Source organism: Corallococcus exercitus, assembly GCF_042231735.1.
Lineage (GTDB): Bacteria > Myxococcota > Myxococcia > Myxococcales > Myxococcaceae > Corallococcus > Corallococcus exercitus_B.
Genome location: NZ_CP102577.1, coordinates 7,187,374 through 7,245,044 on the forward strand (window position 1 = coordinate 7,187,374; position 57,671 = coordinate 7,245,044).

General features: G+C 70.4%; 45 protein-coding genes (2 of these 45 only partly in view). 26 read left to right on the plus strand and 19 right to left on the minus strand.

Annotated features, from left to right (window positions below; genetic code table 11):
* Positions 1 to 91, minus strand: the 5' portion of a protein-coding gene (locus NR792_RS28860) for a hypothetical protein (protein ID WP_375755915.1). The gene continues 398 nt to the left of window position 1, outside the view; the window shows 91 of its 489 coding nt (coding positions 1-91); the start codon lies at positions 89 to 91; its stop codon lies beyond the left edge, outside the window.
* A 241-nt stretch (positions 92 to 332) separates the two neighbouring features.
* On the opposite strand from NR792_RS28860, the gene NR792_RS28865 reads away from it, so the two are divergent.
* The gene (locus NR792_RS28865; RefSeq protein ID WP_375755916.1) at positions 333 to 791 is read left to right on the plus strand and encodes a DUF2267 domain-containing protein; all 459 of its coding nucleotides are present in this window, start codon (positions 333 to 335) and stop codon (positions 789 to 791) included.
* Positions 792 to 810: 19 nt separating this feature from the next.
* Here NR792_RS28865 and NR792_RS28870 read toward each other — a convergent pair whose 3' ends face one another.
* On the minus strand, positions 811 to 2,304 hold the full coding sequence (locus NR792_RS28870) for an HAD-IG family 5'-nucleotidase (RefSeq protein ID WP_375755917.1): 1,494 nt from the start codon (positions 2,302 to 2,304) through the stop codon (positions 811 to 813).
* A gap of 168 nt (positions 2,305 to 2,472) precedes the next feature.
* Here NR792_RS28870 and NR792_RS28875 point away from each other — a divergent pair, with 168 nt between their 5' ends.
* Together NR792_RS28875 and NR792_RS28880 are read left to right on the plus strand one after the other, a co-directional pair.
* Positions 2,473 to 3,111 (plus strand): SRPBCC family protein, encoded by a 639-nt coding sequence (locus NR792_RS28875; protein ID WP_375755918.1) that lies wholly within the window; start codon positions 2,473 to 2,475, stop codon positions 3,109 to 3,111.
* 55 nt (positions 3,112 to 3,166) lie between these two features.
* The gene (locus tag NR792_RS28880) at positions 3,167 to 4,021 is read left to right on the plus strand and encodes a DUF5131 family protein (protein ID WP_375755919.1); all 855 of its coding nucleotides are present in this window, start codon (positions 3,167 to 3,169) and stop codon (positions 4,019 to 4,021) included.
* Here NR792_RS28880 and NR792_RS28885 read toward each other — a convergent pair.
* Positions 3,999 to 4,895: a LysR family transcriptional regulator gene (locus tag NR792_RS28885; RefSeq protein WP_375755920.1), complete on the minus strand. Its 897-nt coding sequence runs from the start codon at positions 4,893 to 4,895 to the stop codon at positions 3,999 to 4,001. The genes NR792_RS28880 and NR792_RS28885 overlap by 23 nt on opposite strands.
* 87 nt (positions 4,896 to 4,982) lie before the next feature.
* On the opposite strand from NR792_RS28885, the gene NR792_RS28890 reads away from it, so the two are divergent.
* Positions 4,983 to 5,816, plus strand: a complete 834-nt coding sequence (locus NR792_RS28890) for an oxidoreductase (RefSeq protein ID WP_375755921.1) — start codon at positions 4,983 to 4,985, stop codon at positions 5,814 to 5,816.
* A 33-nt stretch (positions 5,817 to 5,849) separates the two neighbouring features.
* Here NR792_RS28890 and NR792_RS28895 read toward each other — a convergent pair whose 3' ends face one another.
* From NR792_RS28895 to NR792_RS28905, 3 genes are all read right to left on the minus strand, one after another.
* On the minus strand, positions 5,850 to 6,914 hold the full coding sequence (locus tag NR792_RS28895) for a FadR/GntR family transcriptional regulator (RefSeq protein ID WP_375755922.1): 1,065 nt from the start codon (positions 6,912 to 6,914) through the stop codon (positions 5,850 to 5,852).
* A gap of 412 nt (positions 6,915 to 7,326) precedes the next feature.
* Positions 7,327 to 7,800, minus strand: coding sequence for a hypothetical protein (locus NR792_RS28900; protein WP_375755923.1), 474 nt, complete (start codon positions 7,798 to 7,800; stop codon positions 7,327 to 7,329).
* A gap of 8 nt (positions 7,801 to 7,808) precedes the next feature.
* On the minus strand, positions 7,809 to 9,587 hold the full coding sequence (locus NR792_RS28905; RefSeq protein ID WP_375755924.1) for a serine/threonine-protein kinase: 1,779 nt from the start codon (positions 9,585 to 9,587) through the stop codon (positions 7,809 to 7,811).
* 267 nt (positions 9,588 to 9,854) lie between these two features.
* Here NR792_RS28905 and NR792_RS28910 point away from each other — a divergent pair, with 267 nt between their 5' ends.
* From NR792_RS28910 to map, 3 genes are all read left to right on the plus strand, one after another.
* Positions 9,855 to 10,892, plus strand: coding sequence for a hypothetical protein (locus NR792_RS28910; protein ID WP_375755925.1), 1,038 nt, complete (start codon positions 9,855 to 9,857; stop codon positions 10,890 to 10,892).
* 165 nt (positions 10,893 to 11,057) lie between these two features.
* Entirely contained in the window at positions 11,058 to 11,294 is a 237-nt protein-coding gene (locus NR792_RS28915) for a hypothetical protein (RefSeq protein ID WP_375755926.1), read from the plus strand.
* Positions 11,291 to 12,292 carry a type I methionyl aminopeptidase gene (gene map, locus NR792_RS28920; protein ID WP_375755927.1) on the plus strand — a complete coding sequence of 334 codons (1,002 nt, stop codon included), beginning with the start codon at positions 11,291 to 11,293 and terminating at the stop codon, positions 12,290 to 12,292. Before NR792_RS28915 ends, map begins: the two co-directional genes overlap by 4 nt.
* Positions 12,293 to 12,380: 88 nt before the next feature.
* Here map and pulA read toward each other — a convergent pair whose 3' ends face one another.
* A complete protein-coding gene (gene pulA, locus NR792_RS28925; protein ID WP_375755928.1) occupies positions 12,381 to 15,779 on the minus strand; it encodes a pullulanase-type alpha-1,6-glucosidase in 3,399 nt (1,132 codons plus the stop codon).
* Between the two features lie 417 nt (positions 15,780 to 16,196).
* Here pulA and NR792_RS28930 point away from each other — a divergent pair, with 417 nt between their 5' ends.
* From NR792_RS28930 to NR792_RS28975, 10 genes are all read left to right on the plus strand, one after another.
* Positions 16,197 to 17,777, plus strand: a complete 1,581-nt coding sequence (locus NR792_RS28930) for an alpha-amylase family glycosyl hydrolase (protein ID WP_375755929.1) — start codon at positions 16,197 to 16,199, stop codon at positions 17,775 to 17,777.
* An 82-nt stretch (positions 17,778 to 17,859) separates the two neighbouring features.
* Positions 17,860 to 18,954, plus strand: coding sequence for an ABC transporter ATP-binding protein (locus NR792_RS28935; RefSeq protein WP_375755930.1), 1,095 nt, complete (start codon positions 17,860 to 17,862; stop codon positions 18,952 to 18,954).
* A 20-nt stretch (positions 18,955 to 18,974) separates the two neighbouring features.
* Positions 18,975 to 20,198: an extracellular solute-binding protein gene (locus NR792_RS28940; protein ID WP_375755931.1), complete on the plus strand. Its 1,224-nt coding sequence runs from the start codon at positions 18,975 to 18,977 to the stop codon at positions 20,196 to 20,198.
* A 13-nt stretch (positions 20,199 to 20,211) separates the two neighbouring features.
* Entirely contained in the window at positions 20,212 to 22,260 is a 2,049-nt protein-coding gene (locus tag NR792_RS28945; protein WP_375755932.1) for a carbohydrate ABC transporter permease, read from the plus strand.
* A gap of 4 nt (positions 22,261 to 22,264) precedes the next feature.
* Entirely contained in the window at positions 22,265 to 23,152 is an 888-nt protein-coding gene (locus NR792_RS28950; protein ID WP_375755933.1) for a sugar ABC transporter permease, read from the plus strand.
* A gap of 57 nt (positions 23,153 to 23,209) precedes the next feature.
* A complete protein-coding gene (locus tag NR792_RS28955; RefSeq protein ID WP_375755934.1) occupies positions 23,210 to 24,172 on the plus strand; it encodes a glucodextranase DOMON-like domain-containing protein in 963 nt (320 codons plus the stop codon).
* Positions 24,173 to 24,312: 140 nt separating this feature from the next.
* Positions 24,313 to 26,514, plus strand: a complete 2,202-nt coding sequence (locus NR792_RS28960) for a hypothetical protein (protein ID WP_375755935.1) — start codon at positions 24,313 to 24,315, stop codon at positions 26,512 to 26,514.
* 146 nt (positions 26,515 to 26,660) lie between these two features.
* Positions 26,661 to 27,770: a glucodextranase DOMON-like domain-containing protein gene (locus tag NR792_RS28965; RefSeq protein ID WP_375755936.1), complete on the plus strand. Its 1,110-nt coding sequence runs from the start codon at positions 26,661 to 26,663 to the stop codon at positions 27,768 to 27,770.
* Positions 27,771 to 27,851: 81 nt separating this feature from the next.
* Entirely contained in the window at positions 27,852 to 29,213 is a 1,362-nt protein-coding gene (locus tag NR792_RS28970; protein ID WP_375755937.1) for an AHH domain-containing protein, read from the plus strand.
* 21 nt (positions 29,214 to 29,234) lie between these two features.
* Positions 29,235 to 30,479: an imm11 family protein gene (locus NR792_RS28975; protein WP_375755938.1), complete on the plus strand. Its 1,245-nt coding sequence runs from the start codon at positions 29,235 to 29,237 to the stop codon at positions 30,477 to 30,479.
* On the opposite strand, the gene NR792_RS28980 is transcribed toward NR792_RS28975, so the two are convergent.
* A complete protein-coding gene (locus NR792_RS28980; RefSeq protein ID WP_375755939.1) occupies positions 30,476 to 32,140 on the minus strand; it encodes an alpha-amylase family glycosyl hydrolase in 1,665 nt (554 codons plus the stop codon). The two genes, NR792_RS28975 and NR792_RS28980, sit on opposite strands and share 4 nt — an antisense overlap.
* A 90-nt stretch (positions 32,141 to 32,230) precedes the next feature.
* Between NR792_RS28980 and NR792_RS28985 the strand changes: the two genes are divergently transcribed.
* Positions 32,231 to 33,517, plus strand: coding sequence for a DUF4032 domain-containing protein (locus NR792_RS28985; RefSeq protein ID WP_375755940.1), 1,287 nt, complete (start codon positions 32,231 to 32,233; stop codon positions 33,515 to 33,517).
* A gap of 182 nt (positions 33,518 to 33,699) precedes the next feature.
* Entirely contained in the window at positions 33,700 to 34,530 is an 831-nt protein-coding gene (locus NR792_RS28990) for a hypothetical protein (RefSeq protein WP_375755941.1), read from the plus strand.
* A 50-nt stretch (positions 34,531 to 34,580) separates the two neighbouring features.
* Here the strand turns inward: NR792_RS28990 and NR792_RS28995 are convergent, their stop codons facing one another.
* Positions 34,581 to 36,413 (minus strand): metallophosphoesterase, encoded by a 1,833-nt coding sequence (locus NR792_RS28995; RefSeq protein ID WP_375755942.1) that lies wholly within the window; start codon positions 36,411 to 36,413, stop codon positions 34,581 to 34,583.
* 165 nt (positions 36,414 to 36,578) lie between these two features.
* Between NR792_RS28995 and NR792_RS29000 the strand changes: the two genes are divergently transcribed.
* Positions 36,579 to 37,049 carry an acyl-CoA thioesterase gene (locus tag NR792_RS29000; protein WP_375755943.1) on the plus strand — a complete coding sequence of 157 codons (471 nt, stop codon included), beginning with the start codon at positions 36,579 to 36,581 and terminating at the stop codon, positions 37,047 to 37,049.
* A gap of 85 nt (positions 37,050 to 37,134) precedes the next feature.
* Complete coding sequence (locus NR792_RS29005; protein WP_375755944.1) at positions 37,135 to 38,352, plus strand: ATP-binding protein; 1,218 nt, start codon at positions 37,135 to 37,137, stop codon at positions 38,350 to 38,352.
* On the opposite strand, the gene NR792_RS29010 is transcribed toward NR792_RS29005, so the two are convergent.
* From NR792_RS29010 to ptsP, 3 genes are all read right to left on the minus strand, one after another.
* Positions 38,353 to 40,281, minus strand: coding sequence for a PTS fructose-like transporter subunit IIB (locus NR792_RS29010; RefSeq protein WP_375755945.1), 1,929 nt, complete (start codon positions 40,279 to 40,281; stop codon positions 38,353 to 38,355). It abuts the gene before it with no gap.
* A 544-nt stretch (positions 40,282 to 40,825) separates the two neighbouring features.
* On the minus strand, positions 40,826 to 41,782 hold the full coding sequence (gene pfkB, locus NR792_RS29015) for a 1-phosphofructokinase (RefSeq protein WP_375755946.1): 957 nt from the start codon (positions 41,780 to 41,782) through the stop codon (positions 40,826 to 40,828).
* Positions 41,779 to 44,292, minus strand: a complete 2,514-nt coding sequence (ptsP, locus tag NR792_RS29020; RefSeq protein ID WP_375755947.1) for a phosphoenolpyruvate--protein phosphotransferase — start codon at positions 44,290 to 44,292, stop codon at positions 41,779 to 41,781. Before ptsP ends, pfkB begins: the two co-directional genes overlap by 4 nt.
* A 217-nt stretch (positions 44,293 to 44,509) precedes the next feature.
* On the opposite strand from ptsP, the gene NR792_RS29025 reads away from it, so the two are divergent.
* Positions 44,510 to 45,280 (plus strand): class I SAM-dependent methyltransferase, encoded by a 771-nt coding sequence (locus tag NR792_RS29025; RefSeq protein ID WP_375755948.1) that lies wholly within the window; start codon positions 44,510 to 44,512, stop codon positions 45,278 to 45,280.
* Between the two features lie 7 nt (positions 45,281 to 45,287).
* Here NR792_RS29025 and NR792_RS29030 read toward each other — a convergent pair whose 3' ends face one another.
* Both NR792_RS29030 and NR792_RS29035 read right to left on the minus strand, forming a co-directional pair.
* Complete coding sequence (locus tag NR792_RS29030; protein ID WP_375755949.1) at positions 45,288 to 46,415, minus strand: hypothetical protein; 1,128 nt, start codon at positions 46,413 to 46,415, stop codon at positions 45,288 to 45,290.
* Between the two features lie 5 nt (positions 46,416 to 46,420).
* Entirely contained in the window at positions 46,421 to 47,482 is a 1,062-nt protein-coding gene (locus NR792_RS29035; protein ID WP_375755950.1) for a hypothetical protein, read from the minus strand.
* Between the two features lie 241 nt (positions 47,483 to 47,723).
* Here NR792_RS29035 and NR792_RS29040 point away from each other — a divergent pair, with 241 nt between their 5' ends.
* Positions 47,724 to 48,098 (plus strand): Mpo1-like protein, encoded by a 375-nt coding sequence (locus NR792_RS29040; protein WP_375755951.1) that lies wholly within the window; start codon positions 47,724 to 47,726, stop codon positions 48,096 to 48,098.
* A gap of 26 nt (positions 48,099 to 48,124) precedes the next feature.
* Here the strand turns inward: NR792_RS29040 and NR792_RS29045 are convergent, their stop codons facing one another.
* Both NR792_RS29045 and NR792_RS29050 read right to left on the minus strand, forming a co-directional pair.
* The gene (locus NR792_RS29045) at positions 48,125 to 48,970 is read right to left on the minus strand and encodes a pirin family protein (protein ID WP_375755952.1); all 846 of its coding nucleotides are present in this window, start codon (positions 48,968 to 48,970) and stop codon (positions 48,125 to 48,127) included.
* A gap of 18 nt (positions 48,971 to 48,988) precedes the next feature.
* A complete protein-coding gene (locus NR792_RS29050; RefSeq protein ID WP_375755953.1) occupies positions 48,989 to 50,077 on the minus strand; it encodes an alkene reductase in 1,089 nt (362 codons plus the stop codon).
* A 55-nt stretch (positions 50,078 to 50,132) separates the two neighbouring features.
* On the opposite strand from NR792_RS29050, the gene NR792_RS29055 reads away from it, so the two are divergent.
* Complete coding sequence (locus NR792_RS29055; protein ID WP_375755954.1) at positions 50,133 to 51,101, plus strand: AraC family transcriptional regulator; 969 nt, start codon at positions 50,133 to 50,135, stop codon at positions 51,099 to 51,101.
* Between the two features lie 77 nt (positions 51,102 to 51,178).
* On the opposite strand, the gene msrA is transcribed toward NR792_RS29055, so the two are convergent.
* Positions 51,179 to 51,835 carry a peptide-methionine (S)-S-oxide reductase MsrA gene (msrA, locus tag NR792_RS29060; RefSeq protein ID WP_375755955.1) on the minus strand — a complete coding sequence of 219 codons (657 nt, stop codon included), beginning with the start codon at positions 51,833 to 51,835 and terminating at the stop codon, positions 51,179 to 51,181.
* Between the two features lie 112 nt (positions 51,836 to 51,947).
* Here msrA and NR792_RS29065 point away from each other — a divergent pair, with 112 nt between their 5' ends.
* Entirely contained in the window at positions 51,948 to 53,576 is a 1,629-nt protein-coding gene (locus NR792_RS29065) for a Sapep family Mn(2+)-dependent dipeptidase (RefSeq protein ID WP_375755956.1), read from the plus strand.
* A gap of 15 nt (positions 53,577 to 53,591) precedes the next feature.
* Here the strand turns inward: NR792_RS29065 and NR792_RS29070 are convergent, their stop codons facing one another.
* Positions 53,592 to 55,622, minus strand: a complete 2,031-nt coding sequence (locus NR792_RS29070; RefSeq protein WP_375755957.1) for an ATP-binding protein — start codon at positions 55,620 to 55,622, stop codon at positions 53,592 to 53,594.
* Positions 55,623 to 55,889: 267 nt separating this feature from the next.
* Between NR792_RS29070 and NR792_RS29075 the strand changes: the two genes are divergently transcribed.
* Positions 55,890 to 56,852 (plus strand): ornithine cyclodeaminase family protein, encoded by a 963-nt coding sequence (locus NR792_RS29075; RefSeq protein WP_375755958.1) that lies wholly within the window; start codon positions 55,890 to 55,892, stop codon positions 56,850 to 56,852.
* A 32-nt stretch (positions 56,853 to 56,884) separates the two neighbouring features.
* Here the strand turns inward: NR792_RS29075 and NR792_RS29080 are convergent, their stop codons facing one another.
* Positions 56,885 to 57,671 carry the 3' portion of a tetratricopeptide repeat protein gene (locus NR792_RS29080; protein ID WP_375755959.1) on the minus strand. It continues 401 nt past the right edge of the window, so 787 of the gene's 1,188 nt are visible here — the last part of the coding sequence; its start codon lies off the right edge, out of view — the gene reads right to left on this strand; its stop codon occupies positions 56,885 to 56,887.

Sequence of the window (57,671 nt, forward strand, 5' to 3'; positions counted from 1 at the left end):
GGCTCATCACGGGCAGGAGGTCCAGGCCTCCCAGGAGGTTGCGCTGCTCCAGGACTCGCGACGGAGACGATGGCGGGGTCGAGTGGCTCACGCGATCATTTCTACGCGAGGGGTCTGACATGCCCGGTTCACGCCCCGGTCCGCCAGGTCCCCCTCCGTTCGGAGGTCTGGACACGCGTTCAGTAACCCCTGGCATTTCCAGGAGATTCCCCCGGCGGCCGGGCGGGGGTGGGGCGTCTGGGGGCGGGGCCCGCCTGCCTGCCGGGCGCTGACCGGGGTCCCGGTGCCCACCTTCCGGGAGGTCCCGTCCCCCCATCGCCCGAGGTGTGCCCATGGCCCAGGCCCACGAAACCGACACCGAGAAGCAGGAGCGCCACGCGCGGCGCCACGAAGCCCACGTCCGCGCCACCTACGCGGCGTTCATCCGACACCTGTGCGAGCTGAGCGCCCTGCCCCCCGCGCTCGCGGAGTGCGCCGCCGTGTCGGTGCTGAGCGCGCTGGAGCGCCGGCTCATGCCCAACGGGGCGCGCAACCTGGAGGCCCAGCTGCCCCGGATGCTGGTGGAGTTCCTGCCGCCCCCGGAGGAGCGCCCCCCGCGCCCTCACCGCTTCGGCCGCGAGGAGATGGTCGCGACCGTGGCGGAGGACCTCCAGATGCCGGTGGACCAGGCGGAGGTGGTGGTCCGCGCGGTGCTGCGCGCCTTCCAGGATCAAATCACCGAAGGCGAGGCGGACAAGGTCGCGAGCAACCTGCCCGCGGACCTTCAGGCCCTCTGGCGCCTCACGCAGTAGGCGCCAGCCGGCCGCGGAGCTACTCCGCGGGGCCGCTGCCCGCGCCATCCCCGGTGGTGAACACTGGGGTGCCGCCGGGGAGGCTGGGGTCGTGCGGGAGGCTGCCGCGCGGGCTGCGCAGGTAGACGAACGGCGTGGCGAAGAGGAAGTTGCTCACGCGCGACGTGTAGATGTCCGCGTAGCGCTCCACCTGCCGCGCCAGGTGGCTCTTGTCATTGCCGGCGCGGGTGAGCAGGCCCCAGTGCGGGTTGGACAGCTCGCTGGCCGCGCGGGCCATGGGGCCCAGCTCCGCGTCCAGCGCCTCCAGCTCCGAGCGCAGCTCGGAGAGGCGCGTCACCAGCTCGCCCTCCGTGACGTCCGTGCGCGGGCCGTACTGGAGGCGCCGGCGCTGCAGCTCCAGGCGCACCTGGCAGCTCTCCGCCTCCAGGCGCTCCTTCTTGAGCATGCGCTCGCCAATGCGCACCTCGGTGGCGCGGAAGGCGGCGATGGCGCGCACCTCGTCCTCCAGCTCGCGCAGGATGAGCGCGGTGCGCCAGCGCAGCACGTTCTTGGTGACGTGCACGTCGCCGAACATGTGGTCGCCCACGTAGAGGATTTCGTCGCCGGACAGGCCCAGGTGCCGCTCCAGCTCCAGCGCGCTGCCGCCGAAGTAGGGCTTGTACTTGTCCAGGGGGCCGGAGTGCGGACGCAGGAGCGCCTCGCCGTTGGCCTCCACCACCTCGAAGAGGGTGGAGCGGGTGGTGAAGAACTCGGGCTTGCGCGCGCTGACGATGACGACGTCGAAGAGCTGGCGCCAGGTCATGCCCTCGGGCAGGTGCCGGTCGAAGGCGAAGTGCATCATGGGCTCCGTGTAGGCCCACTCGCTGTTGGTGATGAGCAGCAGCTTCTTGCCGGCGTTCTTCTGGTCCAGCAGCGCGAGCGGCGTCTCCGGGTCGTCGATGACGTAGCGCTCGGGGTCCGCGATGATTTCAGCCTTGAGGCGCCCCTGCATGTGCGTGGCGTCCAGGTTCTTGCGCACGTGCTCGTAGAGGTCCGCGTAGCCCATGGGGCCGGGGAGCTGGCCGGCGTCCAGGCGGTCCACGAGCTGCGCGTAGATGCAGGCCTCGGAGAGGGAGAACAGCGTGTTGAGGAACACCCAGCGCCGGTCCGCCAGGTCGATGACGGTGCGGTTGTAGGCCTCGCGCTGGGACTCGAAGTCCATGGCGCGGCTGCCGTGGAGGGCCTTCTTCACGAAGCCGAAGCGGTTGGCCTTGAGGAGGTTGCCCTTGGCGGTGTCGATGATGAGGCCGCGGATGGCGAGCATCGGATCGAACGTCAGGTCGGCCACGGGCCAGCCCTGCTCCACCAGCCGGTCGCGAATGTATTCGTAGGCGCGGCGTTCCCACGCTTCCACGCGGTAGTGGATGAGCGTGTAGTCCATGTCGTAGCCCACGGCCTTGATGGCGCGCATGTTGAGGGTGCGGTTGCAGAACAGGCCGCGCTCGGGCGGGGGACCGGAGAAGTGAGGACGCATGGGAGCAAGGCTTGCCAAGGCTTCCACGCAAAGTCGAGCGGCCCGTGTGCCCACGTCGGTTCGTGGGCAGGCCCGGGTCATCCGGGTGTCGGAAAGATGGGATACAGGTGACGCAGGCGACGCCACGGGCCGGGCGCGCGCGCACCGAAGGGCGGACACATGTTGGGAATGACGCGGCGATGGGGTGCGGCCCTGGCGGCGGGAGTGGTGCTGGTGGCGGGCGTGGCGGGGGCGGAGGACTGGGAGACGGTGGCCACGACGCCCTACCTGATAAAGGTGCGGCCCCGCCCGGGGACGAAGGCGAAGGACATCTGGGCGGAAGGGGAGCTCAAGGCGAGCGCGGCGCAGGTGCAGACGGCGCTGGAGGACGCGGAGTCGTACCGGCTCTTCATGCCGTACGTGAAGGAGTCGCGAGTGGTGCGGCCCACGGACGACGGTGGGCGGCTCACGTACACGCGGCTGGACCTGCCGGTGGTGTCCTCGCGCGACTACATCTCGCACGTGGTGACGGAGTCGAAGGTCGCGCCGGATGGGACGGGCGTGTACCAGCAGCGCTGGAAGGCGGAGCCGGACGCGTTCCCCGCGCGGCGGGACGTGGTGCGCCTGCGGCTGAACGAGGGCAGCTGGAAGGTGGAGCCGAAGGGCGAGAGCACGTCCTGGGTCGTCTACAAGTTCACGGTGGATCCCGCGGGTTCCATCCCGGGGTTCCTGGCCGGCATGGGGCAGAAGGACGCGGTGGTGGACACGCTGCGCGCGGTGGAGAAGCGGGCGAAGACGCTGCCCGTGGAGCCGCCTCCCACGAAGTAGAGGTTGGAGGCGTAGGGGATGGAGGCAGGCGGGCCAGGTGTTTCCGCCGGACGCCATGGCTGACAATTCCAGGATTGAGTGGACGGATGCGACGTGGAACCCGGTGCGCGGCTGCGTGAAGCTGAGCCCCGGATGCAAGCACTGCTACGCGGAGACGTTCGCGGAGCGGTTCCGGGGCGTGCCCGGCCACCCGTATGAGCAGGGCTTCGACCTGAAGCTGATCCCCGGGAAGCTCGCCGAGCCGCTGCGCTGGAAGGTGGCCAAGCGCGTGTTCGTGAACTCGATGAGCGACCTGTTCCTGGATGACGTCCCGGAGGCGTACATCGAGGCGGTGGCGCGGGTGATGGCGCTGGCGGACTGGCACACGTTCCAGGTGCTGACCAAGCGCGCGGAGCGGATGCAGCGGCTGTTGTCCACGCGGCTCGCGTTCGCGGCGAGCCTGCCGAACGTGTGGTGGGGCGTGAGCGTGGAGGACCGGAAGTACGGCCTGCCGCGCGTGAAGCACCTGCAGGCGGCGCCCGCGCGGGTGCGGTTCCTGTCCATTGAACCGCTGCTGGAGGACCTGGGCACGGTGGACTTCACCGGCGTGGACGGAGTGATTGTCGGCGGCGAGAGCGGCGCGAAGGCCAGGCCGCTGGACCCCGAGTGGGTGCGCTCCCTGCGCGAGCAGTGCGACGCGGCGGGCGTGGCCTTCTTCTTCAAGCAGTGGGGCGGCAAGCGCAAGGCGGCGGCGGGGCGGGTGCTGGATGGACGCACGTACGACGCGCTTCCCCGGAGCACGGTGGCGCCATTCCCCGAAGAGGCCCGGCGCCTGCGGTTGCTGGCGGAGGCCGAAGCGCTGGCGGCCCCGTGGCTGGCGCCGCCCGCGTTGGCCGAGGGGGGAGTGCTCAGCGCCGCCGTTTCAGCTTGAAGAAGTCGATGAGCGCCTTGAGCTTGGGCGGAACGTGGGACCGGCTCGGGTAGTAGAGGAAGAAGCCGGGGAGGGTGGGGGAGTACGGTTCGAGCACGCGCACCAGCCGCTTCTCCGCGAGCAGCTTCCGGACGCGGCTCTCCGGGACATAGGCGAGCCCCAGGCCGGCGACGGCGGCGTCCAACACCAGCTCCGAGTCATCGAACACGACGCGGCCCTCGACGGCGACCTCGATGCGTTTGCCGCCGTCGCTCAGCCCCCAGCGGAGGAGGCCGCCGGTGGTCCGGCTGCGGTAGTTGATGCAGTCGTGGTCGCGCAGTTCGCGCGGGTGCTTCGGCTTGCCGCGCGCCGCGAAGTACGACGGCGAGCCCACCACGTGCATGACGATGCCGCTACTGACGGGGATGGCGATCATCTCGCGATCCACGAGCTCGCCGATGCGGAAGCCCGCGTCGAACCCCTGCTGGACGATGTCGACGAGCGCGTCGTCCAGGTGGATGTCCACGCGGATGTCGGGATGGGTGGTGAGGAACTCCGCGAGGCGGGGGGCGAGCACCTCCTGGTAGCCATAGCGAGGCAGGGTCAGGCGCAGGAGTCCGGAGGGCCGGTCGCGCAGCTCACCCAGGGACTCGAAAGCATCCTGCACGCCACTCATCGCGGGCTCGAGCCGGGAGAGGAACCGCGTGCCGGCTTCGGTGAGTCCCACGCTGCGGGTGGTGCGCTGGAGGAGCCGCACCCCGACGCGTTTCTCGAGGGCCCGGAGGCTCTGGCTCACCGCGGAGGGAGTGACCCGGAGCTCCGCCGCGGCGGCGGTGAAGCTCCGTCTGCGAGCCACCGCGAGGAACGCCATGAGGCCGGAGAGGTCGTCGCGCATTCCTTAGCGTAGCTACAAAGTGAATGCAGAGACGACGCGTTTCGGAGCGGAGGGGACGGCCGTAGGTAAGGGCCCAGGGAGGCAGTCATGAGCGCACAGGGCAAGGTCTGGTTCGTCACGGGGTCGTCGTCGGGGTTTGGCCGGAACATCGTGGAAGAGGTCATCGCCAGGGGGGAACGCGTGGTGGCGACGGCGAGGGATCCAAGAACGTTGGAAGACCTGGTCGCCCGGGCCCCGGGCCGGGTGCTCGCGGTCCGGCTGGATGTGACGAAGGCGGACCAGGTCCAGGAGTCCATCGCGGCGGCGCTGAAGCACTTTGGCGCCATCGACGTGCTGGTGAACAACGCGGGCTACGCGCTGTTGGGCGCGGTGGAGGAGACGAGCGACGCGGAGCTGCGAGCGGCGTTCGAGCCGCTGTTCTTCGGCGCCGTGGCGATGACGCGGGCGGTGCTGCCACACATGCGGGAGCGCAAGACGGGCACCGTGGTGCAGGTGTCGAGCCTGGCCGGGCTGGTCACGTATCCTGGCGTAGGGGCGTACAGCGCGGCCAAGCACGCGCTGGAGGGCCTGTCGGAGTCGCTCGCGAAGGAGGTCGCGCCGTTTGGAGTGAAGGTGCTCATCGTGGAGCCGGGCATGTTCCGCACGAAGCTGCTGGGCCCCTCCTACCGGCAGATGCCTGCGCTGGCGCCCTACGAGGAGACGATGGCGCCGATGCGCGCCTACGTCGCACAATCCGCGGGCACGCAGCCCGGGGACCCGGAGAAGGCCGCGAAGGCCATCGTGGACGCCGTGGCGGCGGGAGTCCCGACGCTGCGGCTCTTCCTGGGAACGGACGCGCCTGGCTCCATCCGTGAGAAGCTGGCGCAGGTGGCCGCGGACGTGGACCGCACGGAGCAGGTCGCGCTAGCGATGGGGTTCTAGACCCGCGCGAGCGACGATCAACCGATGCACACGCTAGCCATCAGGAGAGGGCCCCGGTTTGCGTGAGCAGTCCACCCCTCGGGGCGCACCGCCACGCGGTCGGGTTCGCGGGAGCCGATGGGCTGAGGCTCGGGCTGGAGGCCACCCGCCGTGGATGAAGCGCCTCCACCTGTCCAACAGTCGGCCAGGGGGTCCAAGGTCATGCCCGTCACCCCTCCTGGCGCACTCCCCTCCGTCAGGCTCCATGGGGGGCGCCACCTCCGTGGTGTCCTCGACAGCGGGCGCGAGACTGTCGAGGCCACGCTCCTCCACACAGGGGCGTGCCTCCGACGCCGCATCCTGAGAGGTGGCTGACGCGGGGGCTGCGGGGAGGCTCTCCTCCGCGCCAGAAGCCTCAGGGGACGCATGCTCCCGAGGGACAGGAGCGAAAGCGTCCAGCACACCCTCATCGCACGCCTTCAGCAGCGCCGGCAGTTGGTGCGTCAGCGCCCGCGCGTCACGCTCGCTCAGGGCATGCATCGCGCACATGGCCCATTCGCGCAGCGACTCTCCGCCCATGAAGGACAGCATCCGGGCCGCGTTGCCCCTCAGGGCCCGTTGCAGAGACTGAATGAGGAGCAGGTGCCCGGGACGGGCCGCCGCATGGGCCGCCAGCCGCAGCAACTCGAACTCCAGCTGCGCGCAGCGCTCCCCAGGATGCCAGTGCGCCGCGTCCCAGAGGGCGTAGCAGGTGGCCTCCAACTGGCTCACCTGCGCCTCGGAGGCATTCGCGCAGCAGTCCGCCAGCAGTTCCACCAGCACCTGCCGCTTGAGGCTGAAGAAGCCCTCCAGCAGCCGTCGGCCTTCCTCGGAGTGCCGGTGATGCAGCGCCAGGCCCAGATTCTCCAGCGTCAGCGACTCATCCAGCGCCACGGCTCGCGTCTTGCGTCCGGAGCGTTGCACCACCAGCCCCCGCGCCGCCAGCCGCCGCAGCGCCTCGCGCACGGTGCCCCGGCAGCAGTCGAACTCACGCGCCAGCTTCTCTTCCGAGCCGAACTGCCCCCTTGGCAGCATCCCCAGCGCAATCGCGCGCTCGAGTTGCGCCTCCACGTACGCCACGAGTCCTCTCCTCACCATCGCCGCCACCCTTCTCGCCCAAGCCACGCCCATCCAACCAGATGGGTCTGACATGGACGCGAAGGCCCACCGTCCTCGTCACCTGCCGGGACAGCGCGCCCCCGGGGCCCCTGCGGCAAAAACCTGTCCGACAGTCGGACAGGTTTGCGCAAAGCGCTCCCGGCGGGCGCCTCTGCCCGTGGGCACTCACCTTGGTGTCCGGCTCAGGCACCCCGTCGCGGCCCACCGCTGCGCTTCGCGAGGCGCGCGTCCTAGCGGGGCACTTTGGGTCGCCGGATCGACTGACGCGCTTCTGGTGGCCTACCTGGCTGGATGCGCCCTGCGTCAAGATCGTGAAGTGGAGCGGCATCTACGCAATGTGGCTTGTCATGCCCTGGCCCACTTCTTGGGTTGATCAGACGGACGGAAATCGCACTCCTGGCAGGACGAGCAGTCGCGTGCCCTCCGCATCCTGGAGCTCCAGCGTGTAGACACCGCGAGCCTCCCGTGGCTCTGCTTCGGCCTCCACGATGATCCGGGCGGTTCCGTCTTCGGCATTGGGGGCCACCTCCATCACTTCCACGACCCTCAAGGTTTGATGATTCGGACCATTGAGGCTCGCCTTGGCAACCTTGCCGGACAGTGGCAACGGCCCGGAGAACTCCAACTGCACCGCGACGCGGCTCGCGGAGCGGAAGATCCTGACCTGGAACTCCGCGCCTGAGGGGCCCTTCAATTCCAAGGTCTTGACTCCCCTTTGATCCAGGAGCGTCTTGGAGAGCATCGCAGCCAGCCCCACATCGGGACAGACCTGCTCGGGAAGCGGAGTGGCTGCATCGGCCACCCCTCCATCCGCGGCTGCCAGAAACGGAAGCAGGAACAGGAGCACGTGTCCTCCTATTCGTCGTATCGCCACACACTCCGCACGGACATCATGTTGGGAACGACCGCGGTGGTCTCGTCTCCCCCTTCACTACGAGGAACGCCCCGCGTGCTGTCATCGAGGAACCAGAGTTCGATACAGACGGGAAATGTTTCACCTGTCTTCTTCTGACGTAGCTGGGTGAAACGGCCGTATACCCGTTTGGAACCGACGTAAAGCGTACCGGTCAGCATGGAGCCCCACTGCACACGCCCTTCGGTGCCGTGCGTGTACACAGCGGCACGGCCCTCGCGGACGGTGACGAAATCGGGGTCCACAATCGGGTCGAATTTGGCGGCCCACTGTCTTTCGGAGACCTTTAGTTTTTGCATCGCTGCCCGCGCCTCCTCCGGACAGTCTTCGGCGGGAGGTGTGGGCCGGTCTACCAGGGGAGCGCTGGCGCAAGCCATGCCCGCCACGCAGGACGCAATCGTCGCGGCCTTGAGGGTGCGGCCAATCTTCGGAGACGGTGGAACAGGGGGCTTGGTTGTCACGGGAGCAGGTTCCTCCTTGGGCGCCACCACGGAGGCAGCGGTCGCCGGGGCGGCGACAGGAACACTGTGCGGGCGGTCCGGCTCACTGGCCAGTTTATGACCAACTGGGGCGGAAAGACTCTCTGGGACCCCTGAGGTTGTATGGCGAGTCCAGCCCCGGATCAGGACCTCCCAGGTCCCAGGTCCCGCCAGCAGCAACCCCAGGCACATCACCATCCCGACCCAGCCCCAGGCCGGGAACCGGCGCGGAGGGGCCGCCACGGGGACAACCCGGCGGGCCACGGGCGTCAGGTACGGATGCGCGGGCCATGCCGGACGGCGAATCTGATTCGGCTTGCCCGGAATCTCATCGAAGAGGTGCGCCTCGAACGCCGCCGCCCCACCGGAGAGCAGGCCCCGCATCAGCTCCGAATGCGCCGCCTCTCCCGTGCGGGGCCGCTGCTCCGGCTCCTTCTCCAGCAGCCCCAGGATGGCCCGCGACAAGGGCTCCGGCACCTGCGGGTTGATGTCCCGGGGAGACGGCGGCAGCCGCTCCGTGATGGCCACCGCCAGCAGCTCCGGCTCCTGCCCTGGCGGGAACGGGTAGTGCCCGGTGACCGCCCGGTACAGGCACACCCCCAGGGCATACAGGTCATCCGCCGCGCTGTACGGGTAGCGCAGCTCCGGCTGCCTCCAGTGGCGCTGCTGGAAGCGGATGGCCTCCGGACTGCGCAGGTGCAGCGTGCCCGGGGGCAGGGTGGTGGTCGTGAGCGTCAGGGCCCCCGCCTGGTCCCCCGCGCCGAAGTCGATCAACACCGGCACCTGCCCGCGCGTGCGGATCAACAGGTGCTCCGGCTTGAGGTCCCGGTGCAGCACCCCCCGGGCATGCAACACGCCCAGCGTCATCGCCACCGAGCCCCCCACCATGGCCACCTGCCGGAACGTGGGGTTGACCGTCTCCGCCCAGACGTGGAGCGCCATCCCCTCCACGCAGTCCATGACGAAGTACGGCAGCCCCTCCACCGGGTCCGGCCACCGCCCCGTGGCATGCACCCGGACGACGTTCGGGTGCCACGCCCGGTCCAGCAGCAGCGCCATCTCCCGCAGCGCCCGGGCTGGATCCGGATGCAGCGACAGCTTGAGCGCGAAGCTCCGCCCCGGCGCGTCCAGCGGCTCCACCCGGTAGACGGCGCCATACCCGCCCACCCCCAACGTCCCCACCACGCGCCAACACCCCACCACCGCACCGGGCTGGAGCGCCGCCGGGAACACTTGTGCCACTTCCGGACCCATGGACCCGCAGGGTTGCATGAAATCCACTCAACCTGGAAGGTCACTCCACCTGGACGCGGGACAGAGCCCCTGCATCATGTGTTCTCACGTCAGGAAGTCTCACCCTGAGGCCCGCGCGGAATGCTCCCAGCGGAATCAGTCGGCGGTGACTGAAATGTGACATGAACAAGTCGCTGAACAAGCGGGATGTGTCAGACGGATTTGGTGTATTGAGCCGCGTCTCACGCAGCACCTCCCCCCATTCAGGAGTTCCTGATGCGTCGTCTTGGCACAGCCCTTCTTGCCGTGAGCATGCTCGCCGCTTGCGGTCCCGGTACCCAGGCGGAGACTCCCCCCGAGTCCGCCCCCTCCACCCCGGCCGTCGAGCAGCAGCAGGCGCCCATCCTCACGCAGACGAACGTGGACGTGGCCATCGAGTGCTCCGGCATCCTCGAGTTCGCGAACACGGCGTCGTACTCGCTGCTCGACCGCTACCTGCCCAGCAACGTGGTCACCAACATCGTGAACCGCCGCGCGACCGCGCTGTTCACGTCGCTGGCGGACCTGTCCACCGTGCCGCTCGTCGGCCCGGCCCGGCTCAAGCAGCTCGAGGGCGGCGCCCGGACGATGGACTTCATCGACGCGGACTGTGTCGGCATCCTGGATGGCATCGCCATCTCCCGTGACGACCAGACCGCCATCGTCGCGCTGGTGAACAGCATCGACGACTCGGAGCTGCACGACGTCCTGCCGGACGCGTGGAACGGCGCCGTGAACCTGCTCAACACGCGCCCCTTCACCACCGCGCAGCAGATCGCCGACACGGCGGGCATCGGTGACGTGGGCTTCCGGAACATCCGCAACTCCGCCACGCTGAGCCGCCCCCTGGAGGCGCTCTTCAGCGCCATCAATGCCATCCCCGGCAACGGCTCCTACGGCGCCACCGCCCTGCGCCACTTCGACTGGTGGAACATCGCCATCCAGAACCACCGCTACCGTGACCAGAAGATCTGCTTCGGCCTGGAGCCCAGCAGCGTCCCGTACGGCGCCACCATCCGCCCGAACCTGGCCGACGCCGCCGAGGTGCGCGACGCGGTCGAGAGCGCCATCGGCTACGTCAATGGCGACACCCTCATCCCCGCCCCGGTCCGCACCGCGGGCCTCGCGAACCTGGACGCGCTGACCCAGGGCCGCTCGTTCAAGGGCTGCATCCTCACCTATGAGAACGACCCCTGGAGCCGCAACACCGTCCACATCTTCGTGGACACCGTGAACGGCTTCAGCGTGATGACCGAGACCTGGTGGGCGGAGTAATCCCCACCTGACGTCCCGCGGTCCCGAAGCCCCGGGTTCCTTCAGGGAGCCCGGGGCTTTGTCGTGTCCGGAAGCAGGCAGGCCCCTGGCGGGCAGGCCCCCCACCCCCGGGGCGCGGGAAGGAAACCGTGCATCCCCACGTGTCTATGGGTATAGACACGCCCCATGTGCCCCCTGGTGAACACGAAGGACCTAATTGACGCCCAGGAGGTGGCGGGCCTCTTGCGCCTGCGCCACCCCAACAGCGTCAGCACGTACCTGCGCCGTTATCCGGACATGCCCCGTCCGGTGCTCGACCTGGGCGCCGGGCGCCCGCGCCTCTGGCTCAAACCCCAGATGCTCCGCTGGGCCCGCGCCCGCCAGGCCGCCATCACCGACACAAGCTCCCGAGGTTCCCGATGACCACCGCCACCCCCCGAACCGCCCCCGCCGTCCTCCCCGGGCCCAATGACGCCTGCTGGTGCGGCAGTGGCTCCAAGTACAAGAAGTGCCACCGCGGCGCGGACACGGTGGAGGCCCGCAAGAAGGGCCCCGACGCCAGCCGCAAGGGCATCCGCCCCGGCCTCGTCAGCCCCCGCCGCGTGGTGCCCATCACCATCGCCCGGCCGGACTACGCGGACTCCGTGGGCGGCCGGCCCTCGCGCTCGCGCAACGAGCCGGACGTGAAGTCGCCGGACGTCATCGCCCGCATGCGCCGCGCCTGTCAGGCCGCCGCCCAGGTGCTGGTGGAGACCGCCCAGCACGTGCGCGTGGGCATCACCACGGACGAACTGGACGCCATCGCGCACGAGGCCTACCTCAAGCGCGGCGGCTATCCCAGCACGCTCAACTACCACAAGTTCCCCAAGTCGCTCTGCACCTCGGTCAACGAGGTCATCTGCCACGGCATCCCCGACAGCCGCGCGCTGGAGGACGGTGACATCGTCAACCTGGACATCACCATCTACCTGGATGGCGTCCACGGCGACTGCTCGGCCACGTACCTCGTGGGCAACGTGGAGCCCCAGCACCAGCGCCTGGTGCAGGTGGCCCGGGAGTGCCTGGACATCGGCATCGCCGCGGTGAAGCCGGGCCGGCCCATCAGTGACATCGGCCGCGCGGTGGAGGCCCACGCCGTGAAGAACGGCACCAGCGTGGTGCGCGCCTACTGCGGCCACGGCATCGGTGAGACCTTCCACACCGCGCTCCAGATTCCGCACTACTACGAGCCGGAAGCGGACACCCTCATGCAGCCCGGGATGATCTTCACCGTGGAGCCGATGATCAACCAGGGCCACTGGGACCACCGCACGTGGAACGACGACTGGACCGTCGTCACCGCGGACGGCCTGCGCAGCGCCCAGTTCGAGCACACCCTGCTCGTCACCGACACGGGCGCGGAGATCCTCACCGTCCCCTGAGGTCTTCCCCCCTGAAAACACCACGGGCCCCGGACGCGCATCGCATCCGGGGCCCGCTTCCTTCATTTCCAGGCGGTGACTTCCCAGGCTACGCCCGGCGGCGGCGCAGCTTCAGCGCCAGGCCGCAGAGCATCAGCAGGCTGGTGGCGCCCAGCGGACCGGGCACCGTGCTCTGGCAGTTGCAGCCGTCGGACTCGTCCGGGTCCACCGCGTCATCGGTGACGAACACCGCGGTGGTGCGGGCCGGCACCGTGAAGCCGCCGGTGGCCTTGTCGTACGCCGCCGTGCGCACCACGGCGTCCGTGGACGCCTGCTGCGCCGGGTGCAGCTTGAGCTTCAGGGACTTGTACCCGTCCGCCTTGAACGTCTGGGCCTCGTCCGTGCCGTTGAACAGCACGATGGCGCGCGCGCCCTCCTTGTTCGTGCCGTGCTCCTGCAGGGCCATCACGATGAGGCCCGGAATCTGGTCCGGGCCGGTGTTCTCGAAGTGCACCAGCTGCTTCACCTCGTCACCGGTGCGCAGGCGGAACAGCCGCGAGCTCTTGCGGATGGTCAGCATCTCCTCGAAGTGGTCGCGCGCCCGGACGATGTCCGCCGACGCCGGCTTCAGCGCCGGGTCCGCCAGCAGCGGCCCGAAGAGCGGCCAGTTGCCCTGGTTGTCCGCGGCCGGGGGCAGGCCCACGCCCCAGTTGTTGGACTGGTAGGTCCAGTCCACCTTGTTGAACCAGTCCCCGGAGTTGTAGCTGTTGCGGTCCAGCGACTTGGAGCGCAGCAGCTCGTCCCCCGCGTGGAAGAACGGGATGCCCTGGCCCAGCGCCACCAGCGAGATGCCCAGGTTGTGCATGCGCACGCGCTCGGCCATGGGCAGGTCGCGCCGCGCCTTCAGCTGCACCGCGTCGAACAGCGTCTCGTTGTCGTGCGCGGAGACGTAGGTGATGACCTCCTGCGGGTCCAGGGTGTAGCCGGCCTTGGCGCCGTTGTAGTCCACGCCTTCACCCGTGACGGTCGCGCCGGTGCGGTCCACCAGCGAGTAGTCCTTCAGGTTGCCGGCGAGCCCCACGCGGATCCAATCGCTGTAGCGCAGGAGCTTGTCCTTCTGCGCTTCCTCCGTGCCCTGGTCCGTGCTGTTGGGGTCGGACAGCAGGCCGCTGATGAAGCCCTGCTCCTGCAAGCCGCTGAAGGGGCCACCGCCGCGAGCCCCGTCGCGCAGGCGGTCGTTGAACGTGCCGATGCCCGTCCCCGCCATGTTGGCCTGCGTGGCGTTGATGCCGCGCGCGTTGTTCTGCACCTCGCCGAAGTCCCAGCCCTCGCCGTAGACGTAGATGGCCTTGCCGTCCACGCCGTCCTTCTCCACGGTGAGCGCGTCCAGCGTGGCGCGCAGCTTCACCATGTTGGACTTCAGGTGGTGGCCCATCAGGTCGAAGCGGAAGCCGTCCACCTTGTACGCCTTCGCCCACGTCACCACGGAGTCGATGAGCAGCTTCTCCATCATCGCGTTCTCGGACGCGGTGTTCTGGCAGCAGGTGCTCGTCTCCACGTTCCCGTCTTCGCTGAGGCGGTGGTAGTAGCCCGGGACGATGCGGTCCAGCACGCTCTTGGCGTCCTGTCCGGAGGAGTTGGTGTGGTTGTAGACCACGTCCATCACCACGCGCAGGCCGTGCTGGTTGAGCGACTGCACCATCTCCCGGAATTCCACCGTGCGCGTCGTGCCCTGCGCCTGGGTGGAGTAGCTGCCCTCCGGCACCGTGTAGTGGAACGGGTCATAGCCCCAGTTGTAGCCGTCCAGGTCCGCCACGGCCTTCACCGCCGCCTGCTGCTGGTCGGAGTCCGGCGGCAGCGACACCAGGTCACCCTGCGGGTGCTGCTGCGCCGCGCGGTCCTCGTTGATGGTCGCGATGTCGAACACCGGCAGCAGGTGCACGTGCGTCAGGCCCGCCTTCGCCAGCCGGGTCAGGTGCTTCATGCCGTCGGACTCGCGCGTGAACGCCTTGAACGTGCCGCGCTCGTTCTCCGGCACCGTCAGGTCGTTGATGCTGAAGTCGCGCGCGTGCAGCTCATAGAGGACGATGTCCTCCGGGGCCTCCAGCGCGGGCTTCGCCAGCGTGCTCCAGCCCTGCGGCGCGAGCGCGGGGTCCGCCAGGTCCACAAGCTGGCTCAGCTCGCTGTTGGTGGAGAGGGCCACCGAGTAGGGGTCGGTGACGCGGTTGGTGACGACCTTGCCCTCCTTGCGGGCGTAGACCTCCACCTCGTAGAGGAAGAAGCGGTTCAGCCACGACGCGTCGCCCGTCGCGCTCCAGACGCCCTTGTCTCCGGCCGTCATGGGCACGCGGGTGAAGGTGGACGTGGGGCTGCCGTCCGCGAACAGCAGGATGTTCACGCTCTTCGCCGTGGGGGCCCACAGGCGCAGCGTGGGGATGCCGTTCTCGAACGTCGCGCCCAGCGGCCCGTCATACGCGTCCAGGTCGTCCAGCGCGCCCGCGAACTGCGCGCTGGTGGCGTCCAGCATCACGCCCTCCGCGTTCGTCGCGGACACGGCCACCTGGCCCTTGAGCCACGTGGCGGCGTTGGCCACGTCCGCCTGCGCCAGCTTCAGCACCGGCCGGCCGATGAGGTTGGGGAAGCGCGCGGCCTGCGCGGCGGTGAGCCCCGCGGGGTCCACCGTCAGCGTCACCACGGTGCCGCCCTGCACGCCGGTGCTGTTCAGCGTCATGCCGCCCGTGGGCGCCGTGTGCAGCTTGAACACCGTGCCCGCGGGGACCGCGACCTCCGGGCTCCACACCAGCGTGTCGCGCGCAATCCAGTGCGCCCGCGCCAGCAGCAGGTTGCCCGCCGGAGCGCCCGCCGCGCGGATGGTCACCTTCTTGGAGGCACCGGAGTCGAAGGTGATGATCATCTCCTGGAAGTCCTCCTCCACCGCGAAGGCCGCGTTGCTGCCCGGGTAGGCGGTGGCCCAGCCCTCGTCGAGCGCGACCTTGCACTCGTAGTTGCCCTTGGCCAGCGCCTTCGTGGTGAAGGTGTAGATGCCGTCGCCGTCCGGGTCCTGCATCATCGAGCGCAGGCAGTCCGGCTGCCAGTCACCCGGACAGCCCAGCTGCGGCTGGAACGAGCCCGCCACCGTGGCGATGGTGCTGGAGCGGTTGCTCGTCACGTACAGCGTGTTCGCGTCGAAGTAGAACTTCACCGCGCCCGCCGCCGTCTGGTTCAGCACCACGTCCGCGCCGCCGGGGCCGCCGTGCGTCTGCGCCAGCGAGCCGTCCAGCGCGACCTTGAAGTGCCAGGTGCCCACCGGCACGTCGAACGAGCCCTGCCACTTGTCGTCCGCCGCGTCGTACGTCAGCGCCGTCTGCGCGCAGCCGGGGTCGTTGTCCGAGGCACAGCCGGCCTCGCTCTGCATGTCACCAATGACCGTCACCGACGTGGGCGCCGCCAGTGACGCCATGGGAAGCAGCGCGGCGAAGAGCCCGCCGAACGCGAGCGCGCGCGTCATGCGGGGAACTGCGAATGGGACTCTCAGGGGAAACCTCCAGGGGGGGTGTAAATCCCGGGCACGGTAGCAGCCGCTCCTGTCACGGGTGATCCCGGGTCGTTTTCACGGTTTGCGTGACCCTCTGGATGATCCGCGTTGGAGCTGGAGGATCCACCCCATGGCGTCGGATGGGGAAGGGCCCGGAAACGAGACGCGGTGCGGCAGGAACCGCGCGCTCCGTTGAGTTCGCTCGCGCCATGCGTCACACGGATGTGCAGAGGAAGACATCCGGGACATGCCGCGTTGCGGCATCAGCCGATTGTTCCGACGCCCCTTCACCCCTTTCAAGACTGTTGGATACAGTGCCGCGCCCAGATGTCCTCCCGCATCCCCTGCCCACAACCGAACGCTGTCTCCCACCACGGTCGGTGGCGCCCGATGTTCCAGGCCGTTGTCGCCCTGTGTCTGGCAGGGTGCGCCACGGCCCCCCAGACGCCGACGCAACCCGCGCCGGAGGCCGCCGCGACGCAGCCCGCCGCGCCCGCACCGTCGGCTCCCGCTCCGGCCGCGCCGGAACCCGTGAAGGAGGCCGCTCCGGCGGCTCCGGCTTCCGAGAAGAAGGAGCCTGCGCGGCCCTGGGCGGACGAGGTCCTGTACTTCGTCGTGGTGGACCGCTTCGCGGACGGCGACCCCTCCAACAACGAGAAGGGCGACCTGAAGGCCCCGGGCACCTTCCACGGCGGTGACCTGAAGGGGCTCACCGCGAACCTGGAGGAGCTGTCGTCGCTGGGCGTGACGGCGCTGTGGGTGACGCCGCTGCTCAAGCAGATCCCCGGCTTCGTCACCGGCTCCGGCTTCCCGGACTGGGGCTACCACGGCTACTGGGCGGACGACTTCCACGCGTTGGATCCGCGCTTCGGCACGGAGGCGGACTTCAAGGCGCTGGTGGACGCGGCGCACGCGCGCGGCATCCGCGTGCTCCTGGACGTCGTCTACAACCACCCGGGCTACAACTCGCGCTACCTCAAGGACCACCCGGACTGGCTGCGCTCCGAGGACAAGGGCACCTGCGGCTCGGATGACCTGACGACGTGCGTGGCGGGCCTGCCGGACTTCAAGACCGAGCGGCCGGAGGTGGCGAAGTACCTGCTGGACGCGCAGATCGACTGGGCGAAGCGCTCCGGCGTGGACGGCTTCCGGCTGGACACCGTGAAGCACGTGGGGCACGACTTCTGGAAGGAGCACCGCCGCCGCACGCGCGCGGAAGTCTCCCCGGACTTCTTCCTGCTGGGCGAGGTGTGGGGCGGCGACGTGGAGGTGCTGGCGCCGTACTTCACCCCGGATGAGATGGACGCCGGGTTCGACTTCGCCTTCCAGGGCAACACGCTGAGCTTCATCCAGGGCCGCGGCCGCACGGTGGCGTTCGACCGCTACCTCCAGTCGCGCGCGAAGGTGACGCCGGGCCACCACCTGGCGCACTTCCTGTCGTCGCACGACGTGGACGGGGCGCTGCACCAGCTCCAGGGCAACGTGCCCCTCTTCCGCCTGGCCGCCACGCTGCAGCTCACGACGGCCGGCATCCCCGTCATCTACTACGGCGAGGAAGTGGGCCGCGCGGGCGGGGACTGGCCGCAGAACCGCAGCGACATGCCGTGGGGCAAGCAGGCGGTGAAGCCGGGCGCGGGAAAGAAACGCGACGACTCCCTGCGCGAGTATTACAAGCGCCTCATCGCCATCCGCCGCGCGCACCCGGCCCTGTCCCGGGGCGTGCACGCGCCGCTCTCCACGGAAGGCGACGTGTATGTCTTCCAGCGGCGGGACGAAGCGTCGGGCGACACGGTGGTGGTGGCGGTGAACCGCGGCAAGACGAAGGGCACGGCGTCGGTGCCGTGGCCGGAAGCGTGGACGGGCGTCGGCGAGGTGGAGGACCTGCTGAACGGAGGGCGGACGAAGGCTGGCGCCACGTTGGACCTGGCGCTCCCGCCGCTGTCCGCGCGCATCCTCGGACGCGTGCCGTGAGGCACCCGGCGGAGCGTGCGCAGAACCTGACCCGGACGTGCTGTTGTCACCGGCGCGAGCGGGGCTCTTGCTGGAGGGCCTGATGGCCGGCGTGTCGTTCAAGGACGTGGCGAAGCGGTACGGAGACGTGTCGGTCATCGAGGGGCTCAACCTCGATATCCGCGACCATGAGTTCATGGTCCTCGTGGGGCCGTCCGGTTGCGGCAAGTCCACGGCGCTCCGGATGATCGCCGGCCTGGAGGAGATTTCGGGAGGCACCATCTCCATCGGCCCGCGCGCGGTGAACGCGCTGCCGCCGAAGGACCGGGACGTCTCCATGGTGTTCCAGAACTACGCGCTCTATCCGCACATGACCGTGCGGCAGAACCTGGAGTTCGGCCTCAAGATCCGCAAGACGCCCAAGCCGGAGATGGACAAGCTGGTGGACGAGGCGGCGGAAATCCTGGGCATCACGCACCTGCTGGACCGCAAGCCCAAGGCGCTGTCCGGCGGCCAGCGCCAGCGCGTGGCCCTGGGCCGCGCCATCGTGCGCAAGCCGGCGGTGTTCCTCTTCGACGAGCCGCTCTCCAACCTGGACGCGAAGCTGCGCGTGCAGATGCGCTCGGAGATCAAGAAGCTGCAGCACCGGCTCCAGGTCACGTCCGTCTACGTCACGCACGACCAGGTCGAAGCGATGACCATGGGCCACCGCATCGCGGTGATGAAGGACGGCAAGCTCCAGCAGCTGGGCACCCCGCTGGAGGTCTACGAGAAGCCGGTCAACGTGTTCGTGGCGCAGTTCATCGGCATGCCGCCCATCAACATGCTCTCCGCCACGCTGGACGCGGACGGCGCGTCGCTCACCGGCGACGGCTTCAAGCTGCCCGTGCCGCAGAAGCTGCGCCCCCTGACGGCGGGCAAGGGCGGCCGCAAGCTGAAGGTGGGCCTGCGCCCGGACAACATCCTGGCCGCGGGCGCCGCGGCGCGCGGCGAGTCCTCGCCCGTGGACGCGCGCGTGGAGCTGGTGGAGCCCCTGGGCAACGAGCTCATCGTGCACGCCCGCCTGGGAGACAGCCCGCTGGTCTTCCGCCTGCCGCCCCAGGCCACCCCGGAACCCGGCGCCGCCGTGCCCGTGACGGTGGAGCTGGAGTCCCTGCACCTCTTCGACGCTGAATCCGAGCTGCGGCTTTCCGTTTGAATATCCGGAGGATTTTCCCAATGACGCACCTGCGAACGTTGCTCGCGGCCCTCTGTCTGTGCGCAGTCGGCCTGTTGCCCGTCCCGTCCTTCGCCGCCACGGAGCTGGTGCTCTGGCACGCCTACCGCGCGGAGGAGAAGGCCGCGCTGGAGAAGGTGGTCGCCGAGTACAACAAGGCCAACGAGGGCAAGGTCAAGGTCACCACGCTGGCGGTGCCCTACGACGCCTACGCGGACAAGATTTCCGCCACCGTGCCGCGCGGCAAGGGTCCGGACCTCTTCATCTTCGCGCAGGACCGCCTGGGCGGCTGGATTGAAGCGGGCAACACGGTGGAGCCCATCGACTTCTTCCTGGATGACGCGACGAAGAAGCGCTTCATCCCCACGACGATGGAGGCGATGACCTACCGCGGGACGACGTACGGCCTGCCGCTGAACTACAAGGTCATCACGCTCATCTACAACAAGAAGCTGGTCCCCACGCCGCCCAAGACGTCCGGCGAGCTGGTGACGATGGCCAAGAAGCTCACCGACTCGAAGGCGGGCCGCTTCGGGCTCGCGTACGCGTACAACGACTTCTACTACCACGCGGCGGTGATGAACGGCTTCGGCGGTGGCGTGTTCGACGCGAAGGGCGCCCCCACGATGAACTCGCCCGCCAACGTGAAGTCGGTGGAGCAGGTCCTCAAGTGGAAGAACAAGGACGGCATCCTGCCCGCGGAGCCCTCCAGCGCCCTCATCACCTCCCTCTTCAACGAGGGCAAGGCCGCGATGGTGTTCTCCGGCCCGTGGTTCCTGGGCGAGGTCGCCAAGAACGTGGAGTACGGCCTGGCGCCGCTGCCCACGCTGGATGAGAACAAGGGCACGCCGATGAAGCCCTGGATGACGGTGGAGGGCGTGTACGTGGCCGCCCCGTCGAAGAACAAGGAAGCGGCGTACGACTTCGCGAAGTTCCTCACCGACGCGGGCGCGGAGAAGACGCTGGCGCTGGAAGGCCGCCAGAGCCCGTCCAACACGGCGGTGTACCAGGACGCGAAGGTGGCCGCGGATCCGCTGCTCAAGGCGATGAAGGCCCAGGTGGACGTGGCGGTGCCCATGCCCAACCTGCCGGAGATGTCCATGGTCTGGACCCCCGCCACCAGCGCGATGAACACCGTGTTCAAGAACACCGCCACCCCCAAGGCGGCGCTGGACGCGGCCCAGAAGAGCGTGGCGAAGGACGTCGCCGGCCTGCGCAAGAAGTAAGTGAGGACCTGAAGTGAGCCAGAACGCCCCCCAGCAGTCGCCCTCCCAGGCCGGCGCCCCCACGCCGGCCGGCACTCCGCTGAACGACGCCGCGACAGGCCCCTCGACTCCGGGCCCCTCCGGCCGTGCGGGCGGGCACCGGGGGCGCGTGCTGGCGGGGCTCGCGCTCGCGCTGGGCGTGTCCCTGTTCCTGGCGCACAGCCTGCTGGCGCGCGCCAACCAGGAGCGCGCGGCGGAGCGCGAGCAGCGCACCGCCGCCGTGTCCCTGCTGGGGCTGGCGGACCTGGTGCAGCGCGCGGGAGGCTCGGGCGACGCCGTGCGCGCCGTGGTGGCGGGCTGGCCCGGCATGCCGGGCAGCGCCGTGCGCGTCATCGCCTTCAGCGGCATCCGGCTGGAGGCGTCCACCTTCCCTCAGGACACCGGGGACAAGGCGGCGCCGCGCAAGCTGTCGCGCGACGAGAAGCCGCTGTACGACCGCGGTCAGCGCCTGCGCGCCGCGGTGGAGACGAACCGCGAGGAGGGCGGGGCGCGCAAGCCGGAGGTGGAGTCGGAGCTTCTCGACGCGGGCGCCAGCCGCCTGTTGTCCGCGCCCGTGGAGGTGGACGGGCAGGTGGTGGGCTCCGTGGAGTCCCTCACCCCGGCGGTGGTGAAGGGCGGCGCGCCGTCGTGGACGCCGGTGCTGCTGGCGTTCCTGCTGCCCTTGGCGGCGTGCGCGGCCGCGGTGTTCGCGCTGTCGCGCCAGGGCGCGCGCGTGGCGGTGGCGGCGGCGCTGTTCCTGGCGGGCCTGGGTGGCTACACCGTGTACTCGCTGCGCGCGCTGGACGCGGAGCTGCGGGAGACGGAGAACGCCGTCAGCGCGGAGCTGCGCACGCGCGGCGAGAAGGCCCAGGCGCTCATCGCCGCCAACAACCTGAAGACGGACCCCGCGCTGAAGCCCGGCGCGTGGGACGCGGACATGATGCGCCGTCCGCTGGGCCGGCTGACGGACTCCGGCGCGCCGGACGCGGACAAGCTCGCGGCGGCGGGCGCGCAGGTGCGCGGCAACGCGGGCAAGGCGCTGGGCGCGCTGGGCGTGCTGGGCCTGGCGGTGCTGCTGTTCATCGGCCTGGGCGCGCTGCACCGGGCGGCGGCCACCGCGGTGGAGTTCCGGCAGGCGTACGCGTACATCCTGCCCGCCATGGTGGGCATGGTGGTGCTGGTCTTCTTCCCCTTCGCCTACGGCATCACGCTGTCGTTCACGGACGCCAACCTCTACAACAGCAGCCAGCCGTTGTCGGAGCTGTGGGTGGGCTTCCGCAACTACGTGGACATCCTGGGCGACTTCAGCTTCGCGAAGACGGCCGCGGACGGCTCGTGGGTCTTCAACTACCTGAACTTCTATTACACGCTGCTCTTCACCATCCTCTGGACGGTGACGAACGTCACCATCGGCGTGACGGTGGGCCTGCTGCTCGCGCTGGCGCTCAACGTGCCGAATCTGCGGATGCGGCCGGTGTACCGCGTGCTGCTCATCCTGCCGTGGGCCATGCCCAACTACATCACCGCGCTCATCTGGAAGGGCATGTTCCACCAGCAGTTCGGCGTGGTGAACCACGTCATCCGGATGTTCGGCGGGGAAGGGCTGGCGTGGTTCGATTCCCCCTTCACGTCGTTCTTCACGGCGCTGGCGACGAACGGCTGGCTGTCCTTCCCGTTCATGATGGTGGTGTCGCTGGGCGCGCTCCAGTCCATCCCGGGTGAGCTCTACGAAGCGGCGCGCGTGGACGGCGCCAACCGGTGGCAGCAGTTCACCGCCATCACGCTGCCCGCGCTGAAGCCCGCGCTGGTGCCCGCGGTCATCCTGTCGGTGGTGTGGACCTTCAACATGTTCAACATCATCTTCCTGGTGACGGGCGGCGACCCGGGCGGCTCCACCGAGATCCTGGTCACCCAGGCGTACAAGTTCGCCTTCGAGCGCTACCGCCACGGCTACGCGGCGGCGTACTCCACCGTCATCTTCGGCATCCTGCTGCTCTACAGCATGGTGCAGAACCGCATGAGCCGCGCCACGGAGGCCGCGTAAACCCATGGCGCTCTTCACTGAACGTCGCGAAGGCATCCCCCACCTGCCGCTGCACGCGGTGCTGGTGGCCTTCACCCTCTTCACCATCTACCCCATCCTCTGGGTGGTGAGCCTGGCCTTCTCCGGCAAGCAGAGCCTGGCCATCGCCACGCTGCCGGAGAACCCCACCTTCTGGGACCGGCTGCGCGCGGTGACGCCGTGGCCGGAGACCTTCAGCGTCTCCAACTTCGTGTCGGTGATGTCCGACCAGCCGTTCGCGAAGTGGATGCTCAACAGCGCCATCGTGGCCATTGGCACCACGGTGCTGGGCGTCTTCATGGCGTGCACGGCGGCGTATGCCTTCAGCCGCTTCAAGTTCCCCGGCCAGCGCGCGGGCATGATGGCGTTCCTCGTGTCCCAGATGTTCCCGGGCACGCTGATGCTCATTCCGCTCTACATCATCCTGGTGCAGTGGCTGGGGCTGGGCAGCAGCCGGCTGGGCCTCATCATCGTGTACGCCACCACGTCCATCCCGTTCAGCGTGTGGATGCTCAAGGGCTACTTCGACACCATCCCCAAGGACCTGGAGGAGGCGGCGCTGATGGACGGCGCGTCCCCGGGGCGCATCTTCTGGAGCATCATCCTGCCGCTGGCCAAGCCCGCGGTGGCGGTGACGGCGCTGTTCAGCTTCATGACGGCGTGGAACGAGTTCATCCTCGCGGCGACGTTCATGGACCAGGAAGCCATGTACACGGCGCCGGTGGGCCTGCGCTTCTTCGTGGGCGGCTTCAGCCAGCAGTGGGGCTACTTCGCGGCCGGCTCCATCATCGTGTCCGTGCCCGTCGTGTTCCTCTTCCTCTTCCTGCAGAAGTACCTCGTCTCCGGGCTCACCGCCGGTGGCGTGAAGGGTTAGTCCCCGGTCGTTCTTCGCGGTCCTTTTCGTCTGTCGTTGCAAGGAGCAAGCACCCCCATGATCAACCCCCGCATCGCAGTCCTCACCCTGGCTGCTTCCCTGTCCGCCGCGCCGGCCCTGGCCGACAAGGTGTCCTTCAAGGACCCTACCGGCGACGACAAGGGCCCGGGCAAGTACACCTACCCGACGGACCCCGTGTACAAGGCGGGCTCGTTCGACCTGACCGGCTTCACGCTGGACCAGGGCGGCAACAAGTCCGACATCACCATCCAGCTGAAGGCGTCGCTGGAGAACCCCTGGAAGATGGCGGACGGCTTCTCCGTGCAGGAGGTCTTCATCTTCATCGACACGGACCACAAGGCCGGCAGCGGCTTCACGGACAGCCCCCCGGGCCTCAACGTGTCCTTCGCCCCGGAGGACGCCTGGGAGAAGGTCATCGTCATCTCCCCGCAGGGCTCCTCGCGCGTGCGCGCGGAGGCCAACAACAAGGCCGGCGCGATGAAGGGCGCCGTCGTGGTGCCCACCAAGGTGCGCGCCTCCGGCAACAAGATCACCGCCACGGTCATGAACTCGGACCTGGGCGCCGGTGACCCCGCCACCTGGGGCTACCAGGTCGTGATGCAGTCCAACGAGGGCTTCCCCGCGGACAACGACCTGCTCACCCGCCGCGTCAACGAGTACGAGGGCCAGCACCGCTTCGGCGGCGGCTCCGACTTCAACTGCGATCCGCACGTCATCGACGCGCTGGCCGGTCAGGGCAAGGGCGACAGCTCTGAAATCAAGGCTCAGTACGACATGCTCGCGTACGAGTGCGCGGGTGACGGTTCCGCCACGAAGAAGGCCACGCTGAAGATGGTCTCCGGCGCGAAGCGCCCGGCGGCGCAGGGTGGCGCGGCGGCGGCCCCGGCTCCGGCCCCGGCGGCTCCTGCCGCTCCGGCCCCGGCCCCGGCGCCCACGCCGGCCGCTCCGGCTGGAACGTCGGTCGCTCCGGCGCCGGCGCCTGCTACGCCGACGAAGTAGTCGGCGGTGGACTGTTCAAAACAGTCCGTTTCAAGGTTTGATGCAACACGGGGAGGGCTGCCGTGGTGATCCCGCGGCGGCCCGGGAGAGGGGATGACCCCCCTCTGGTTCAAAGCTTTCAGAAGGGTTTTCCGGACATCATGAAGAATCGCAAGAACGTGGTGCGGGGAGCGTGCGCGCTCACCGTGGCGGTCGGCCTCATTCCTGGGGCGGCCATGGCGCAGGACAGCGGCCCCAAGCTCACCATTGGCGGCACGACCTATACGAAGTACCTCTGGGGCACGCAGCGCGACCAGGGCGCGCTCTACAACTTCACGACCGTGCCCGGTGAGGGCTACGGCGACAACGGCATCGGCACGGAGCTGGAGCTCCTGCTGAACGCGAAGATCTCCCCGCAGGTGGAGGTCAACGGCCGCATCCACAGCCGCTTCAACCAGAACTTCTGGACGAACTTCGGCGGCTTCGGCGGCCGCAACCCGCCGACGAACTGCACCGCGGGCGACTGCGGCGAGTTTGATCCGCGCTCCAACCAGTACATCAAGCTGCGCGGCATGTCCGTGACGCTGCGCCCGGGCTACCTCATCGACTCGGCGCTCATCGGCGCGACGGACCTGGGCCAGTTCGACCCGTTCGTCATCGGCCGCGTCCGTTACATCGACCGCGACAACGCGGCGGCCATCATGCTGCAGGGCTCCAACTTCGACCGGAAGCTCACGTGGGACGCGGCGCGCATCTCGCTGCCCCGCTTGTGGGCCGGCCCGAACTTCAGCACGGGCGCCTTCCACGCGCGTGACGCGGCCTACGGCTTCCAGGCGAAGTACACCGCCTCGGAGATGTTCGACGTGGGCGGCATCTTCCAGTACGCGAACGACCAGGAAGTGAACGCCGAGGACACGAACGTCGACGACGGCCGTGACCTGACGCCGCGCTACCGCAACGGCGTGGGCGGCATCAAGGCGGGCCTGCACATGGGCTCGTGGCTGGACGTGCGCGGCGCGGTGTACTCGTCGTACTCCAACGCGGACCCCGTGCTGTCGCCGGCGAACTTCGGCGGCATCGGTGGCTACAGCGCGGTGCTGGCGGGCCACCACACGGACCAGACGTACATGCTGAACGCGTCCCTCAACGACCCGCTGGACGTGGGCCTGTCGCTGAACTTCCAGCTGTTCAGCATCGGCGCGGACTACGTGGCGGTGATGGCCAGCCGCCGCGAGGCGGACGTGCTCCTCACGGAGGGCCATGACGGCAGCTTCGCGTTCCCCGGTCCGTCCAACGCGTCCTACGGCATCTACAAGGGCAACCCCTCCCGCATCGGCTACGGCGGTTGGACGAGCGAGGCCCAGCAGGTCGCGACCATCAACGTGGACAACGACTTCACGGACTTCGACGAGCCCATGGCGGAGACGGCCATCGGCTGGAAGGGCGTGACGGCGAACCCGGTCTACACCAACGGCGCGCTGGAACTGGGCGGTGAGTATTCCTTCATCACCTACAACACCAACTGGCAGGCCTACGGCAACGACCAGGAGTCGCTGAACAACACCACGTACCCCGGCACGGAGCTGGACTCCGGCGTGGGCCACAACTTCCGCACGGCCTACCAGCCCTTCCAGGACAAGCGGACGCACCTGGTCGCGCTGCGCGCCAAGTACGTGGTGGACGTGCTGAAGGGCATCGATGTGTTCGGCAAGTTCAAGTACATCCACGAGACGGACAAGCGCATGAACGACCCGCGCTTCCTGCCGTTCAACGCGGGCGCGTGCCCGGGCGGCGGCGTGGCGTGCGACAACTCGCTCGCCAACGAGTACAGCGTGGGCAACAGCACGTCCGGCATCTACAGCAACCCGAACGTCATCACGAACAGCCAGGGTGAGACGGGCTACCAGTTCAAGCCGTTCGACAACCTCGCGGACGACGACCGCCTGCTGGACTACACGACGTTCACGGCCGGCGCGGGCTACCAGTTCACGGACGACCTGTACGTGTCCGCGAGCTACTCCAAGTTCTTCGCGGACCTCTTGGACGGCAACACGGCGTTCCAGGCGTACAACAACCACGAGATGGCGTCCGGCAAGCACAACAAGAACCAGGTGCTGGTGAAGGCGCGCTACATCCTGTCCGGCGTGGAGTTCGGTCTGGAGGGCCAGTACGCGTTCGGCACCTTCCGTCCCGACTTCGGCGACGGCTACGTGGTGCAGTACGCGGACGACACCATCGCGGCCGACCACGGCGTGGCGGTGGGTTCGCGCGGCTTCACCAACCGCAACGGCGGCTGGAACAGCCTGGAGGAGCGCAGCTTCGAGCAGATGCGCGTCAAGGCGTTCATGAAGGCGCAGTTCTAGTCACCCCGCGCTCCGCTTCCGGCGGGGCGAGCGGTTGACGCGAGTGGGAGCCCGGGGCGCCTGTGAAGGCACTCCGGGCTCCTTGCGTTTGGGGCACCGCGCGGTACACCTGACGGGCCGTCCCTTCGTGCATGAGGTGCCCTTCCATGTTCGTGCGTTCCCGCGTGTCCGCGCTCCTACTCGCCTCCACCCTGGCCGCGTGTTCCGGCGGCAGGACGCGCGAGGACGCGCTGCTGTTCCGGCTGACGGACCCGGTGGGGGACGACCACGGCGACGGCGAGCTGGTGTATCCGCGCCGCACGGACCTGGGGCCCGGGGACCTGGACGTGGTGTCGGTGGCGGCGTTCGCGGACGGCGAGGCGACGCGGTTCGAGGTGACGTTCGCGCACCCCATCGCGAGGCCCTCACGGGCGCAGTCGGTGGACCTGGAGGGCGCGACGGTCGCGGAGCGGGCGCGGCACGGCTTCTACACGTTCAACGTGGACCTGTACGTGGACCAGGACCGCGCGCCGGGGTCCGGGCGCACGGACACGCTGCCGGGGCGCGGGCTCACGCTGGCGGCGGACTCGGGGTGGGAGAAGGCGGTGGTGCTGACGCCGCGTCCGTACGAGGCGCGCGAGACGCTGCGCAAGCACTGGCGGCAGGTGGCGCTGGCGGCGTACGAGAAGACGACGGGGCCCATTGGCGGCAAGGTGGAGTCGGAGCTGAACGCGGCCACGGAGCGGGAGCTGGAGGCGCGGGTGTTCTTCCCCACGGTCATCCAGGTGAGCGGGCGCACGGTGATGTTCCAGGTGCCGGACCGCTTCCTCGGCGCGCACGCGAGCGCGGACTGGGGCTACGGCGTGGCGGTGACGGGCGCGACCCTCGAGCGGCGCGTGTCGTTGGGCGGGATGTTTGGCGGGGACACGACCGCGAATCAGCAGCTGATGGCCATGGGCATCATGGCGGGGGAGCCGTACAACGACCGCTTCGGTGGCGGGCGCAAGGGAGACCCGTCGCAGTCGCCGGTGGTGGATCTGCTGGTGGCGCCGGGCGCGACGCAGGAGGAGGTGCTGGGGGCCTCGAAGCCGGCGTGGAGCGTGGTGGTTCCGTCGGGGAAGGCCGCGGCGCCAGCGGCCACGGCTGCCCCGGATGAGGGCACGGTGGAGGACGCCGGTGTGCCCGAGATGGCTCCTGCGCGGACCGTGGATGTGCCTGACGCGGGGCCCGTGGATGTGGACGCGGGAAGCGTGGGTCCGTCGTCGCCCGCCCCGTGACGCCGGGCGCCCGTAGGGCTCGCGGGAGGTCCTGGCTGAGGTGAGCCCGCGCGGCCGAGGATGGATGCCCTGGAGGCATCCATGTCCTCGTGCCGGAACTGGGCGGTCGCGGTGCTGCTGTTGCTGCTGGGCACGGGGTGTTCAGCGACGCGCGGCGTCCGGCTGAAGACGGGGCGTGGGGCGCCGGTCGTCCAGGTGCCTCGGGCGGAGGTGGCGCCTGAGCCCCTGGAGGAGGACGCGTTCACGGAGGCGGTGCGGACGCTGGCGGAGGATGCGCCGGTGTCCCCGCGTCCTCGTGAGGAGGCGTACCGGCTGTTCGCGGGTTCGTTCTCCACGAAGGCGTATGCCCACGTGCGCGGGAGGCTGGGGCTGGTCTCCGTGGAGGAGCCGTCGCGTGCGCGGCCGCGGGTGGATGACTCGGACCGGGAACTGGCGAGCGCCTATGGGCGGTGGTGCCAGCGCAAGCAGACACCGGGCGACTGTCTCCAGGTGCTGGAGACTGGACCCACTTTGGATGAGGACGGGAGGCGCTCGCTGGCGTTCGCCATCGCGCTGGACTCGGTGTGGGACGAGACGTCGGAAGCGCTGGTGGGGATGACGGATCAGCGGGCGGTGCTCACCACCATCGTCGCGACGGGCACGGTGTACCTGGCGCTGTGGTTGATGCCGGAGCCTGTGTCGAAGGGCATCGCGGCGACGATGACGGTGGTGCTCATCGGGTACCTGGGCATCGACACGGTGTGGAACCTCATCCAGGGTTGGATCGAGCTGTCCGAACAGGCGCGGATGGCGCGGACGTTCGATGCGCTTCGCGATGCGGGGGAGGAGTACGGCGAGGTGATGGGGAAGAACGCGGCGCGGGCGTTCGTGATGCTGGCGCTGGCGGCGGTGGGCAGCACGGCGGAGACGTTCGCGGCGAAGGTCGCCACGCTCCCGGGTTCAGGGCAGGCCTCGCTGGTGGCGGCGGAGGTGGGGGGCGTCCGTCTGGGCGCGGCGGCGCAGGTGGAGTCCGCGGCGGTGTCCTCCGAGGGTGTCATCACCCTGGTGCTGGCGCCGAACGCGGTGGCCATGTCCGCTCGGGACGACAAGAGCCCCATCGCGAGTGGCACGGACGCGGAAGGGCCTGAGCACCACATTGCGTCCAACAAGTTTTGGACCGCCACGAATCGCGGAGGTCCGTGGTCACCCAGGTTCCAGAAGATCTTCGACAAAGCGGGAATGTCGCTCGATGACCCCGCGAACAGGGTGCGCGTGCCGGGGCACAAAGGGCCTCACCCGGAGGCGTACCACAAGAGGGTATTTGCTGTTCTGGATAGGGTGACGGCGCGATGCAGGTCCATGCAAGACTGCAGAGCTGCATTGACGAGAGAACTGCAAAGTCTCGCGAGCTTGATCAAAAAGGAAGGTACAGACCTGAATCGATGGGTGACTGGCCTTGAGTGATGCAGGAGGTTCATCGGGACAATGAACTACTTCGACCTTTCCGAGCACGTCTCAGAGGGATTCTGGTGTCTGGGGCATCCGCTCGATGCCCAACGGCGGGAACTCGACGACCCCTGGCAGTTCAGGGTGGGCGAACCCGCCCACTTCAAGGGGCAAATCAGGCTTCCGGTGGACGTGGAGGGAGAATCCCGTGATTACTCTCACGCGGCGTTCAGCACCCCGGTCGTCAATGCGAAGCTTGCGGCTCTTTTCCAGGAGTTGGCTCCGAACGACGTAGAGTTGATCCCCGTCGAAGTCGATTCCCGCCCAGGGCCGTATTTCATCCTCAATGCACTCCGCACCATCCCGTGTGTCGACACGGAGGCATCATCGGATGTGGTGTTTTGGACCGAAGAGGACGGGATTCCGGAGAAGGTCGGCACGCTCAGATTCATCTCTGAGATGCGCATTGACCCGTCAAAGGTGGGCGACGCCAGGGTGTTCCGTCCCTCGGAATGGGACGTCGTCCTCATTGTCTCCGAGGACATCAAGGCCGCGATGGAGCGCGAGGGCATCACGGGCGCGGTGTTCGAAGCAGTGACGGGGCCTCCGACCTTCGACCCCGTTCGGCGTGCGGAGACGAAGCGGCGTGGCGAGTTGTGGGACCAGGCTCACCATGCCCGTGCGGCCGTGTGGCGCGGGCTTGGCACCCTGTCCGACGACTTCTACATCCCTCCCGTCGTGGGCGGCCCATGGCCCGCCAAGAGCCAGCACTGGATCGCCTTGCGCCGTCCTGATGGCCACATGCTCATCGTGACGGACGGCCTGTCTGATCCCTACTCCGACATCCTGGATCGGCCTACCGCTGGCTTCGGACTGGAGCTCGCCATCGAGACTCCGGAGCCGCTCGGGGAGGTGTGGAAGAGCTGGCCGGTGCATCTGCTCGAACGCGTGGCCTACGAGATCGCCGAGTTCGAGAAGCTCCGTGTCACCCTGTCTCAAGGCACGCTGTCCATGGAGGTGGACGGCGTGGGCATGCCTGAGACCCTCGTCACCCCCGAGGGCCGCGTGGCCGTGCTCATTGGCATGGAGACGGACTCACTGCCCTCGCGCTTCACGCTTCCCGGAGGCGAGGTCCGCCTGCTCACCGTGAAGGCGCTGATGCCCGCGGAGCTGCAATGGCTGCTCCGCCAGGGCAAGGGCGCGGCGGCGGAGCTCATCCGCCGCTTCAGCGCCGCGGGAGAAGGCCACCTCTCCCGCTCCTGGCGTCAGCCCGTCGTCAGCTAACGCAGCCGCCAGATGCCCGTGGAGCGCGCCGGCACGCTCGTCTTCCACGCTCCCGTGCCGCCGGAGAGCGGCGTCACGCCGGGGTCCAGGAACAGCGGCTCCGCCGTCGTGGCCTCCACGTCGAACGGCCCCACCGACTCCTGCGCGGTGGAGAAGTTGTGGACCACCAGCACCTGCTCGTCTCCCAGCGTCCTCACGAACGCCAGCGAGCGCGACACGCCCGTCGTCGGCGTGAACAGCCGCAGGCCTCCGTTGCGCAGCGCCTCCGAGCCCTGGCGCGCGTGGATGAGCGACCGGTAGCGCGACAGCAGCGACCCCGGGTTGCTCCGCTGCGCCTCCACGTTCGCCGTCTCCCGGCCGCTGGAGAACGCGTACCACGGTGAGCCCGTGGTGAAGCCTCCGCCCGCCGCGGCGGTCCAGGGCATCGGCGTGCGCTTGGACTCGTCGTTGTTGGCGTTGCCGTTCCCCAGGCCCACCTCCTCGCCGTAGTAGAGGAACGGCGCGCCCGGCAGCGTCAGCAACACCGACGCCGCGAGCCCCAGCTTCGCCCCGTCGTGGGTGAACTGCGTCGCCAGCCGCACCATGTCGTGGTTGGTGAGGAAGGGCGCGTCCGCCACACCGGCCGGATAGTTGTTCTTCATCTCCAGCAGCTTCGCCGCCACACCCCCGCCGTTGCCCGCGTTGATGCCCTCAATCACTCGCGCGGACAGGGGGAAGTTGAAGTTGAGCGGCAGCTCGTCCCCGCCCGGCACCGTCGCCGTGGAGCCGTAGTACTTCCCCACCGACGGCGTCTCGCTCCAGTTCTCACCCACCAGCACCGCGTCCGGCTTCACCGAACGCACGTGCGCGGAGAACTCCTTCCAGAACGCGTGCGTCTCCGGCGTGTCCGCCTGGCCCGCGCCGCTGCCCGTCTCGATGAGGTAGCGCGCGGCGTCCAGCCGGAAGCCGTCCACGCCGCGCTGAAGCCACAGCGTCGCCAGGCGCTTCATCTCCTCGCGCACCGCGGGCGTCTGGAGGTTCAGGTCCGGCATGCCGCCCCAGAAGGCGCCGTAGTACCAGCCGCTGTCCTGCTGATGCCACGTGTTGGTCTGCGAATAGATGTCCCACGGCTGCGCCCAGCCCGGGTTGTTCGCACGCCACTGGTACCAGTCGCGCTTCGCCGACTGCGGCGACGACGCCGAGTCCACGAACCACGGATGCTGCGAGCTGGTGTGGTTGATGACGAAGTCCAGGATGACGCGCATGCCCCGGCGGTGCGCCTCGTCACACAGCCGCTGCAGGTCCTCCAGCGAGCCGTACGCCGTCTGGATGCGCTCGTAGTCCGTCACGTCGTAGCCGTGGTAGCTGGGCGACGCGAACACCGGCATCAGCCACAGCGCGTCCACGCCCAGGTCGTCCTTCGTCGCCGGGTTGCCGTCGTTCAGGTAGTCCAGCCGCGAGATGAGCCCCGGCAGGTCTCCCACGCCGTCGCCGTTGGAGTCCTGGAAGCTGCGCACGAACACCTCGTAGAACACCGCGCCCCGGTACCACGCGTCTCCCGCGGGCGCGGCGAGCGTGATGTTTCCGGACGCGGGCGGGGTGACGGGAGTCGAAGGCGAGGAACCGGCGCAGGCCGACAGCAGGGCCGCGCCGCAGAGGGAGAGTCCGCGGAGGGGGCGCATGGCCTCTCCCTCTAACAGCGAACGTTCCACACGGGCCAGCGCACGGCGTCCGTGAAGCGCGCTCACCCGGACAGTAGGCTTGTGGCCGCCATGTCCCACCCCGCGCGCCGCCTCCACTCCCTGCATATCCGGCAGGGGCACCCGGACTTCCTCGACCTTCCGTGGGAGCTGCCGCTGGAGGCCTGGACGGAGCGTTCACCGCGCGTGGTGGAGGTGCCGCGCGGCCTGTCCCGGCACGTCGTCGTCTTCGTCAGCTACGGCGCCACCATCTACGCCTTCAAGGAGACGCCCGCGCGCGTGGCGCAGCGCGAGTACGACCTCTTGCGCGGCCTGGAGGACCGCCGGCTGCCGTCGGTGTGTCCCGTGGGCCTCGCGGTCCAGACGGAGGAGGGGCTGGACTCCGCGCCCGGGGACCGGCCCGGGCTGCTCATCACCCAGTACCTCGCCTCGTCGCTGCCGTACCGCGCGCTGTTCATGCACCAGGGCCTGGAGCGCTACCGCTCGCGGCTGTTGGACGCGATGGCGGGCCTGCTGGTGCGGCTGCACCTGGGCGGCTTCTTCTGGGGGGACTGCTCGCTCTCCAACGTGCTCTTCCGCCGCGACGCGGGCGAGCTGCAGGCGTACGCGGTGGACGCGGAGACGTCCGAGCTGCACGAGCAGCTGTCCGCCGGTCAGCGCGAGATGGACCTGCAGATCATGGAGGAGAACGTCGCCGGAGGCCTGGCGGACCTGGCCGCGCGCGTGGAGCTGGCGGAGGAGCTGCCGCAGGAGCTGGAGGCCTGGCAGGAGACGGCGGCCAGCATCCGCCAGCGCTACGAGCGGCTGTGGGCGGAAATCAACCGCGAGCTCATCCTCCAGCCGCACGAGAGCTACCGCATCCACGAGCGGATCCGCACGCTCAACGACCTGGGCTTCTCCGTGGGCGAGGTGGAGCTGCTGGCGAGCGGGCAGGGCAGCCAGCTGCGCATGCGCACCATCGTCACGGACCGCGAGTACCACCGGCACCAGCTGCACACGCTCACCGGCATCGTCGCGGAGGAGCGTCAGGCGAGCCTGCTGCTCAACGAGATGCAGGAGATGAAGGCCACGCTCACGCGCAAGCTGGACCGCAGCGTGCCCCTGAGCGTGGCCGCGTTCCGCTGGCTGGACGAGCGCTACCACCCCACGCTGTCTCGCCTCCAGAAGGAGCTGGGCCGCGCGGCGGACACCGCGGAGCTCTACTGCCAGGTGCTGGAGCACAAGTGGTTCCTGTCCGAGCGCGCGAAGCGCGACGTGGGCCTGGACGCGGCCCTCCAGGACTACGTGACGCTCACCCGCAGGCAGCCCGGCATCGCGCCGCTGGTGGAGGACGCGGCGCGGCCCTCCAAGGACCTGTAGCCCCGCGAGTCACAGAACCCCCTGGGGCTGTGGCACCCGATGTCACAAGTTCACTCCGGGCACGGTGCTCATGCCTGGGATTGGGGTTTCGGGCTTCACGCGGAGTCATTGGCACATGGGATGAAAGCGGCGCTGGCCGTCTTCCTGGGATTTTCCCCGGAGCCTGTCAGGAGCCCCCCCTCATGCGTCTGTTCCGCCGTCTTGCTCACTCCGGTCTCGCCACGCTGTTCGCCCTGGCCCTTCCGCTCGCGCAGGCGCAGGCGCAGGACTGCGTCCTGTTCTCGGGGATGAAGCACTGCTCCGTGGGCGGCGCGAAGCTGGTGGTGGATGGCAAGGAGCTGCTCGCCCAGCTCCCTGACGCGTCCGGGAAGGACGGCGTGAGCGTGGACACCGAGCAGGCCAAGGGCTGGAGCGCGGCGGTGGCCCACGAGCCCTCCGGCGAGGCCCGCGAGTCGACCGTCAAGACGGTCGTCTCGGGCGGCAAGGTGGTTGGCACCTCCATCGTCACGGACACGTCCGAAGGGCAGGAGTTCTCGGCGAGCTTCGTGGACGCGGACGGCAAGCCGACCACCTACTCGGCAATGGTGTTCCTGGGGGGCAAGCTCGTGGCCTCCGTGAGCGGACTGCCCAGCGGCAGCGTGGGGGCGAAGTCCATCGCGGGCTTTGGCCGGCCGGCCTGCACCACCCTCAACTACAGGGCGTGCATGAAGCTGTGTGGCGGCGGCTCCATCGAGTGCAACTACTGCAAGATTCCGTGCCGCCACGCGGTGGACAGCAACCCGTGGGTGCTCGGCAACGGCCAGTATCCCCACCTCGACTTCTCCTACCAGTCGCCCTTCGGCCCCTTCTCGGTGGGGGACACCATCAAGGCGATGCCGGAGATCGTCATGGGAGACCTGCTGGTGCTGGTCTCGGACGTGCCGAGCGCGGGTGACGCCCAGGACATCGACCAGGTGCTCGTGCAGAGCACGGCGAAGGCGGTGTCGCTCTCCGGCGAGACCGTGTCCCGCTAGGAGCCCTCCGGCTCCGGCCGCCCTCCCGTCATGCGCACGGCGGGAGGGCGTCAGCGGCAGACGCGGATGGGCGGCTCGATGAGGAACGGCTCGGTGGCGTGGGGGTCGTCCGGGTCGAACGCGGGCGCCATGGGCCCCGCGCCGGTGGGCTTCCACTTGCGCGGCACGCGCTCCAGGCCCACGGGATAGATGGTCAGCGCCCCGTCCTTCCCGATGCGCATGCGCAGGAAGTTCTTCCAGTCCGGCAGCGCGAGCGACCCGAAGGCCTCGTTGGAGTGCGCGCCGAAGAAGTTCACGCTCAGCCAGAGGTACAGGCCCGTGATGAACGGGCCCACGAGGAAGCCGCCCACGAACGTGAACGCGCAGGAGAAGAAGAACTTGCCCGCCAGGTGCAGCCAGCCGTCCGCGCAGTGCGCGCCATCCGGCGTCAGCACCGGACACACGCCCAGCTTGCTCACCGTGAAGTACGTGGCCCCCCAGGCGATGAAGAACGCCGCCACGATGTGCGCCACCCCGTGCAGGCTGCCCAGCAGCGCCCGCCACTTCCCGAGCGCCGCGTCCGCCAGCCCCGCGAGGCCACCCACCGTCACCATCCCGAGGATGAGCGTCCAGGGCCGGTTGACCATGCTGTTGGCCACCGCCGTCACCACCTCCGGCAGGCGGGAGAGGCCCAGCGAGCCCACCTCCGCGTAGGCCGCCAGCGCGAGCAGCAGGTACCACAGGCCGGTGATGAGCCCGAACAGCGGGCTGTACCGGATGAGGAACAGGTTCTTGCGCGCGAGCTTCCGCGACGTGGGCTCGTCCGGGAAGCTCTTGCGCAGCGTGGAGCCGTCGCGCAGCACGGGCGCCGCGGGCGCGTGCGTGGGGTGCATGAAGGCGCCGCCGCCGCCCGCGGTGATGCGGTGCTGGCCGGTGTCGTCCTCGTGCCGGCGGTAGTGGTGCAAGTCTCCCGCGAGGAAGACGGCGATGCGCCGCCCGAGCACCTTCTCCTCCAGGTACTCCAGGTTGTTCTCCAGGTAGCTGCCCTTGGCGCGCCGGGCCGCCGCCGCCAGCACCCACGCGGGCTCCGCGTTGCAGAGGATGACGCGGTCGTCGGGGCCCATCTGCTCGGCGACGTGGCGGAAGTACTCCACCTGCGGCACGTCGATGTCGCTGTTGAGCTGCACGTCCGTGCCGATGAGCCACCAGTTCTTCGGCAGCTTCAGCGCGAAGTAGCTGCGGCTCTGCCGCGTGCGGCGCCCCGCCACCCAGCGCTGCGCGCAGAACAGCCGCATGAACGCGGACAGGCCGTCGTACCAGTCGTGGTTGCCCGGGATGACGAACAGGTCCGGGTGCGGTGACTGCGAGCGGCGCATGGCGGCCTCGTAGGGCTGCACCGTGCGCTCCTCGTACGTCTCGCGGCTGGCGCCGGGGTAGACCTCGTCCCCGCCGAACACCAGGACGCGGCCTCGCGGCGTGACGTGGGCCGTCTTGCCGTCCTCCTCCGGGAGCCGCAGCTCCGGCAGCGCCAGCAGGCGCGCCACCGCGTAGGTGGAGTCCCAGCCGTCGCCGATGTCGGAGACGTAGTCGAGCCAGAAGTCGCCGTCCGCGCCCGTCTCCTGCGAGTAGTCGAAGTAGGGCTGCTGCGGACGCACCACCGCCTCGATGAGCCGGTGGTCCGCTCTCGCGCCGAACACCGTGGCCACCACCGCGTCCAGGCCCGTGCGCAGCACCTGCGTGGGGTGCAGCCAGCGCACCATGTCCGCGTGCTTCTGGGGCTTGGTGGCGGTGGCGCTGCCGCGCTCGCGCACCACGTGCGGCGGCGGCGTGGGGCCCTGTTCCTCCCAGGGCGCGGGCGGGTCGTAGCGGCGGTCCCCTTCAGGCCGCAGGGGCTCACCGGCCATGGCGGGGCCCCTGGACGGCGGAGGACGAAGACGGGAAGGCGGGCGGCGCCAGCGTGGACCGGAGAGCCATGGACCCCTGGCTTAGCATGCCTGCCCGGGGCTCCTGGAGGGCAGGCAGGCGTGGTTTCCGTTCCCTGGCGGGACGGTCCCTGAGAGCCTGGGGGCATGTCGAACGCTTCCCTGAAGGACTTCCCCGTCGTCGTGCCCTTCCCCGTGCACTGGAGCGAGATGGACGCGTTCGGGCACGTGAACAACGCCCGCACGTTCACCTGGTTCGAGTCCGCGCGCATCGCGTACATGGCCCGCATCGGGCTGGTGGGGCCGTCCGGCGCGGGGGCGGACACGACGATGGCGGATGGGGTGGGCCCCATCCTGGCGAACACGCACGCGGACTACCTCAAGCCGGTGGTGTTCCCGGTGAACCTGGTGGCGGGCGCGCGCGTCACGCGGGTGGGCAATTCCTCCATCACCTTCGAGCACGCGGTGGCGGGCGCGGACGACGGCGTCCTCTACACGCGCGGTGGCTCCATCATCGTGACGCTGCGCTACGCCACGCACGAGAAGGTGCCGGTGCCGCCCGCCGTGCGTGCGGCCATCGAGAAGCTCGAGGGCCGTACGGTCGGTGGCCAGGCCTAGTTCGCGAGCGGATGCGTGCCGCCATGGACGCAAGTCCAGGAGCGTCGCTCGGGTGCGACGGATAAAATCGTCCGTGAGGAACTTCATGAGCCCTTCCCAGCCTGCGCCGCCCCACCTCCATGCCCCGGCTTCCCCCTCCGCGGACGTGGACGCCGTAGGGCGCATCGAAGCGGTGAAGACGGTGCTGCGGGTGCTGACGCGGACCACGGGGCTGCGCCTGGCGGTGGTGGCGCGCGTGACGCCGGAGTCGTGGACGTGCTGCGCGGTGCTGGACGAGATGGGCTTCGGGCTGAAGGCCGGGGACACGCTGGTCGTCAGCACCACGTTCTGCAACACCGTGCGGAACATGGGGACGCCGCTGCGGGTGAACCACGCGAGCCAGGACCCGCGCTTCCAGAACCACCCCGCGCCGAAGATGTACAACGTGGAGAGCTACATCGCGGTGCCGCTGTACCGGCGCAACGGGGACTACTTCGGCGTGATGTGCGCGCTGGACTCGAGGCCCGCGGACCTCACCGACGACGCGCTGGAGGTCTTCCGCCACCTGGGCGACCTGGTGGGCCACCAGCTGGAGCAGGAGGAGGCGCTCTCCGAGCGCGACTCGCAGCTGCTGGGCGCCCACGAGGCGTCCGTCCTGCGCGAGCAGCTGATGGGCATTGTCAGCCACGACCTGCGCAACCCGCTCAACGCCATCTCGCTGGCGGCGGCGACGCTGATGCGCAGGACGGACCTGGACGACAGGGCCCGGCGGGGGCTGCGGCGCATCCTCGACTCGTCGGACCGGGCGAACCGGCTCATCCGCGACCTTTTGGACTTCACCCACGTGCGCACGGGCATGCCCCTGCCGGTGAAGCCCCAGCCCATGAACCTGCACGAGGTCGCCGAGCAGGTGGTGGACGAGGTGCGGCTCACCGCGCAGGGGCGCTCGCTGGACCTGGTGTGCGAGGGAAACGGGCGCGGGAAGTGGGACCCGGACCGCATCGCGCAGGTGCTGACCAACCTCCTCACCAACGCCGTGCAGTACAGCGCTCCGGGCGCGCACATCCGGGTGGAGGCGCGCGGCGACGAGCGGGAGGTGGTGCTGGCGGTGACGAACGCGGGGACGCCCATCCCGCCGGCGCTGCTGCCCGTGCTCTTCGAGCCCATGACCCGGGGCACCACCGAGGGCAGCGAGCACCGCAGCGTGGGGCTGGGCCTCTTCATCGTGAACCAGATCGTCCGCGCGCACGGCGGCGAGGTGGAGGTGGTGTCCACGGCGGAGGCGGGCACCACCTTCCAGGTGCATCTGCCCCGCGGGTGTTGATCAGCCCGCGTCCGGCAGGGGCCGCTTGAGCACGACGAGCGCCAGCGTGGTGGCCAGCGTGCCCGCGACGAGCGCCAGCACGTAGGGGCCCAGCGGCTGCACGGCGTTGGGGATGGCGAGGACGAAGACGCCGCCGTGGGGGGCTCGCAGCGCGCAGCCGAAGCCCATGGACACGGCGCCCGCGACGGCGGAGCCGAAGGCCATGGCGGGGATGACGCGCAGCGGGTCGCGGGCCGCGTAGGGGATGGCGCCCTCGGTGATGAAGGCGAGCCCCAGCACGGCGGCGGCCTTGCCGGCCTCGCGCTCCTGGAGGGTGAAGCGGCGCTTCGCGACCACGGTGGCGAGGGCGATGCCCAGGGGTGGCGTCATGCCCGCGACCATCACCGCGGCCATGGGGGTGAAGGTGTTGGAGCCGAGCAGGCCCACGCCGAAGGCATAGGCGGCCTTGTTGATGGGGCCCCCGGTGTCGACGGCCATCATCGCGCCCAGCAGCAGGCCCAGGAGCACGGCGTTGGTGCCGGACAGGCCATGGAGGAAGCGGGTGAGGGCGCCCATGAGCGCTGCCACGGGCGCGCCGATGACGTAGGTCATCAGCAGGCCGACGATGAGCGCGGACAGGAGCGGGAGGACGAGCACCGGCTTGAGGCCCTCCAGGTTCGCGGGCAGCCGGATGCGGTCGCGCAGCAAGCGCGTGACGTAGCCCGCGAGGAAGCCCGCCGCGATGCCGCCGAGGAACCCCGCGTTGAGCTGGTTCGCCAGCATGCCGCCGATGAAGCCCGGCGCGAGGCCGGGGCGGTCCGCGATGGACCAGGCGAGGTAGCCCGCGAGCGCGGGCACCATGAGCGCGAAGGCCGCGTCGCCAATGCCCTTCAGCGCGGCGGGCAGCGTGCCGGGTTGCTTGTACGCGTCGATGCCGAAGACGAACGACAGCGCCAGCAGCAGGCCACCCGCGACGACGAACGGGAGCATGAACGACACGCCGGTGAGCAGGTGCTTGTACGCGCCCGCGGGTTCGGCGCGGGCGGGGGCGGCGGGGAGGGAAGGGAGGGCACCTGGCGGTGGGGGCAGGGCGAGGGCCTGCTCCACGACGCGGTCGGCTTGTTTGAGGGCTTCGCCCACGGAGGTCTGGAGGAGGCGCTTGCCGGCGAAGCGCTCCGTGGAGACGTGGGTGTCCGCGCCGATGATGACCGCGTCCGCCTGGGCGATCTCCTCCGAGGTCAGCGTGTTCTTCGCGCCCACGGAGCCCTGGGTCTCCACTCGGATGGCGTAGCCCCGGGCGCGGGCGGCGCGCGTGAGGGCCTCCGCGGCCATGAAGGTGTGCGCGATGCCGGTGGGGCAGGCCGTCACCGCGACCAGGGTGCCCGCGGGAGTGGAGGACGGGGGCGTGCGCGTGGCGGTGTCCGCGCGGCGCGAGGCGCTGCCGTGCGCGACCGGGGGTGGGGCAGCGCCTTCGCCTGGAATGTCCGCACGGCGCGGTGTTCCGGGGGCGGATGAGGGAGGCGTGATGCCAGCTGGCGAGACCGTCCTGCGCGAGGTTTCACCGTGCGGTGACTCCGCGCCAGCGCGGGACGCATCCGTTGCAGGGGGCGGGGCTGGCTCGGAGGCCGTCGTCTTGCGATGCAGCGTGGCGCGGGCCACGGCCTCGTCGATGATGCGCTCGGTGTCGCGGATGGCCACCGCCGTGGAGGTGCGGACCAGGGGTTTGCCCTGGAAGCGCGACTCGTCCACGGTGATGTCCGCGGCGAGGATGACGGCTTCCGCCTGCGCCACCACGGCTTCATCCAGCGGCGTGCGTACGCCCTCCGCGCTGCGCGACTCCACGGAGAGCTCGTGGCCCTTGAGGTCCGCCACGCGGCGCAGCGCCTCGGCCGCCATGAAGGTATGCGCGATGCCCGTGGGACAGGCGGTGACCGCCACCAGTTTCGCCATCGTCGTCGAGTCCTTGTCGTGCCGCTGTCTCTCAAGTGGAGCCTGTCGACCTCACCTGCTCCGCGCCTGCTGCCGCTCGGAGCCACTGCTTCGGGGCCCGCGCATGCAGCCGCTCCTCCGCTTCGCCGTCGTCCGCCGGGAATGGCTGGCGCATCCATGCCATGCCATCCGATTCCCTCCATCCCTCGGACCTGAAAGCTGTCCCCTGGAATGAGAAGGTAAGAACCGCTTGGGGCTCCCCGTCCGGGGCGCACCGCACGAACCTGTCCGACAGTCGGACAGGTTTGGAGAACCGCGGGCCCGCCCCGTCGCCCGCCGTGGCCGGGCAGCGGAAACCTGTCCGACAGTCGGACAGGTTTGGAGGAACGCGGCCCACCCCGTCGGCCGCCTTGGTCGGGCAGTGGGAAACCTGTCCGACAGTCGGACAGGTTTGGAGGTCGGCGGGCCCGCCCCGTTGCCTGCCTTGTCCGGGCGGCGGAAACCTGTCCGACAGTCGGACCGGTTGGGACTGTGCCGGGCGGGAGGTGCCCTTCATGGCCCCGTCTCACCCTGGGCCCAGCGGGTGCACCCGCACCGCGCAGACCAGCTCCGCCACGCGCTCCGGCGTCGGCGGCACCGGGCCTACCCTCGCGAGCTTCCCCGCCGCGAAGGCCGTGCTCCTCCTCGCGCAGGTCTCCAGGTCGTGGCCGTCCAGCCTCGCCGCCAGCACTCCCGCCACCAGCGCGTCTCCCGCGCCCACGGTGCTCGCCACCTCCACGGGCGGTGGCAGTGCTCGCCATGCTCCGTCGTCCGCTATGAACAGCGCGCCGTCCGCTCCCAGCGACACCACCACCAGCCCGATTCCTCCCGCGTGCAGCTCACGCGCGGCACGTGCCACTTCGCCCGGGTTCCTCAACGGACGCTCCACCAGCTCGCCCAACTCGTGCACGTTCGGCTTCACGAAGTCCGGCTTCGCGGCCACCGCCTGACGCAGCGGCTCTCCACTGGTGTCCACCGCCACCAGCGCTCCCTTCGCTCGCAGGCGCTCCGTCAGCGTGGCGTAGATGGACGCGGGCACTCCCGCCGGCACGCTGCCTGACAGCACGAAGCAGCCGTGGTCCTCCGTCAGCGCATCCAGCGTCGCCGTCAGCGCGTCCAGTGCCTCCTCCGGGACTCGCAGGCCGGGCAGGTTCAGGTCCGTCACCGCGCTGCTCGTGCGGTCCACGACCTTGATGTTCACGCGGCTGGAGCCGGGCAGCCGGAGGCAGCGGTCCTGGATGCCGCGCTCGCGGAACAGCGCCTCGAACAGCGGCACGTTGTCCGTGCCCAGGAAGCCCGCCGCTGTCACCGGCCGGGAACCTCCCGCGAGGAACGCCGCCACGTTGATGCCCTTGCCTCCCGGCGTGCGCGTCTCCGCCACCACGCGGTTCACCGCGCCCGCTGTGAACCCCGGACACTCCAGCGTCTGGTCGATGGCCGCGTTCAACGTGACCGTCACCACGCCCGGCTTCGTCGGCCTCACGCCTTCGCTCCGTTCCGGACCAGCAGGCCGCGCACCAGGCCGCGCACCTCGGCGGCGTTGCCACACTCCAGCGCCAACCGGGCCAGCCCTTCCGCGTCCGCCATCGAGATGCCCCGGAGCAGCGCCTTCACCGCCGGGATGCTGGGGATGGCCACGCTCAGCTCCGTGACGCCCAGGCCGGACAGCACCACCGCGCCGGACGGGTCGCCCGCGATGCCACCGCACGCGCCCACCCAGATGCCCGCCTTCCTCGCCGCCTTCACCGTGAGGTCCACCATGCGCAGCACCGCCGGGTGCAGGCCGTCCGCCTGGGGCGCGAGCACCGGGTGCTGCCGGTCCATCGCCAGCACGTACTGCGTCAGGTCGTTGGTGCCGATGGAGAAGAACGACACGTCGCGCGCCAGCCGCTCCGCCATCATCACCGCCGAGGGCACTTCAATCATGATGCCCGTCTCCACCGGCTCCGCGCCGACCTCGCGGCGCACGGACTCGGTGATGGCGCGGGCCTTCGTCAGCTCCTCGGGCATCGACACCATCGGATACATGATGCGGACCGGCCCCTCCTTCGACGCTCGCAGGATGGCGCGCAGCTGCGTGCGGAACAGGTCCTCCCGTTCGAAGCACAGCCGGATGCCGCGCACGCCGAGGAACGGGTTCTCCTCCGCCGGCAGCGACAGATACGGCACGTGCTTGTCCCCGCCGATGTCCAGCGTGCGCAGGATGAGCGGCAGGCCGTTCAGCGCGTGCACCATGGTGCGGTACGCGTGGAACTGCTCCTCCTCGCCGGGCGGCTCGTCGCGCTTGAGGAAGAGGAACTCCGTGCGCATCAGGCCCACGCCCTCGCCGCCCGCGTCCACGGCCTTGCGCGCATCCGCGGCCTCGCTGATGTTCGCGGCCACCTCCACGCGCTTGCCGTCGAGCGTGATGGCGGGCCGGTAGCGCTCCAGCTTCTCCTCCTCGCGCCGCGTGCGGATCCGCTCGCGCTGGTGCGCGGCCTTCGTCCGGTCCCGCTCCGAAGGGCCCACGACGAGCACGCCCGCGTCCCCGTCCAGGATGCAGTGCTGTCCATCGCGCAGGTCCAGCACCGACGGCCCCACCGCCACCACCGCCGGCAGGTCCAACGAGCGCGCGATGATGGCCGTGTGCGACGTGGTGCCGCCGCTCGCCGTGCACAGTCCCAGCACCATGGCGGGGTCCAGCTTCGCGGTGTCCGACGGCGCCAGGTCCTCCGCCAGCAGCACCACGGGGTGGTCCGGGAAGGTGGGCTCGCCCTCCAGCACCTTCGCCAGTGGCCGCAACACGCGCCGGCCCACGTCCCGCAGGTCGGCGGCCCTCGCGGCCATCACCGGCTCGTCCAGCGCGGCCAGCGCCTCCGCGCGGCTTTCGAAGACGCGGCGCCAGGACGCGCCCGCGCTCAGGCCCGTGTCGATGAGGCCGTGGGACTCCGACAGCATCTCCGGGTCGTCCAGCAGCTCCAGGTGCGCCTTGAAGATGGCGGCCCGCTGCGCTCCGGCCTTCAAGAGGAAGCCCTCGTGAAGCTGGCGCAGCTCCGCCGCCGCCCCGGCCAGCGCCTCCTCCAGCAACAGGTGTTCCCTCGCGGCGTCGGCGGCCCGCTCCTCCACCTCCAGCTGCTCGCGCTGGAAGGCCCAGACGGGACCGGCCGCGATGCCCGGCGACGCGGACAGGCCCGCGACCAGCGTCCCCTCGTAGTCGAGCACGACCGTGGGCGGTGGCTCCGCCTTCGCAGTGGACGCGTGGGCAGTGGCCTCGCCCAGGCCCGCGTCGAAGGCGTCGCGCAGCGCGAGGAGCACCGCGTCCGCGTCGTCCCCCTCCGCGGTGAGCGTCAGCGTCGTGCCGCCCCGGGCGCCCAGGCGCAGGAGCGACAGGACGCTGCGGGCGTTCGCCTGCCGCCCCTCGTGGTGGACGGTGACGTCCGCGCGGAAGCGGCGCACCACCTCCACCAGCGCCGTCGCGGGACGTGCATGCAGGCCATGCGGCGAGGGGGACAGGACCTGGAGCGCGCGGCCGTCGAGCACGGGAGCGGCTTGTGGCTCCGAGTCCAGCTCCGGCTCCGAATCCGCGCCGGGGCCGTTGAGCGCCTGGACGATGGCGGCCGCATCCAACGTGGAGGCCAGGGCCGCGGAGCGGGCTTCGTCACCCAGCACGCCGGTGAGGTTGGCGAGCACCTGGAGGTGTTCATCGGACTTCGCCGCGATGCCCACCACGAGGCGCGCATGGCCGTCCTCACTCCAGACGACCCCGGCGGGGAACTGCACCACGACGACGCCCGTCCGCAGCACCAGGTCGCGCGCCTCCGGCAGGCCGTGCGGAATGGCGATGCCGCAGCCGAGGAAGGTCGCGGACACCTGCTCGCGCTTGAGCATGCTGTCCACGTAGCCGGGCGAGATGAAGCCGGACTCCACCATCACCTGTCCGACCAGGCGGATGGCCTCCGCCTTGTTCGCGGCGGCCCATCCCAGGCGGACCTGCGAGGGCGTCAGCATCAACATCGGGGCTCCTTGCTTCGGGTGCGCGCGTGCTTCACGCGGGGGACGACGGGGCATCCTGCCCGGTGTCCGCCCATGCCCGCGCGGGCTTCCCGAGTCCCGTCTTCCTGGTAACAGCTCACAGAGGGGAAGACCTCCCGCCAGCGACATGACGCCCAGGCGACGTCTGGCGTCCGCGCGCGTGACGGCTCGCATGGGGGTGTTAAAGGAGGAGGCCGTCATGTCTGACAGCGTCCTGGACTTCTACGAAGGGCTGGCCGAGGAGTACCACCTGCTCTTCGCGGACTGGGAGCAGTCGGTGGACCGGCAGGGCGCGGTGCTGGACGCGTTGCTGCGCCGTTCAGGCGCGCCGCCGCCGCGCCGGGTGCTGGACTGCGCGTGCGGCATCGGCACGCAGGCGCTGGGGCTGGCGTCGCGGGGCTACGCGGTGCACGCCACGGACCTGAGCCCTTCGGCCGTGGCGCGCGCGGAGCGGGAAGCCCGCGCCATGCACGTGAGCATCACCACCGGCGTGGCGGACATGCGGATGCTGGACTGGCAGGTGCCGGGCACCTTCCACGTGGTGATGTCGTGCGACAACGCGATGGCGCACCTCTTGGAGGACTCGGACCTGGAGGACGCCGCGCACGCGATGGCGTCACGCCTGGTGCCCGGGGGGCTGCTGGTGGCGAGCCTGCGCGACCACACCGCGCTCCTGGAGAAGCGGCCGCGCTTCACCGCCGAGCGCGTGCTGGACACCCCGCTGGGCCGCCGCGTGCTCTTCCAGGTCTGGGATTGGGCGGTGGATGAGAGGCAGTACACGGTGCGCCAGTTCATCCTGCGCCAGGAGTCCGGCGTCTGGCACACCACCGAGCACACCGGCGTCTACCGCCTGTTGGAGCCCGTGGAGCTGGAGCAGGCGCTCACCAAGGCGGGGCTGGTGGATCCGCGCTGGTACACGCCGGAGGAGACGGGCTTCAACCAGCCGCTCATCACGGCGCGCAAGCCCTGAAGCCGCATCACACGCCGCGCGGCAGGGCCCAGAGGTCTTCCTCCGGCCGGTAGACGGTGGCCTTCTTGCCGGAGGAGCCGTGGGCCTTGGTGGCGAGCAGGCCCGCGTGCCAGAGGTTCTGTTTGAGTTTGAAGACGGTGGACGGGTTGAAGTCCGGTCCCCGCAAGCCCGGCTTGAGCTCACCGGAGGGGTCCGCGAGGAAGAGGGCTGTCGCCAGCGCCGGGTCCTCGCGGCCTGCTTCCACGGCCAGCTTTGGCAGCGTGAGCTCTCCTCCGCGGTCCGCGAGGGTCCGGTGGATGAGGCGCACCGCGGGCTGACGGATGAGGACGAAGCGCGCCACGGCGGCGAACGCCTCGTGGGCTTCCAGCAGCCGCTTGCGCTTCTCGTAGCGGGCGGTGGGCTTGAACTGGAGCGCGTCCAGGAGGTCCGCGACGGCCTGGCCTTCGAGGGTGGGCCGCCCGTCCAGGTCCAGCAGCCCGAGCGTGCTGGCGCCGGTGGCGGCATGACGCCGGGCACCCTCGCTCCCCAGGTCGCTCCACTGCTGCGCGAGCGCCGTCAGCAGCGACTGGGACGGCGCGAGGTGCGCCGCGAGGAAGGTGGCCGCGAGGTAGTTGAGCGGGTGGTTGAGCTGGAGGCTGCGCGCGACGGGAACGCCTTCGAGGATGGCGGAGGCCTGGGAGACGGCGCGGGGCAGCGGGGTGGGATCCGCGGGCGGCGCCACCTCCACCCATTGCTGCGCGTCCAGGGCGAGGATGCCGACGCCCGTGTCGCGCGCCATCGACAGGGCGGAGCGGTGGACGTCCGAGGGGGACGTGGGGAGCGCGAGGTACGCGTGGTGGACGCCCGCGCGGTAGCGGTGGGCCTGGCCCAGGCCCTTGACCCAATCCCTGTCGGACGCCTTGACCTCGATGCCCGCGACGAGGATGCCCTCCGGCTGCGCGACGCTGCACAGGATGTCTGGACGCGCGCCCTCCAGCGTGAGCCGGGTCATGGGCTCCAGCTCCCGGGCGAACGGGCTGTGGACGTACGAGGGATGTGCATCCACCAGCAGATGCAGGACGCGCGACCTGCGCAGCCCGTTCGCGAGCAGGTGGCGCTTCAGGGAGCGGACGACCCGGGCCTCGGGGCTGGGCATGTGGCTCAGGCGCGCTTCGCGTCAGCGGGGGCGTTGGGGTGGCGCGCGAGCATCATGCGCAGCTGGGGCTGGCGGCGGACCAGCTCCTGCTTGAGCAGGTGCGCGATGAGCGCGGGCGGCGCGGCGCTCCAGCGCGCGATGTTCTGCACCAGCATGGGCGAGCGGTACGTGCGGCCACACAACAGCGACGTCGTCTTGCCGTCCACCGGCATGCCCACGAGCGCACCCAGGGCCCGGCCTTCCGTGTTGAGGATGAGCTCCACCTTCTCCTCGGACGGGCCGGTGGAGAAGCGCTGGCGCAAGAGCTCGCGCGCGGTGCGGCGCGTCTGCTCCGGCACGTCGCGGTCCACCGTGAGCTTGTGGTGCTCCATCAGGCGGCGCATCGCCCACAGGCGGCGGAAGAGGGCCACCGGCAGCTGCGGGTTGCGCACGAGGAAGCGGCGCACGCCCGTGTCCGAAGCGAAGGCCGCCCGCGCCACCAGCGCCTCCAGGCCCACGGGGTTGCGGTGGTGCCGCGCGATGAGCCGTGCGTGCGCCAGGCCCACGCGCGGGTTCTCCAGCACGGCCTTGATGACGGCGGGCACCGGGTCGAAGCACAGCGCGGACAGCTCCGGATCCTCCGCCCCGTGCGCGAGCGCCACCCGCTGGTCCTCCGGCAGCCCGTGCAGCCGCGTCTCGAAGAGCTTGCGGAAGTCCCCCAGCACCGCTTCGGGCACGTCCTCCTCGGGACCCGCTTCGTCATCGGAGCCGTCCGAGGCTTCCGCTTCCGGCAAGGGCTCCGTGTCGCTCGCGTCGAGCGACGGCGCGCGGTGCTCGGCCTCCAAGGGCGCGGCCTGCCGCACCGTGTTCACGGGAGCCACGGCCTCCGTGCCCGGCAGCAGCGCTCCCTGCGACACCAGCCTCGCGAGGATGTCCCGCAGCTTGTCCGGCGGGAACCCCGTCAGCGCGGGCAGGTCCTTCTCCCGGGTGTGGCCGTCCAACCGCGACAGCACGAAGCCTTCCTCCGCGTTCAGCGGAAGCCGCCGCAGGTCCACCGTCGGGTTCAGCTTGGGCGTCCAGTCACTCATGCGCGCCCCGAGTCTTTCACGACACGCGCATTCCGCGCCTCTCCCGGCCTTCGCCGTCCGCACCGGATTGTTCCCGGCCCGTCTGAAAACGACAGGCCGCGTCGAGGACCGCCTGGCTGCCCTCCTGCCCACGGTCCCGCTCCGGGTTGCCGCGCCTCCGGGGCCGAACGGTGTCGGTGCGGGCACGAAGGAGCCCCGCATGGGTTGACGGGAGGCAGGCAGCTGGACACAACTTCACTTCATGTCCGACCGCATCCAGACCTATGGCGAGTTCTGGCCGTTCTACCTGCGCGAGCACTCGCAGGCGTCGACACGCTGGCTGCACTTCGCCGGCACCAGCCTGGGCGTGGGCCTGGGAGTCACCGCCGCCGCCACTGGCCGCGGCGCGCTGATTCCCGCCGCCCTCGTGTGCGCCTACGGCTTCGCGTGGGCCAGCCACTTCAAGATCGAGCACAACCGCCCCGCGACCTTCAAGTACCCGCTCTGGTCCCTCATCTCCGACTTCCGCATGGCCGCGCTGATGCTGACCGGCCAGCTGGGTCCGCACCTGGAGCGCGCCAACGCCGGCGCGACGGCCGCCGCCACCCTGGCGCCGGCCCCCGTCGAGAGCCGCTGACGCACGGCCGCGCGTCCTCCGCCGCGCTACCTCGGCGGCGGTGGACCGAAGCGGCCCGCGCGGTACCCCTCGATGGACCTCAGGATGTCCGCCTGGGTGTCCCCGATGAACGGCCCGTGGCTCACCAGCGGGTCCCGCTGCGGCTGGCCCGCGTACAACAGCACCCGTGCACGCGTCGTCCCGGTGATGCGGACCGTGCTGTCCCCACCTGACACCGGCCGGTCCAGCCAGCCCACCTGCCCGGGCTTCAGCGCCCGGCGGTCCGGCCCCACCGCGACCTCGCCCTCCAGCACGTAGAAGAAGCCGTTGTACGCGGCGGGCAGGTCCTGCTCGAGGGACGCGCCCGGCTCGAACACGAACTCCGCCAGCGTGACGGGCACGTAGTTCTTCGTCCGGGACCGCACCGGCCCCGACGTGCCGCTGTACAGCCGCACCTCCACGCCCGGCTCGCGCCGCACCGGCAGCTCCGCGTACGGCAGGTCCTGGAACCCCGCCGGCACCCAGCGCTGCGCTTTCGGCAACGTGAGCCAGAGCTGGAGGATGCGCGCCTGGCCCAGGTCGCCCTCCAGCCCCTCGCCGTGGATGACGCCGCTGCCCGCCGTCATCCACTGCACGTCCCCTTCACCCAGCTTGCCGCTGTCGTGGGTCATTCCGCCCTTCACCACCAGGGTCACCGTCTCGAAGCCCGCGTGCGGGTGCGGCCCGCCAATGGGCTTGCCGTCGATGCGGTCATCCATCAACAGGATGAACGGATCCGACCGCGCGTAGTCCTCCGGTGAGATGACCGGCACCACCGTGTGCGCGGGCCCGAACTGCCCCTGTGTGGGCTCGGGCAGGTCGATGATTCGCTCCAGCCTTCGCTGCGTGCTCATGACGATTCCCTTCCGGGCTCAGGTGAGCGCCGGGTAGCTGGTGAAGCCCTGCTCCTCGCCCTGGAAGAAGGTCGACGCGTCCGGCGTGTTGAGCGGGGCGGACCGGCGGAAGCGCTCCGGCAGGTCCGGGTTGGCGAGGAACGGCACGCCGTACGCCACGAGGTCCGCCTCGCCGCGCTCGATGACCGCTTCACCGGTCTGCGCGTCGTAGCCGCCGTTGGCGATGATGATGCCCGGGAAGACCTTGCGGATCGCCGGGGTGATGCGCTGCTCGGGAGCCGGAGCGGCGGGGCCCGTGACGAGCTCGGTCACGTGCAGGTAGCCCAGGCCCAGCTTGCCCAGCTCCCGCGCGATGTACGTGAAGGTCTCCGCGGGCGTGGAGTCGTGCATGCCCGTGTACGGGAAGTTCTGGGGAAAGAGCCGGTAGCCCACGCGGTCCGCGCCGAACACCTCCGCCACCGCCCGCGCCGCCTCCAGCGGAAGGCGCGCCCGGTTCTCGATGCTGCCGCCGTACGCATCCGTGCGCTGGTTGGAGCCGTCCCGCAGGAACTGGTCCAGCAGGTAGCCGTTGCTGCCGTGCAGCTCCGCGCCATCGAAGCCCGCCTCCTTCGCGTTGCGAGCCGCCTGCCGGAACTGCTCGACGACGCCGGGAAGCTCATGCGTCTCCAGGGCCCGGGGCGTCACCGCGGGCTTCTTTCCCTGGAACGTGAAGACCTCCTGCTGCACCGCGATGGCGGAGGGGGCCACCGGCAGCGCGCCGTCATGGAAGTCCGGGTGCGACACGCGCCCCACGTGCCACAGCTGCGCGAAGATGAGCCCGCCCGCCGCGTGCACGGCGTCCGTCACCTTCTTCCAGCCCGCCACCTGCTCCGGCGAGTGGATGCCCGGCGTGCGGATGTACCCGACGCCCTGGGGGCTGACCTGGGTGCCCTCGGAGACGATGAGGCCCGCGGACGCCCGCTGCGCGTAATAGGTCACCGCCAGCGGGTTGGGGACGTTGCCGTCCACCAGCGCCCGGCTGCGGGTCATGGGGGCCATCACCAGCCGGTTCTTCAGTTCGAGCCGGCCCAGCCGCAGGGGGGAGAGGAGCTTGAGTGTATTTGCCATGGCCGTTGAATGCTCCAGGCGCTATGGACGTGCCATGGCATCCAGTCCAAATAAATTGACCGATCGTCCAGATGCACTGGAGGCCCAGGGGGCGGATGTCCTGGCGGAGGTGCTGGACACGCTGCGCCTGTCCACCCGGATGCACGGCCGCTTCGAGCTGTTCGCCCCGTGGGGGCTCCAGTTCGGGACGGCCCCGGGCGCGCACATCGTCGTCGTCGCGCGCGGCGGGGCCCGGCTGGAGGTGGAGGGCGTTCCGGGCGCCCTGGAGCTGTGCGCGGGGGACCTGGCGGTGCTGCCGCATGGCGGAGGCCACACGCTGCGCGACGCGGAGGGCAGCCCCGTTCATGTGTTGGAGCGCGGGGCCTGCGCGAACGCCCGCGGCAAGGGCTCCATCCGGCTGGGCGGTGACGGCGAGCGGACGACGCTGGTGGCGGCGACGTTCCAGCTGGGCGTCGCGCCGCGCACGCTGCTCTTCAAGGAGCTGCCCCACGTCATCCACCTGGCCGCGGACGACGCGGCGACGGCGCCGTCCCTGGCGTCCACGGTGCAGTTGCTGCTGACGGAGAGCGCGTCGTCGCACCCGGGGGCCACCGTCATCATGAGCCGGCTCGCGGACATCCTGCTGGTGCAGGCGCTGCGGGCGCACATCATGAAGTCCGAGGGGGCGTGCCGGGAGGCCGGCATGCGGGCGCTGGGGGACCCCCAGATTGGCAAGGCATTGGCGCTCATCCACGAGCGCCCCGAGGAGCCCTGGACGGTGGAGAGCCTCGCGTCCGCCGTGGCCCTGTCCCGGTCCGGCTTCGCCGCGCGCTTCAGCGAGCTCGTGGGAGAGCCGCCGCTGGAGTACCTGGTGGGATGGCGGATGATCAAGGCCGCCCAGCTCCTGCGCGAAAGCGAGCTGCCCCTGAGCGAGGTCGCTCCGGCCATCGGCTACCAGAGCGAGGCGTCCTTCAACCGGGCCTTCAAGCGCTGGGACGGGAACGCTCCCGGCGCGTACCGGCGCAGCCACCGCCGGGCGTCGTGAGTCCTCGGCCCGCTTCCGGCGAGTGCTGAGAAGCAAGCGGGGCCCGTGTCCGGAAGACAGCGGGCCCCGTGCTCGACTCAGGCGCTGACGCCCACGCCAATGGGGCAGCTCACGCCGGTGCCGCCGACGCCGCAGTAGCCGCCCGGGTTCTTCTGCAGGTACTGCTGGTGGTAGTCCTCGGCGTAGTAGTAGGCCGGCGCCGGGAGGATTTCCGTCGTGATGTCGCCCAGGCCCTTCGCGTTGAGCGCGCCCTGGTACGCCTGGCGCGTCTCCTCCGCGGCCTGCTTCTGCGCGTCGTTCGCGTAGTAGATGCCGGAGCGGTACTGGGTGCCCGCGTCGTTGCCCTGACGCATGCCCTGCGTCGGGTCGTGGTTCTCCCAGAAGACCTTCAAGAGCTGCGCGTACGTGACCTTCCTCGGGTCGTACACCACGCGCACGACTTCGTTGTGGCCGGTGAGGCCGGAGCAGACCTCTTCATACGTGGGGTTCGGCGTCAGCCCGCCCGCGTAGCCCACCGAGGTGGAGTACACGCCCGGCACCTGCCAGAACTTGCGCTCGACGCCCCAGAAGCAGCCCATGCCGAAGACGGCCGTTTCCATTCCTTCCGGCACCGGCCCCTTCAGCGGGGTGCCCAGCACGGTGTGCTTCTGCGGAACCGGCATCTCCTCCGGACGGCCCGGCAGCGCCTCCTGGGGAGTGGGGAGCCTCAACTTCTTCGGGGACGTGAAGAACATGCTCTAGCTTTAGCCCCGGCCTCCCCGATTTTCACGCCCGACGCACGGCCGCCCTCCCGCCCCCCGTCCCACCAGGAATGCCCCGTCCGCCCGACGGTTCCCCAGGCCTCCCATGCGCACCCGCCTCCTCGCCGCCCTCTGCCTCCTGGCGCCCGCCGCCGCCCTCGCCGCCAAGGACCCCCGCTGCGCCGGCAAGCCCGCCGCCCGCGCTGCCCGCTTCTCCGACTCTGCCCTGAAGGGCACCTCCGCCGCGGAGCGTTACGCCGCCTATGTGCAGGCCTGTGCGCTGGAGGACGTGGTGGCCCTCACGCAGACGCTCGTCCGCTTCAAGACGGTGAGCAGCGAGGCCCCCGCCGCGAAGAACCCGGAGGTGGCCGCCATGGGCCGCGCGCTGGAGGCCTGGGCGAAGGCGCACGGCTTCGGCTTCCGCACCGTGGGACAGAACGACGTCTTCGAGCTGTCCTGGGGCGAGGGCGAGCCGCTGCTGGGGCTGGTGTTCCACGGCGACGTCGTGCCCGCGCCCGCCCATGAGTGGAAGCGCGCGCCCTTCAAGCCGGTGGTGGAGAAGGGCCGCCTGTACGGCCGGGGCGTGGAGGACGACAAGGGCCCCATCGCCTCCGGGCTCGTCGCGCTGGCCATGGCGAAGGACCTGGGCCTCAAGCCCCAGGGCAGGGTGCTGGTCATCATCGGCAACGGCGAGGAGAGCGACTGGTCCGGCATGCAGAAGTACGCGGCCACGCAGCCCAAGCCCACGCACGTCATCTCCGTGGACTCCGGCTACCCGGTGATGGCCGCGCAGTCCGGCTTCGTCGCGTGGACGCTGGAGGCGCCCGTGGGCACCGCGCTCGCGACGCCGAAGGAGGGCACCGTCGCGCGCGCCGTCGACGTGAGCGCGGGCGAGTTCCTCACCCAGGTGCCCGGCACCGCCACGCTGAAGCTCACGCCCGTGAAGGGCCAGACGCCGGAGACGGTGCTCGCCGCGGTGAAGGACGCCATCGCGAAGGAAGCCCCCGCGCGCAAGGACCTGAAGGCGGAGGCGAAGCGCGAGGGCGGCACCGTGGTGCTCACCACCCACGGCGTGGCGGTGCATTCGTCCACCGCGGATGAAGGGCACAACGCGCTCTGGGATTTGTCCGCCGTGGCCGCGCGTCTGCCATTGGAGGACAACGGCATCGCGGCGCTCCTGCGCGTGGTGGCGAAGCGCTTCGACGGCGACCACCACGGCGACAAGCTGGGCCTGAAGTACGAGGACCCGCTGATGGGGCCGCTGCTCGTGGCGCCCACCGTGCTGCGCGTGAAGGACGCAATCGTGTCCCTGGGCATCAACATGCGCAGGCCGCAGGGCCAGGACGCGGCCGCTTTCAACGCCGCGCTGGACGCCGCGGCGAAGCGCGTGGGCGAGGACTCCGGCGGCCAGGTGAAGGAGGGCTCCGGCCGCTACCTGGGCGACCCGCACGTGGCGGACACGTCCGGCCCGCTGGTGAAGACGCTGCTGGGCATCTACCAGCGGCAGCGCAAGGCGCCGGACGCGGTGCCCGGCTCCATCCGGGGCGGCACCTACGCGCGGCTGTTCCCCCGCGCCGTGGACTTCGGGCCCGCGTTCCCCAACGAGCCCTACACCGGCCACGCCCCGGACGAGTCCATCGCGCTGGAGACGCTGGACCTGAGCACGCGCATGCTCGCGGAGGCCGTGCACACGCTCGCCATCGCGCCCGCGTCCGAGGCGAAGGCCGCGCCGTGACGCCGGGTCACCAGGTCATGGCGGCAGGTAGCCCCGGGGCGGGGGCACGCGGGGCCAGCGCACGGTGAAGGTGGTGCCCTGGCCGGAGCCGCTCTCCACGTGGACGCTGCCCTGGTGCACCTGGACGATCTCACTCACGATGTAGAGCCCCAGTCCCAGGCTGCGGTGCTTGTTGCCCTGCTCCGGCGCGCGCGACCCCTTGAACGGGTCGAACAGGTGCGGCAGCAGCTCCTCCGGGATGGGGTCGCCCTCGTTGCACACCCGCATCACCACGTCCGTCACCTCGCCGGTGAGCGTGGTGCGGACGGGCGTGTCGTTCCTCGCGTGTTGCAGCGCGTTCACCACCAGGTTGCCCAGCACCTGCGTCACCCGGTCCGGGTCCCACTCCCCCCACAGGTCGTCCCCGCGCACCTCCAGCGTGAGGGACCGCTCCGGGTACACCACCTGCAACTCGTCCAGCACGCCCTGGCACAGCTCCACCATGTTCACGCGCTGGCGCGTCACCGGGATGCCCCCGCCCAGGCGGCTGCGCGCGAAGTCGAGGATGTCGTTGATCATCCGCGTCATCCGCGCCGTGGCCTTGCGGATGCGGTCCACGGAGCGGCGCGCGGGGCTGTCCAGGTCCGGGTCCTTCCCCAGCATGAAGGCCGACGCGTTCACCGCGTGCAGGGGGTTGCGCAGGTCGTGGCCCAGGACGGCGATGAGCTCCTCGCGGAAGTCGATGGCCTGCTGGAGCGCGGCCTCCGCGCGCTTGTGGTCGGTGATGTCCACCACCGTGACGCCCACCCCCAGCAGCACGCCGTCCGGGGTGCGCACCGGGAAGTAGTCCGCGCGCCAGACGCCCGGGCCGCCGTGCGCGGGGTTCGGCGCTTCGATGAGCGCGTCCTGCACCGGCTGCCCCGTCTCCAGCACCTGGCGCAGCGACTGCTCGATGGGCACCGCGACGCCGCCGCGGACCATCTCGTGCAGCGTGCGGCCCTGGTGCTCCTCCACGGAGTGGCCGTTGATGCGCGCGAGCGTGCTGTTGATGCGCAGGTAGCGCAGGTCGTGGTCCTGGAACGCGATGCCCACGGGCGCCGCCTCCAGCAGCGAGTCCAGGAGCGCCAGCGACCGCTCGGCCTCCTTGCGCGCCTCGTGTTCGCGCGCGTGCAGCTCCGTCTGGGCGATGTGGCCGGACGCCCGCTCCGCGACGGCATGGAAGAGCATCACGTCCGCGTCGGAGAAGGCGAAGGCCGTGCGCGAGCCCATGTACGCCATGCCCAGGAGCCGCTCGCCGTCCATGAGCGGCAGGCCGAACAGCGCGCGCAGCCCCGCGCTGCGCAGCGGTCCGACGAGGACGCGCGGGTCGGTGGAGGCCGAGCGGACGAAGAAGGGCCGCCGCTCCAGCGCCGCCAGCCCGCTGACGCCTTGCCCCACCGGCACGCGCAGGCCCTTCACCTCGTCGGTCCTCAGGCCCACGGCGGCGCGCACCACCAGCGTGTCGCCCTCCAGCATCATCACCGCCGCCGTGTCCACGGTGAGCGCGGACTCCATCAGCCGGGTGAGCAGGCGCTCCAGGAGCGTCTCCATGTCCGGGTCGTCCAGCGTGGCCTCGGACATGCGGTCCAGCGTCTGGAGGATGCGCTGCTTCATCTCCCAGAAGAACGTCATCGTCCGGGTGACCACCCGGTCGAGCGTCTCCTCCAGCCGCGTGAGGTCGCCGGTCCGCAGCCGATGCTCCTGCGCCTCCAGGCGGTGGAGGATGCAGCGGCGCAGCAGCGCGTACTCCTGCGCCACCTCGCCCAGGTTGAAGCCCTCGTCCAGGCGGGCCACGGCGTGCGCCCGCTCCAGCCGCTCATCCAGCGCCTGCGGCCCCTGTTCCATCGCGTCCGCCAGCGTGGAGAGCAGCTCCGGCAGGTGGTCGATGAGCCAGGGCTGGCGTGCGGGCACCTTGTCGCCCAGGTGCTCCAGCACCGCCTGCTGCCAGTCACCCAGCAGTCTGTCGTGGTTCGCGCGCAGGAACTCCGCCGCCGTAGGGCGGGGCTCGCCGCGCGCATGCTCGTCCACGGAGTGTGAATCCGGCTCCTGCATCGCCAGTCTCCCCAGGCCATCGCCCGGCCGCGCCGCCCCTCGCGCGAAGTCTGCGCACGGTGGCCCCGCCGCGCTTCGCCCCCCGTCTGACGGAGGCCTCCGCCGCGAGCCCTCGGCCGCGGGTCCCGCCACGGCCTTTGGACGCACCGCCCGGCGCGCCGTTCACCTTCGTGCGCTCGGCCGCCCTGGGGGACAATCCCGCTCCAGGGCATGCGGGCGCTCGGGTAGGGTGGCCGGTAAAGCATGCGCACCCTCCTGCTCAACCGCTCCGCCGTGGCCCGCAACATCCAGGCGCTCCTCCTGCTGGACGACCTGCGCGAGGCCTTCCGCACCGACGTCCTCGCCCGCACGGTGGCCCCGCAGCGCGTGCGCGCGCCGCTGCACGCGGAGGGCACCGCGCTGGTGCTCTTCCCCGGCTGCGTGCCCGGCATCCCCGCGTACACGGTGAAGGTGCACGCGAAGTTCCCCGGGCAGAAGCCCGCCATCCAGGGCGTGGTGCACCTGCACGACCTCGTCACCGGAGGGCTGCTCGCGGTGATGGACTCCGGCCACCTCACCGCCGTGCGCACCGGAGTGGTGGGCGCGCTGGCCGCGGACGTGCTGGCCCGGCCGGACGCGACGCGCGTGGCGGTGATTGGCGCCGGCCGCCAGGGCGTGCTCCAGCTCAAGCAGCTGCGGCTGGTGCGCACGCTCAGCCAGGTGCGCGTCTACGACACCAACATCGCGCACGCGAACGCCTACGCGCAGCGCATGTACCAGGAGCTGAACCTGCCCGTGCGCGTGGAGACGTCCGTGGCGGAGGCGGTGGCGGACGCGGACATCGTGGTGACGGCGACGTGGAGCCACCAGCCCTTCCTGCACGCGGGCATGGTGCGGCCGGGCACGCACATCACCGCGCTGGGCGCGGACGAGCCAGGCAAGGCGGAGCTGTCCCAGGACCTGCTGGAGCAGGCGCTGTTCGTCTGCGACCACCGCGCGCTCACCGTGTCCACCGGCGCCGCGGGCGCGGTGGGGCTCACGGAGGCCGCCATCCACGCGGAGCTGGGCGAGGTCCTCGCGGGCCTCAAGCCCGGGCGCACGTCCCCGGAGCAGGTGACGGTGTTCGCCGGGGTGGGCCTGCCCTTCCAGGACCTGGCCACCGCCTGGCACGTGTACCAGGCGGCGTCCGGCGACGAGGACGTGCCCACGCTCGACTTCAACGCGTAGCGCGCGCGGGCCTTTCCGTCCGGGGGACGGCCTCAGGCCCTGGCGAGCGCCTGCGAGAGGCGCACGGCCTCCTCGTGCAGGTCGGTGTCCTCCGCCAGCGGCATGGCGAGCACCTTCTGCACCAGCTCCTTCGCCTTCTGCTCCTGGCCCAGGCGCGCCTGCGCGAGCGCCAGGTTGAGCAGCGGCTCCGGGCGGTCCGGGGCGCGGCGCACCGCCTCCTCCAGCACCGTCACCGCGCGCGGCAGGTTCGCGTTCGCCGGCTCCGCGGGGACGCGCAGCAGCAGCTGGCCCAGGTTGTTCGCCGCGCGCCAGCCGTCCGGCGCCAGGCCCATGCCCTGCTCGTACGCGGTGATGGCCTTGTCGTACGCGGGCGGCTCCTGCGCCTCGAAGCAGGTGGCCTCCGCCATCTTCAGCGACTCGCTGGCGACACCCAGCGACGCCATGGTCTGGCACAGGTGCCGGGCCTGCTCAATCTGGCCGCGCGCCAGCATCAGCTGCGCGAGGTTCGCCTGGGCGTCCGCGTCCTTGGGGCGCTGGGCCGCGAGCGCGGAGGCCGCCTGGTAGGACGTGCGCAGGTCGCGCAGCGCCATGGACAGCACCGTCACGGACGCGAGCAGGCGCGGCTGGTTGGGCACCGCCTTGAGGCCCTGCTCCAGCACCTTGCGCGCCTCCACCAGCTTCTCCTGGGAGGACAGCGCGTGCGACAGGCTCAGGTACGCGGGCACGAAGCGCGGCGCCAGCGTGAGGACCTCGCGCAGCGTGGCCAGGCCCGCGTCCGTCTTGCCCGCCTCCAGCTGCACCTGGCCCAGGCGGTAGCGG

Excerpts from the sequence above, each read along its gene's own strand:
- NR792_RS29065 (WP_375755956.1), top strand. The coding sequence starts at position 51,948 with ATGCGCACCCGCCTCCTCGCCGCCCTCTGCCTCCTGGCGCCCGCCGCC.
- NR792_RS28940 (WP_375755931.1), top strand. The coding sequence starts at position 18,975 with ATGACGCACCTGCGAACGTTGCTCGCGGCCCTCTGTCTGTGCGCAGTC.
- NR792_RS28910 (WP_375755925.1), top strand. The coding sequence starts at position 9,855 with ATGCGTCGTCTTGGCACAGCCCTTCTTGCCGTGAGCATGCTCGCCGCT.
- NR792_RS29075 (WP_375755958.1), top strand. The coding sequence starts at position 55,890 with ATGCGCACCCTCCTGCTCAACCGCTCCGCCGTGGCCCGCAACATCCAG.
- map (WP_375755927.1), top strand. The coding sequence starts at position 11,291 with ATGACCACCGCCACCCCCCGAACCGCCCCCGCCGTCCTCCCCGGGCCC.
- ptsP (WP_375755947.1), bottom strand. The coding sequence starts at position 44,292 with ATGTTGATGCTGACGCCCTCGCAGGTCCGCCTGGGATGGGCCGCCGCG.
- NR792_RS28865 (WP_375755916.1), top strand. The coding sequence starts at position 333 with ATGGCCCAGGCCCACGAAACCGACACCGAGAAGCAGGAGCGCCACGCG.
- NR792_RS29010 (WP_375755945.1), bottom strand. The coding sequence starts at position 40,281 with ATGGCGAAACTGGTGGCGGTCACCGCCTGTCCCACGGGCATCGCGCAT.
- msrA (WP_375755955.1), bottom strand. The coding sequence starts at position 51,835 with ATGTTCTTCACGTCCCCGAAGAAGTTGAGGCTCCCCACTCCCCAGGAG.
- NR792_RS29005 (WP_375755944.1), top strand. The coding sequence starts at position 37,135 with ATGAGCCCTTCCCAGCCTGCGCCGCCCCACCTCCATGCCCCGGCTTCC.
- NR792_RS29025 (WP_375755948.1), top strand. The coding sequence starts at position 44,510 with ATGTCTGACAGCGTCCTGGACTTCTACGAAGGGCTGGCCGAGGAGTAC.
- NR792_RS28975 (WP_375755938.1), top strand. The coding sequence starts at position 29,235 with ATGAACTACTTCGACCTTTCCGAGCACGTCTCAGAGGGATTCTGGTGT.
- NR792_RS28965 (WP_375755936.1), top strand. The coding sequence starts at position 26,661 with ATGTTCGTGCGTTCCCGCGTGTCCGCGCTCCTACTCGCCTCCACCCTG.
- NR792_RS29030 (WP_375755949.1), bottom strand. The coding sequence starts at position 46,415 with ATGCCCAGCCCCGAGGCCCGGGTCGTCCGCTCCCTGAAGCGCCACCTG.
- NR792_RS28890 (WP_375755921.1), top strand. The coding sequence starts at position 4,983 with ATGAGCGCACAGGGCAAGGTCTGGTTCGTCACGGGGTCGTCGTCGGGG.
- pulA (WP_375755928.1), bottom strand. The coding sequence starts at position 15,779 with ATGACGCGCGCGCTCGCGTTCGGCGGGCTCTTCGCCGCGCTGCTTCCC.
- NR792_RS28980 (WP_375755939.1), bottom strand. The coding sequence starts at position 32,140 with ATGCGCCCCCTCCGCGGACTCTCCCTCTGCGGCGCGGCCCTGCTGTCG.
- NR792_RS28870 (WP_375755917.1), bottom strand. The coding sequence starts at position 2,304 with ATGCGTCCTCACTTCTCCGGTCCCCCGCCCGAGCGCGGCCTGTTCTGC.
- NR792_RS28875 (WP_375755918.1), top strand. The coding sequence starts at position 2,473 with ATGACGCGGCGATGGGGTGCGGCCCTGGCGGCGGGAGTGGTGCTGGTG.
- NR792_RS29035 (WP_375755950.1), bottom strand. The coding sequence starts at position 47,482 with ATGAGTGACTGGACGCCCAAGCTGAACCCGACGGTGGACCTGCGGCGG.
- NR792_RS28950 (WP_375755933.1), top strand. The coding sequence starts at position 22,265 with ATGGCGCTCTTCACTGAACGTCGCGAAGGCATCCCCCACCTGCCGCTG.
- NR792_RS28880 (WP_375755919.1), top strand. The coding sequence starts at position 3,167 with ATGGCTGACAATTCCAGGATTGAGTGGACGGATGCGACGTGGAACCCG.
- NR792_RS29050 (WP_375755953.1), bottom strand. The coding sequence starts at position 50,077 with ATGGCAAATACACTCAAGCTCCTCTCCCCCCTGCGGCTGGGCCGGCTC.
- NR792_RS29000 (WP_375755943.1), top strand. The coding sequence starts at position 36,579 with ATGTCGAACGCTTCCCTGAAGGACTTCCCCGTCGTCGTGCCCTTCCCC.
- NR792_RS28970 (WP_375755937.1), top strand. The coding sequence starts at position 27,852 with ATGTCCTCGTGCCGGAACTGGGCGGTCGCGGTGCTGCTGTTGCTGCTG.
- NR792_RS28990 (WP_375755941.1), top strand. The coding sequence starts at position 33,700 with ATGCGTCTGTTCCGCCGTCTTGCTCACTCCGGTCTCGCCACGCTGTTC.
- NR792_RS28985 (WP_375755940.1), top strand. The coding sequence starts at position 32,231 with ATGTCCCACCCCGCGCGCCGCCTCCACTCCCTGCATATCCGGCAGGGG.
- NR792_RS28960 (WP_375755935.1), top strand. The coding sequence starts at position 24,313 with ATGAAGAATCGCAAGAACGTGGTGCGGGGAGCGTGCGCGCTCACCGTG.
- NR792_RS29045 (WP_375755952.1), bottom strand. The coding sequence starts at position 48,970 with ATGAGCACGCAGCGAAGGCTGGAGCGAATCATCGACCTGCCCGAGCCC.
- NR792_RS28885 (WP_375755920.1), bottom strand. The coding sequence starts at position 4,895 with ATGCGCGACGACCTCTCCGGCCTCATGGCGTTCCTCGCGGTGGCTCGC.
- NR792_RS28955 (WP_375755934.1), top strand. The coding sequence starts at position 23,210 with ATGATCAACCCCCGCATCGCAGTCCTCACCCTGGCTGCTTCCCTGTCC.
- NR792_RS28915 (WP_375755926.1), top strand. The coding sequence starts at position 11,058 with ATGTGCCCCCTGGTGAACACGAAGGACCTAATTGACGCCCAGGAGGTG.
- NR792_RS28930 (WP_375755929.1), top strand. The coding sequence starts at position 16,197 with ATGTTCCAGGCCGTTGTCGCCCTGTGTCTGGCAGGGTGCGCCACGGCC.
- NR792_RS28935 (WP_375755930.1), top strand. The coding sequence starts at position 17,860 with ATGGCCGGCGTGTCGTTCAAGGACGTGGCGAAGCGGTACGGAGACGTG.
- NR792_RS29040 (WP_375755951.1), top strand. The coding sequence starts at position 47,724 with ATGTCCGACCGCATCCAGACCTATGGCGAGTTCTGGCCGTTCTACCTG.
- NR792_RS28995 (WP_375755942.1), bottom strand. The coding sequence starts at position 36,413 with ATGGCCGGTGAGCCCCTGCGGCCTGAAGGGGACCGCCGCTACGACCCG.